Genomic DNA, 57,671 nt, shown 5'->3' with positions numbered 1-57,671 from the left:
AACCGCTCTCCGCGACCCGATTTGAACGAGATTGGGGCGACGGACTTTTTCTAAGACCAGTTGGAGCAACAGGACAAGAGCTTGCAATGCTTACGATTGTCGATAGCCTCTCCCGCTTCTCGCGGGCGCTGTAGCCTCGGTTCAGCTTTCGTGCACCGACACGTGGAGCGAGTTTCAATGAAGTGGGGTTCCCCAGCGACGACCCGCGTCGAGGCCGCTGAGTTCGTCTCGCCCGATCTGGAGCTGTGTTCCATCGACGCGGCCAGACGCCGGACTTCTCACGCCTGGAAGCCAACTGACAACGAGTTGATCGGAGCCTTCCTAGCGCTTCCAGACTCAAACACGCATTGGTTCTTTTCCGTTGCGGTTTCTCAGCCGGCGACTGAAAGCCGGGTGGCATTGGAAGATAGACGTACTTTCAAATTATTTTTCCGCGACTTCATAGCCTAGTCCGACGGCTCGATCTCTTTGGACGGGAGTTACTGGCAATAGACGGCACGCACATCAAGGCCGTCACCAACAAGGACGAAGAACTTACGAAAGGCATCAGTGGGGAAATTCATGGCCACGGCCGACAAAATTCTTAATAATTATCTAGCGCGGCTGCCGACCGAAGCCACCGTCGCCCAGGTCCTGGTGTCCAAATATGCCGATCATCTGCCGCTGTACCGGCAGGCGCAGATCTACGGCCGTCAGGGCATCGTGCTGGATCGTTCGACGCTGGCGGACTGGGTCGGCCATGCCGCCTGGCACCTGCGTCCACTGCACGAGCGTCTGTTGGCCAAGCTCAAGCAGCGGCCAAAGCTGTTTGCCGATGAAACGACGATGCCGGTGCTCGATCCAGGCCGGGGCCGCACCAAGACCGGCCGGCTCGGGGTCTATGCCCGCGACGACCGGCCCTGGAACGGACCCGATCCACCGGCTGTCGTCTATCTCTACAGTCCCGACCGGAAGGCCGAGCGGCCTGCCTCCCATCTGGCCAAGTTCAAAGGTGTTGTGCAGGTCGACGGCTATCCCGGATTCGATCGCCTGAGTGAAGGCGGCGATATCCAACTCGCGGCTTGCCGAGTAGGCGGGGGTGTTGCCATCCCCGCCCCTCACAGACCCGGACGAGCGGATTACCCGCATCCGGTTCTTCACGCGCAAGCTTCGCTCACGAGACGGCATATTGGTGGACGATCTTGGCTGTTGGCAGTGGGTATCGCGCGAGCATGGCCCGGAAGCGCGTCCACGGCAGATTGCTGTGGCGGCCACGCCGTGCGAGCCATTTCCTCCATGACCGCGTGACTTGGTGGTGGTACCATCTGATGCGTCGGCCGTTTCCGGAGATGCCGTAGTAGGCGCAGTGCCCCCGGATTACCCGTGACAGATGGGCGTGCTGCTCCCTGAACGAACAGTGCAGGTTTTGCCGACACCATTCCATCACAGAAGCCAGCGCGCGTGCGTAACGGTCTTTTGCCGTTATCTGACGGACGACATTCTTGCCTTGCCTCGACAGACCCCACACGTGGGTGAAGCCAAGGAAGTTGAACGTGGTTCCCGCCGTCGCAGGATGACGTCCGCCTGGGCGTTTGAACCGGAAGTCTACGAAGCGAGTCTTGGCCGGATGGAGTTGAAGCCCATACCGATCAAGCCGCTTTGCCAACACGTTCAGCAATCGCTTGCCGGACAGGTGGTCCTCAAAGGCAATCACCGCATCATCAGCGTATCGAACCAGTTGGCACCGCCCCTTGAGCCGCGGTCGCGCCACCTGCTCGAACCATTCGTCCAGCACATAACGCAGGTAGATGTTTGCAAGCAGTGGCGAGATCACGCCGCCTTGGGCCGTTCCACCAGTCGTGCGGCGCAGGATGCCCTTTTCGAGTACCCCCGCCTTCAGCCATTTATCAATCATCTTCCGGACGACACCGCCCGTGACTCGCTGGTCGAGGAATCGGCGCAAGTGTGCGTGGTCGATGGTGTCGAAGTATTTCGAGATATCGACGTCCACCAACCAGCGCAGCCCTTGTTCCATGAACCCGGTACGCAGAGCGTGCAGGGCGTCATGGGCCGATCGTCCCGATCGGAACCCGTACGAGCACGACAAGAAGTCCGTCTCGTAGATCGGCTCCAGCAGCAGGAGAATCGCCCGCTGCGCCACCTTGTCTTCCAGTGTCGGAATGCCCAGCGGCCGTTCTGTGCCATCCGCCTTGGGGATGTAGTGCCGTCGCACCGGCGGCGCGATGTAACGGCCGGATTTGATGCGCGCCAGGAGATCATCAAGATTGACCTCCAAGTTCGCCTCATAGTCCGTCGCCATCATGCCGTCGACGCCGGGCGCGCCATCCTTGCGCGTCAGACGATAAGCCTCGAGCATCCATTCACGGTCGATCAGGTGATGCAGCGCGGTCAGCACCCGCTCGGGATGTTGCCTCGCCAGATCGGCTATCCATTGTCGTTTCGTGGACAGGTTTGCGGGACTCAGGATTCCCTCCCGTGTTTCTCGTCAATGGGTCTTAACGCGTGACGGCTCCCTTCCCTCCAGCGGGTCCCGGTGAGCCCAGTTCCCCGCCTTCCTCGGTACTACGAAGCCGCTACGACTTCCCGCCGCGCATGTCCGTCAGCTTATGTCTTCACCTCGGGATTCCACATGTCTTGGTGTTTCGTGTCCGCGTCTGCGCTCCCGATGTTCGGCAAGTCGGTCATCGGGCCCGGAGCATTGTTCAGGCCGGTGCTCCTGTCCGGCCGATTCATGTGGACACAAACGGGACATCTCAGGTTTCCTGGTGGCCCATCCCGTACCTTTGCCCTGCTCTGAGACCCCGGCCGAACCGGTAAGCCTGACCATAGCGGCTTTCCCAGTGCTGCCCCCGGATCCAACACGGCGAAGGCTTCAGCACGACCATGATTTCGAGGCTGCCACAGGGCTTCAGTACCCGCTGTCTACGCTTCACGAATGACGTTGCCGTCACCCATGCAAGACTCGCTTCCGGCTGGCGGGCTCCGCCTTTGCCGCGAGGGCGTCGAACCCTCTGGATCACGTTGAAAGGTTTCAGGTCACATTCTTCCTCCTTTCCAGGACTTATCCTGACGCAAGCTGGTCGCACATGCGACGTAACTTCTACGAACTTGCCACACCCGGTCCCGCGCCCATTGCCAGCGAGGCGCTCAAGCATATCGCCGAGTTCTACGCCATCGAAAGGGACATCCGTGGTCGCGGCGCCGAGGAGCGCCGTCTCGTTCGGCAGCAGAAAATCCGGTCGCTGGCGGAAGCCTTCGAGCGATGGCTCCGTGCAAAGCTCGCGTTGATCAGCCAAAAGGGCAAGTTGGCCGACGCCATTCGCTATGCGCTCTCACGCTGGGAGGGCCTGACGCGCTTCATCAATGACGGCCGCATCGAGCTCGACAACAACGTCGTCGAGCGCTCGATCCGTCCGATCACGCTGAACCGGAATAATGCGCTGTTCGCAGGCTCCGACGGCGGCGCCGAGCACTGGGCCACCATCGCCTCCCTGGTCGAAACCTGTAAGCTGAACGACGTCGATCCGCTCGCTTACCTGACCGACGCCCTCACCAGGATCGTCAACGGCCATCCAAACAGCGACATCGATCAGCTGCTTCCGTGGGCCTATTGTCGTCAAGACCTCAAAGCTGTGGCCTAAGAACGACGCTTACACTCCATTCGGCATAGTCTGGCGTTCAGAGCGCCTCCAGAAAGGCGAGCAGGCGGTCGTTCGGCTGGAAGCGGGTTCACTTGCCGCGCTCGTACGGCTTAAGCTTCGCCAGGGCAGCTTCCTTGAGGGCGAGGTGGGCGTGCAGGTACGTCTGCGTCGTCTCGACCGATTCATGACCGAGCCACAGCGCGATCACGGAGCAGTCGACGCCGGCTTGCAGGAGTTCCATCGCAGCGCTGTGCCTCAGCACATGCGGTGACACGCTCTTGGCCTTCAAACAAGGGCAACTCTTGTGAGCGGCACGAACATGCTTTCCCAGCAGCGATTGGACGCTGTCGGCACTGAGCCGCCCCCCGTGCACGTTAAGGAACAACGCTGTTGCTCCTTTCCGTAATGGTTCCTTGAGCCATGCCTGGAGGCGCACCCCGAGCGGGTGTGGTCAGCGGAGTGGTCCGCTCCCTCCGCCCTTTACCGACGCATCGTACGTGTGCGCCAGACCCGAGGTGAACGGCATCCCGGTCAAAGCCAGTCAGCTCGGAGAGGCGTAAGCCCGTCTGGGCCGCGACCAGCCGCAAGGTGTGATCGCGGCCATGCCACGTCGTTCGATCGGGCGCGGCGAGAGCCGCCTCGATCTCGGGGCGCGTCGGGAAGTGCACCTGTCGCTTATCGTGGCGCTTGCTCGGTATGGCGAGCACGCGCTGGATCAGCGAACCGTGTGCCGGCTCTTCGAAGGACACAAACTTGAAGAAGGATCGGATGGCGGTCCGACGCAGGTTACGCGTCTTCGCGCTGGCGCCGCGCTTTACCTCGAGATCGGTTAGGAACGCGCCGATGAACGTTGCGTCCAAATCGGTGAGCGTCAGGGCCGATGGGGGCTTCCGCAGCTGCACCTGTGCGAACATGAACAGCGGCCGGAACGTGTCCCTGTAGGAGGCGATCGTGTTGCCGCTAACATTGCGCTGGCGCATGAGGCGCTCGGTGAAGAAGCGCTCGATCAACGTGGCGACATTGCAGGCGGGCTTCATGGCGTCACCTCCCATCGCCGATCGAGACGCCGCGCGGCTTCTTCCATCAACTCGGGGCAGGCCGAGAGATACCAGGAAGTGTCGCGCACGCAGGCGTGGCCGAGGTAAGTGGATAGTACTGGGAGTTGTTGCTCGACGTCCTTGCCTTCGCGATACCAGTTGAGCAGCGTCCGGATGGCGAAGCGATGACGGAAGTCATGCACGCGTGGCCCGGTACGATCACCTGGGCGCCGCAGCCCGATCTCTCTGGACAATCGCCAGAAGATGCGATGAACGTACTGGTGCAGCAAGCGGCCTCCCTGTTCGGCAACGGTCGAGCCGCAGCGTGATCCGAGCAGCGCATCGCGCCGGTGGGCGTAGTCGCGCAGCGCGGTTCTCGTCGTCAAATGCAATGGTACGAGCCGCGACTTGCCGAACTTGGTCAGCCGGACCGTCAGCACGCCGGCGTCGAGGTCGACGTCATCACGCTCCAGGCCCATCGCCTCGGATATACGCATGCCCGTCACCGCGATCAGCCCGAACAAGGCATGGTAGGTCCATCGGCGCAGCCCGTCCGCTGGTGACAGAGCCAGCGCTGCCGTCAGCAACGCATCGATCTCCGCGTCGCTGTAAACATAGGGCTTGGCGCGCTTCCATCCGGGCAGCATGCCGACGGGCGGCACCTCCGTTCTCGGGTCGAAGTTGGCGACATGGCGCGCGAACCCGCGCACGTCGCTCAATCGCAGCGCCCAGGATGCATGACGATCAGGCGGCAGCGTTGCCCATTCCATGGCCAGCTTCGTCGTGATGCTCCTGGCCTTGCGCTTCTCCATGAAGGCGACGAAGTCGGCGAGCCGACGGGTCTGGTGCTCGTACTTGTATCCAAACCCCTTGCGCATGCTCAGGTACTTATCGAGTGCGGCGCGCAGATTGGTCATTGCACGCCTCCCGGCCAGGGCAGGCTCAATGTTCTCAGCGCATCGATGTCGACCTTCGCGTAAATCCGGGTAGTGTCGTGGTTCTCGTGCCGCAGCAACTGTCCGATCTCCGACAAGGTCGCGCCAGATCGGAGAAGCTCGGTAGCGAGACTGTGTCGGAAGATATGGGCGCCGCGATGTGCGCAACCTTCGATTCCAACGCAATCGAGAGCGGCCTTGGCGATCATGGTGATCGCACATCCGGAAGCAAAGCCGACGTGTGGCGCGAGCGTACGGACGAACAACCGCCGGCGCGACGACTTTGGGCGGCCACTGCGCAGATATGCAACGATGGCCGCGCCAACGTCTGGCGGTATCGGCATCCGTGCACGCTGTCGGCCCTTGGCGCGAACGAGTATCTCGCAGGCGCGCCAGTCGATATCATCGAGCGTGAGCGTCGCGACCTCGTCGGCCCGCAGGCCGAGCTTGGCCAGCAACAACAGAATGGCGTAGTCACGCCGTCCCATCACCGTCTTTCGGTCGCAACCGTCGAGAGCCTTCCGCACCTGTGCGGCAGGCAGATAGGTCGTAAGCGCTGTTCAGCGGCCACCTTCCGGATGACGGAGTGATCTGCGAGTCTGCGGTTCGGTTGGACCGTTAGGCTTAGAATGGACACAGTGCATAGCGCTATCACGGAGCCGGTGCGGCGGCTTGAGGTCTTCACCGGAGCCGGCCGCCGGCGGAAGTGGAGCGATGAGGACAAGGCGCGGATCGTTGCAGAGATCGTGGCGAGCGGCGACTCGGTCTGTTCGGTAGCCCGACGGCATGGATTGTCGCCGCAGCAGTTGTTTGGCTGGCGACGTCAGTTGCGAGAAGGAGCAGGCGGTCATTCCGAAATAGAAGAAGTACAGTTTGTGCCGGCGGTGATGGATGCCGCGGTGCCGGCGCCCGCTGTTGAGCGCAAAGCGGTGCGCTGCAAGGCCAAGGCGGATACCCGGGCTCGCCGTTGCGATGCCGGGATCATCGAGATCGAAGTCGACGGCATCACGATCCGGGCCGGTCGTGGTGCGGATGCGAGGATGATTGCGTCGATTGTCCAGGCACTGAAGGCGATCCGGTGATCGGCCCGTCGGGTGCGGTCCGGGTGATGGTGGCGACCAAACCGGTGGACTTCCGCAAGGGGATGGAAGGGCTCGCGACCCTGGTGCGCGAGAGCATGCGGGCAGACCCATTCTCGGGAGCTGTCTATGTGTTCCGGGCCAAGCGCGCGGATCGGATCAAGCTGGTGTTCTGGGACGGAACGGGTCTGTGCCTGTTCGCCAAGAGGCTCGAGGATGGGATCTTCCGCTGGCCGAAGATCGAGGACGGCGTGATGCGCCTATCGGCGGCGCAATTGTCGGCACTGCTGGAGGGGCTCGACTGGCGGCTTGTGCATGAGGCGCGAGAGACGCCGGCGCCAACGCAAGCCGGATAGCTGTTGGCAGCGCCGCGGCGAAGTGAATCAGGAGCGTGGGACGCGTGGCCAGATGGCGGCGAATATGCTCTGAATTGGGTGTGAGCGACGCCCTGCCTGACGATCCCGAGACGCTGAAAGCGATGCTGCTTGCCGAGCGGTGCGAGAGCGAGCGGCTGCGTCAAATCATCAAGGAATTGCAGCGGCATCGGTTTGGCCGGCGGGCAGAGACGCTGCCTGAAGATCAGATGCTGCTGGGACTGGAAGACGTCGAGCAGGTTGCCGCATACAACGAGACGGCACAGGACGTGAGCGCGCCTGAAGGCCGTGAGGCGCGGGCTCGCACGCGCCGCGGCAACCGTGGCGCCTTGCCGATGCACCTGCCGCGGATCGAGGTCGTCGTCGACATCGAGGGCAAGACCTGTCCCTGTTGCGAGGGCGAGTTACACCGGATCGGCGAGGATAGAAGCGAGCGGCTGGACCTGGTCCCGGCGCAGTTCCGGATCCTCGTGACCCGGCGTCCCAAATACGCCTGCCGGGCTTGCGAGGACGGGGTCATGCAGGCGCCGGCCCCGATTAGGCTGATCGAGGGCGGATTGCCGACCGAGGCCACCGTCGCCCACGTCCTGGTCTCCAAATATGCCGATCACCTGCCGCTCTACCGGCAGGCGCAGATTTACGCCCGCCAGGGCATTGAGCTCGATCGTTCGACGCTGGCGGACTGGGTAGGACAAGCTGCCTTCCACCTGCGTCCGCTGCATGACCGTCTGCTCGCCAAGCTCAGGCAACGGCCAAAGCTGTTCGCCGACGAGACGACGATGCCGGTGCTCGATCCCGGCCGCGGGCGCACCAAGACCGGTCAGCTCTGGGCCTATGCAGCGGACGATCGGCCGTGGGGCGGTGCCGATCCGCCGGGCGTTGCCTATGTCTATGCCCCCGATCGCAAAGCCGATCGGCCGATCGCCCATCTCGCAGGCTTCGAAGGGATCCTGCAGGTCGATGGCTATGCCGGCTATGGCAAGCTCGCCGAGCGTGGCGATGTCCAACTTGCATTCTGCTGGTCGCACATGCGACGTAACTTCTACGAACTTGCCACACCCGGTCCCGCGCCCATTGCCAGCGAGGCGCTCAAGCATATCGCCGAGTTCTACGCCATCGAAAGAGACATCCGTGGTCGCGGCGCCGAGGAGCGCCGTCTCGTTCGGCAGCAGAAAATCCGGCCGCTGGCGGAAGCCTTCGAGCGATGGCTCCGCGCAAAGCTCGCGTTGATCAGCCAAAAGGGCAAGTTGGCCGACGCCATTCGCTATGCGCTCTCACGCTGGGAGGGCCTGACGCGCTTCATCAATGACGGCCGCATCGAGCTCGACAACAACGTCGTCGAGCGCTCGATCCGTCCGATCACGCTGAACCGAAAAAATGCGCTGTTCGCAGGCTCCGACGGCGGCGCCGAGCACTGGGCCACCATCGCCTCCCTGGTCGAAACCTGTAAGCTGAACGACGTCGATCCGCTCGCTTACCTGACCGACGCCCTCACCAGGATCGTCAACGGCCATCCAAACAGCGACATCGATCAGCTGCTTCCGTGGGCCTATTGTCGTCAAGACCTCAAAGCTGTGGCCTGAGAACGACGCTTACGATAGGTCGGCAGAGTTGCGAGCTTCCATCGCCGCATCGATGGAACGCAATCCGCCAACGGGCGCGCGTTCAGCCCCCGATGGTGGAGGTAACGGAGAAAGGCGCGCAACGACCAGCACATCGCCTTGCCTGTTCCCGGGCTCCAATCCTGGGCGTGGCGCTCAATGTAGCGGATCACGTCCTCTTGGTTGATCTTGCACAGGGCGGCGGCGCCGCCGGAGCACACCTCGTGCAAAAACCTGCGGATGGCCGGAGATGCCGTACGATGGACCTCGGGGCGAAGCCGCGCTCTGATCGCAGGTAGGCATCGAACTCCTTGAAGATCCGTTGGTGCGGGGTGAGAGGCGGTAGCACCAACGGCGCGATCGCGCCTTCCTCGCGCAGCACCGACAACCATCGCTTGAGCGACGCTGCCCGGTCACCGGGTTGGATGGATTGCCTCCCGGCTCGATGTCGGAGGTACCGCTCAACGACCTGCTCATCGAGATCAATCAGCTTATAGCGACGGCCCGCGATCCAACTCAGGAGCCCGCTGCCACGTTGAGGCAACGCCACGCGCCATGCCGAACGAGCCTCTCTTCGACGAGACGAGCGGCGTAGCGCTCGACGAGTTGTCCGTGCGGCCCGCTTCTGAGACGCCGGTACAGCCGGCTGCTGCCCAAGTACTCTTCAACTTCCGTCTTCCTGTTCTCCGCTGTTGAAAGCGGAGGCACAGAACGAACTATGCCGAACGGACCAAACGCCGGTCAGCGAGAAATCTGGGGAAAACGACCCAACTCGGCATAGTTCGGCGGCCGGCATAAACGGCCAAAATGAATGGCGTCGATCCACAGGCCTGGCTCACTTGCCCCCGGTGGCATCGTAATGTCAGAAAAGCGGTGGGGCAGTCCCCGAGAGTTATATGCCGGTCACCTCACTCACACCGACTATGCCAAGCGGTAGAGCGGAAGCGCAGGCTGGCCGGCTGCCACTTTCGGAAAGCCTCTGAGATCATTTGTAGTATGGAATTCCAAACCTCAGGCGAGACCTGATTACGAATATCACGTTTTCCGCACCAATACTTGACGTAGCGCTCCTCGCTCATGGGTATCGCTTCGGTGGTTGCAAGGCGCATGCAATTCCCTAGGCCCGGGTATTGATTGAGGACAGCCTCGTAGCTGCCCATCTGACCGATAACTGGACTAACCGCCCTTCTCACACCCGGCGCCCTGTCGCGCACACGATTCTCGACTTCGAGTTGAAAAGGATCAGTCACGAGATCTGCAAGGATATACACTATTGTGAAAAAACCTCCAGGCCGCAAGATTCGCATGCTTTCGCGAAGCGCTTCGCTGGTGTTCGTCATATGGAACGACATGCTATAGCAAATCCAGTCTAGCGAATCGTCAGCCAACCCGGTGAATTCTCCCGGTGCGTTAATCCAAGAAACAGCTGGATGATTGAGCCCGAGCTTCTGCCCCACTTTCACCATCTGCTCCTCGGGTTCGATTGCGTAACCTGAAAGGCCCATGTCGGCTAGAGCATACGCAATCGCCCCCGTCCCCGCACCAATATCCGCGAAGGTCGGGCTCTCCGCTTCCTTTTTTACGTCATCAAAAAGCATCTGAAGCAGCCGCTCCGAATAGGCTGGGAACGCCGGATAAAACTCTGCTACTTCGGAAAAGCTTCCGAAAGATGGTTTAGCAACTTGCATCTTCTTCTCCATCACGTTGGCGACTCGTTAGAATGCAACGAATGCTCCAACTCGCCCCATATTCGAGTTCAGCTTACGTATGCGGCTCTGCATATCTGTTAGGCCGACATCGTCGATGACCTCATTCAATCGCACCATCGGCACAGTCCCGCTCGGGGCACTCGCAAGAAAACGCTGTCACTTTCCGTTCAACTATCTCGCCAATGCGCAGAGCTCTCGGCACCATCTAATCCTCCACTGAATGGTTCCGACGTCTCTTCAAGGCTTACTAGCTACCGGTAATTGCGTGAACGGATGCGGCGGTCGCTTGAGACCGAGGTTCTCTCTTAATGTTTGGCCGGTGTAACCGGATCGGAATTTGCCGCGTCGACGCAGCTCAGGAAGGACGAAGTCGACAAACTCCTTGAACCCTTCAGGAACGGTCGGCGGTAATATGTTGAATCCGTCTGCCGCATACTGATCAAATGTATCGATCATTACGTTAGCAATGTCGTCCGGCGTTCCGACAACCATCAGATGGCCATGGCTGTCTGATATTAGACAGATGAGCTTTCTCCAGGTCAGCTTCTGACGAGCCGCTAGGTCGAGCAAGACCTTCTGCCGGCTCTGTATGAAATTTGTCGGCGGCAGTGATTCAGGGACGAATGAATCAAGATTGATCGAGCGCAGATCAGTCACAGACCCCAGCCAACGATCTGCCGCTTCAATTGCGACGTCCATATGTGTGCATGATTGCAATCTTCGGAGCTTATCAGACGCTTCTTGCCTTGTCCTCCCGACGATCGGGATAATACCCGGCATTATTACAACCGCGTCGTCCTGCCGCCCAAATGACCGCGCCTTCTCTTTGAGAGCAGCGTAAAATCGCCTCCCATCTTCTAGAGCTGGCTCTGCCGTGAATACAACTTCACCGAATTCAGCGCCAAAACTCATTCCGGCATCGGATGCGCCGGCCTGAACCAACACGGGATATCCCTGCGGCGGCCGCGAAATGTTCAACGGACCTCTAACTGCTAAGTGGTCCCCTTTGTGATTAAGAACATGCATTTTAGCAACGTCAGCAAAAATACCGGTTTCTTTGTCCCGGATGAATGCGCCATCTTCCCATGAATCCCAAAGTCCCTTGACGACTTTCACGAGCTCGCGCGCTCGAACATAACGAGCATCATGATCAGGCAATATGTCTTCACCAAAATTTTGTGCTTCAAACCCCGTTGCCGACGTAACGATGTTCCACGCGGCACGTCCGCGCGACAGATGGTCTAGTGAGGCGAACATGCGAGCAATATGATAAGGCTGGTGGTATGTCGTACTCGCGGTTGCGACTAGGCCAATGTGTTGGGTTCTTGACGTAAGCGCCGACAAAAGCGTGATTGGCTCAAACCTGTCGTTTCGATTTACGCGGGATATGCTGGCGTGATCCGGCTCTGCTACGCTCAAATGGTCTGCGACAAATATGAAATGAAGCGCCGCATCTTCGCCAAGTTTGGCGAGTTGAGCGTAATGATTGATATCGATTCCTCCGTTCACTGGCGTGGTCGGATGACGCCATGCACCTTCGTGATATCCAGCCTGATTGAGGAACACTCCCAGCTTCATTTTGTCGGTTCGGTTCATATCACCTCTCTCCTTGAACTGCACCGTCAGTTCTTAACGTCCATCGGTTCCGAGAATATCGCTGCGCTTAAACTAACGCAGTCATCTGGTGGTGATGGATTTCCCATCCGACGTACCCTCGGACGTGCTTGCCAAACCTGACTCCAACTTGTCGCCGATGACTATTGACGACAATTGCATGCAAGGCTCCCCTTAGTAGCTCGACGCACGATAGGCCAATAGATGCCGTATTCACGGTACCAGAGCAACTACTACCCTTGGCAGTTGCGGCGCGCAGCTACCTCGCTTGGCTGAATGCTCATACGATACGTCAGCTTCTCATATTCTCGCACTAGGCCCCATTCGGCAACGCTTGCCTCCCAAGACTGCTTCCACAAGAATGCCGGTCGACCAGCCAAATAGCGAGCCGCCTCATACTGGACAAGTAGTGGGAAAATGATCAGCCACTTTTCTAAGGTTTTTCGTCGGCTATTGCTCGAATGTTTGTAAGCGCTTGGCCGCCACTCTATTGATGCTGGCTTGATGTTTTGCGGAACTGCCATTGAGGTCGTCGATTTCGCTTTGGGGGATGGTCGGCAATGATCGCCGCGAGCGCGATGTAGGCGACCGGGTTGACGTCGTTGAGCTTATCGGTCGCCACGATGGATGCGTGCAAGGCCATTTTTCGGCTCCGACCTCCTTACCCGCGAAGAGTACGTTTTCGGGTTAAGCAGCTCGGCCGGATTGCGTTTTCAACCGGATCGGTGTCGAGTTCGAGACGGCGTCATCGAGGAAGCGCGTCAGTCCTACCAATGATTGAGCGTAGCGGTTGTCATCAGCGAACGTCGAGCCGCTAGAGATCATCGATGGATGTTTCTCGAACCACGGCTTCCACGCCTCGACGAGGGGCAGCGAGTGTTGCTTACGCGCGGCCAGGCTGATGTCCGGCGATGAACCGCGTATCATGGTTTCGATGGCGTAGAGCTGTGCGATCTGCCGGACGGCGGGCGGGTGGACCAAGCGCCAATCCAGGCTCTCAAACAGCGCGCCAAACATCGCCGGCGATATCCGTATCAGGCGGTCCGCAATCTTGGCCACACGAACTTGCAACCATCGAGGCGTTTGTGCACCAGCACAAGGCCTGCTCGATCCCGCACCAGAATCTTGATCCTGTCCGACCGTTTCGACCGATTGCGCCGCTGAACGGATCGAGACCAAGCATCTTCGGATAACGTTCACTATGCCTTGCGTTGCGGCGGATGAAATTCGCCGTGCTGGCGTCTAATAGCGGTCGAGCGCCGCCCTAAGATAAACACCATCTGGGAGAGCTGGGCGAAGGGGGCGCGCACAACCTCGAAGGCGACGAAGCTGGCCCGCAATAGCGGATGCAGCGGATGATAGGACGCTGGACGTTGCGCCGAGATTTTGACGAGGCCCAAGCGACGCATGACGCCGAGTACAGACAAGCTCCAGTACGGCGCGCCTTGCATGTACGAGAATGATACCACTCTAAGACCGTTTTGTTCAGCCAAGCCCGTAAAACTCTGGCGGTTGAACAGGATGAAATGACGCGGCGTGTGATAACCGGCCCACGAACGATGCCGGAACAGCCGGGCATCAAGCGCATCGAAGTTTGGCGTCTTGATCATCACGCGGCCATGAGGCGCCAGGAGGCCTTCGATACGGCGCAACACGAGCGCGGGGTCGCGTACATGCTCGAGCAAACCAAGCGCCAGCACCAGATCAAAACGTCGCTCAGTCTCGAATTGCTCGATACCGCCAAGATGATAGGCATGACCGCGTGCGACCGCCTGAGCTTGTGCTCTCTCGTCCCGATCGACACATTGCGTGAAGTTTACCTTCGGCGAACAGGACTTGACTTGATCGAGCATCCAACCACTGCCGCCGCCGATATCAAGTACACTGAGCCGATCGCCTGGGATTGAGGCCAGCAAATTCAACAACTGTCGGTCGGGCGATCGCTTGAGACGCGGTACGACGCGTTTCTTCTGAGGTGCGTAGGAATAGTAATTCTTGGGATAGATATCTCCGAGACGATCCCAAAGCATCGGGACGATGAACAGGATACCGCACCTCTGGCATTTGTAGAAAGAGTATGAGCGATCGGACGTATGATACTCGATGTCGTGTGCATCTGCGTACCAGCTTGTGTCTGTGCAGCCTCTAATCGGGCACGACGGTGACGAGCTATCCTTCGCGGACGCGCCTTGCCAGTCAGCGCTGATCTTAGCCTTACCGTCCAATGGTCTGCTCCACTTCGAAGTCTTAATACGCGATCCGAAAGAATGTGCAGTGGTCGTTTATGCGCACACCTTCGTGGTTGGCTGAAGGAGTATACTCACTCGTGGAAATGTTATCTGACTTGAGCCCCGGCATCTCCTCCAAAAACTGGTAGCGCTCTTTGGCGCACTGCATCTCCGCCAAAAAGGCCGCTGGCCGCGCCTTAACGCAAGGTACTTCACGGGGTTCTCCCTAAAGCTGCCCTTACGAAGCTGGAAGTATTCTAACTGATGGACGTTGAGTAAATCTGGCTCGAACTCATCTCGTCTGACCTGGTATACCTTGTGTCCTGGGATTGGATTAACCTAAATGCGAGGGGCTGGTCGGATTTTATCCGTCCAGGCGAGATGCCCGCGCGATCCGATATCTAACCCATCGTGAAAATTCGTCCCGGATTCAATATACCGTTCGGATCGAGCGTCCGCTTGAGTATACGCATCATCTCAATTTCCTCTGGCGTCCGACTTATCCTGAGATACGGCCGCTTTACCGCGCCTATGCCATGTTCCGCTGAGATTGACCCACCGTATTCACCGGTAATCTCATAAGCAAGTTTCTCTATATCCTGCCGCCTGTCCGGCGTGTGTTCGTGATGCAGGCTGACATGCAGGTTACCATCGCCGGCGTGGCCGAACACGATCGCGAACGCATCCGGATCGATGATCTTAGTGCGCGCGACGATTGCTTTCACATATTCATCCATACGGGTGATGGCGATACTGACATCAAGACCAACACAGGCGGGATAAGGAAAGGTGTGAGCAAGTTCGAAGCTGGAGTCGCGGATACGCCATATCGCCGCTGCGGACGCATCCGATGACGAAAGCGTCGCGTCAAGGATCATGTTGTCGCGCATCGTCATGTCAAGTAAATTTTCGAGGTTTGTATGTATGCGATCGGCGTCGTTACCAGAGGACTCGATTAGGACGTAAAACGGATGACGGGTCTGCAGCGGTCCGACCACGCCTTTGACGCGCTCGACTATAAGGCGGTAGTACTCGTTCCACATTACTTCAAATGCAGTTAGTTCGCCGGCTAGATGGCTTCGCGCTATCCCTAGAATTGAAATGACTTGTGCAAAGGAGGACAGGGCGCAAAGCGCAACCTGCCGCTCCTTAAGAGCGGGAATGATGCGCAAGGCGGCTCGCGTCACCACGCCGAGAATCCCCTCACTGCCAATGAATAGCTGCTTCAGGTCAATGCCGGTGTTATTCTTGACGTGTTTGCACAAGCCACGCAACACCGTGCCGTCAGCGGTAACTACTTCGAGGCCGAGAACCAAGTCGCGCGTCATGCCGTACCGAATCACTCGGTTGCCGCCCGCATTAGTCGAGATGTTGCCGCCGATAGTGCAACTACCGCGCGCACCGAGGTCGAGCGGGAACATGTAGCCTTCCTGTCCAACCCGCTCTTGGACTTTTTGTAGCTGCGCGCCGGCTTGGACAACCGCTGCGCCTGACGAGGTATCCACCTCCTCGACGGCGTTCATGAGTTCTGTCGACAGCACAATTTCATTCGCATTCGGTAGAGCGCCACGCACCATACCTGTCATGCCGCCTTGGGTCGCGACCGGCACGTTTTCGCGGCTACAAAGCCGAAGTAACGCCGAGACCTCGTCCGTCGTCTTTGGACGGACGACCGCTCGCGGTTGTGTGACCGGTTTACCTCCTAAATCGTAGTAAAAGCGAGGACAAATATTTGCGCCAGTCAGCACCGACCCATAACGGAGAGTTTCGCGTAGTTGGTCGACAAAACCATCATTAATATCCTTCTTGTGAAATCTTGTATCCATGATGGTGCACCTTCTTGCGGAATCTGCAGCTAGTTTTGGGCCGCCGTGCGCAGTAACCTTACGCTATTGGTTGCGGTGGCGCTGCAAAACACAAAGCTTCTCAGCGTATTCATCACACCGAACTGGCGTTTTTAGCCCCAACTACCGGGAGAACCCCTCTCTTGGAGAGGCGACTTCACCAAGCAATCACCGTGCCACTCGCGGAATCTGATTCGCCTTAGGCTGACGATAAGAAGGATGTGCAATTTCGTTTATTGCTATGCTCCGGCCGAGCCACCCCTGTAGGCTTTCTGACGTCTGGTTTTCAAATAGACAGTCGCGTGGCCTGGCCCAAGATCGGGCGCTTTCGCCAGAGGACGGCACATTCAGTTGACGTTAGGAGACGAGCTTAACCTAGGTAGATAGCAGACGGTTTATCGTTCGCCGCAAGCTTCTAGAGCATTTTTCGATCTGAATGAATCGACTGGGATTCCCAAGATGGCTCGAATCAGATTCAAGCCTCATGCTGGCGAAGGAAGCCGGCATGCATCGCCAGGGCGCTTCCCGTTGATCTTCGCCAAAGGGTAATCGCCGCTATTGATGGCCGCCTATCATATCGACAGGCCGCCGAGCGCTTTGGTCAGCGCAGCCAGCGCAATCCGCTGGCAGGCCGCTAGAAAGAGGTTGGCGACATCGCTCCCAAACAGCAGCGAGGGCTCGCAAGTCGCGGCGCATCGAGGCGAAGTCCCAATTAATTCTGGAAGCTGTGGCGGTGATGCCAGACATCACGCTTGCAGAGCTGCGGGACCAGTTAAAGAAACATGGCGTATCTGTGGGCGTCGCCTCGCTCTGGCGCTTTTTCCAGCGCAGGAAAATCACACTCAAAAAAGACAGCACATGCCGCCGAACAACGGCGCGGCGATGTGAATTTGGCGCGGGAAGATTGGTTGGAATGGCAACTCGATCTTGATCCTGAGCGTCTCGTCTTCATCGATGAAACCGCAGCCAACACCAAAAATTGCGCGCCTTTACGGTCGCTCGCCCCGGGGCGAGCGATGCCGTGCTGCCGTCCCGCATGGACATTGGAGAACGACAACCTTCACTGCTGGATGCGCTCCGGAGGGTCTTGTTGCGCCGTTGTGCTGGACGGCCCCGTGGACGGAGATGCTTTCCTTGCCTACGTCGAACAACTGCTTGCACCATCGCTACGCCCTGGCGACACCCGTCATCATGGACAACTTGCCCCCTCATAAAGTTCATGGCGTGCGAGAGGCCATGCTCGCTTCCTTTCTCTTTTGCGACAAGGCCCTCTGCGCCAAGCCTGAATGCGATGAGCCATAACAGCCGCGAGTCCACCTCGTGGCCGAGCCGCCGCAAGCGGCCGAGACACGGTTTCAGCGCCGTCCGGATCGGTCATCACCGCCATCTCCAGCATCACCTTGCCCTTCGTCCACCACGCAGATTGCTGTCTCGCCCATGCCGACGTCCCGGCCGCAGAAGTAGTCCATCGCACACCTCCCGATTACGGGCGGCAGTCCCACAGACCTGCGCTTGAGACAGTTGATACGGCTATGTCATAGCTTGACCTGGATCTCGCAAGGGTCGATCGCTCTGCCGGCAGCCGCTGAGCGGAACCACGCCGGCAACGATTTGTCTCATGCCAATACGTTCGGTTGCCCTCACCCACAGGCTTTTAGGGAGGATCATTTCTTCTCCGCTAAAGCAGTAGTTTCCCGCGGTCAACTACCAGCGTTGGTTATTGATCGGAGCAATACACACATGACAGATGATGTTGTTGATGAGTGCTATTGAATGGCGGGAGCAAGCAAATCGAAACGGGGAGGTGAAGTAGTATCAGTTTGCAATTCTGTCGACGCAGCTACCCGTCCCCTGAGTGCTTTGATCGTGATTCTTCCTTTCTGCCCCAACTACAGAATGACGTCCAGTAGGATTACTGAGCGAAACGCTTCAGCGATCTATCGATGTCGGGGACGTGGCTCGCCAGCGTCGCCAGTTTTGACTGTGTTGATCCTGAGCGCCACCTTTTCTCCGAATTCTCCGCCTGCTGGAGACGAGCTGGATAGACGACGACTTGCAATACGTTCGCGCTGAACGGGGTGAGAGAACAGATTGCTCGAACCAACGCTTCGGGGCAACATCCCTAAAAGCACGTCACAGTCGGTCGGCTATGCGGCGCCAGCGAGCGGAACGTATCCTTAAGAAAGGCTCAAGGAGGAGCGCATGTTGGCACAACGGATGTCTTTGCTCTCGAGCTCCGGTACTGCGCTGGTCCGAGACATAGCCGAAGTAGCTGCAGCGGCCGGCCGCGAAATCATCGATCTGGCGGTCGGTGAGGTTACTACCAAGCCGCCGTCATCGGTGCGTGAAGGAGCGATTGCCGCAATCAAGGCCGGAGTAAATCGCTACACCGATACAATCGGTCTGCCCGAGCTTCGCGAAGCCGTCGCGGCGAAGCTGTCATCGGAGACGGGCATCGGCTGGAATGCAGATCACATTGTTATCACGGCGGGGGCAACGCAGGGTCTTCTCAACGCTGCCCTGGCCATACTCAATCCAGGCGATGAGGTCCTCATCATCCGGCCCTTCTGGCCGTCGTTTTCATCCCAGCTATTAATTGCTGGCGCGAAATCGGTGTTCGTTGATGCTCGCGCGCCAAGATATATTCCTGACATTGACGCAATACGCGTCGCGGTTACCCCGCAGACGAAAGCCATCATCATCAACTCCCCGAACAACCCAACCGGCGCTGTCTACGACCGAGCGACCCTTCGCGCTATCGGCGATCTCGCCATCACCCATCGGCTCTGGATCATTTCAGACGAATGCTATTCCAGCTTTGTGTTCAAGGGAGCGCCACACGAGTCAATCGTAGTGGCGCATCCGGGTGTGCGCTCACGGACGATACTAGTTAGCACATTCTCCAAGGAGTTAGCTGTTACAGGGTGGCGTCTGGGCTATCTCGCAGCCTCTCCAGAGATCGTCTCTGCGGCCAAGAAGCTACAGAGCCACATGACCGCAAATGCCAATGTGATTGCCCAGCATGCGATCTTGCGCCACCTGCAAATCGGCGACGGCAGTTTTGAGCGGACGATGCATCGCCGCATCTCCGACGCTCGGAAGGTGGGTCTTCGTATTTTGGCTGGTTTGTCCGACGTCACTCCCCCGGACGTGGCCGGAGGATTATTCTTCTATCTCGATCTGAGCAAACTCATTTCCAGCCTACCGGCTGGAGGTACGGTTCGTTGCGCGGACGATATTTCGCAGTTAATCCTGAGGGAGACCGGAGTGGGGACCGTTGCCGGAAGTGTGTTTGGGGACGAGTACGGTTTACGTCTCTGCTTCGGCGCTCCCTCAAATCTTCTCGAGCCAGGACTGAATCGCGTCGTAAAGTTTCTGAATAACCTCAATGGCAAGCAAGCCGCGGGTTTTGGGGTATGACAGTATCCCAGGCTTCACGCGCAGCGGCCGTCTATGTAACGGAGAACGCCCAAGCCTTGGAAGCAGTAACAAAGCTTAGCAGCGACGTCAAAGCCGTGCGTCCATGTCAACAGCGCATCTATTCCGCACAGCGACTTCGTATCCTGGAAACCGGTATGCCAAGAAAAATGTAACACGGATAGCGCAAAGGCGCCGATCTATATTCCATCGGGCGCCGCTTTGGCCGACGGGAAATCGACGATGTCGAGGCCCGTCTTGATCGCAATATCGGAGGTTCTAAAATCCCGATCGCGTCACCCGAACTCACCGGATCGAGAGGCGATGCCGGAAAGTACTATTCAAGCTTACGGCCTAAAAGAGTACGAGGCCGTCAAGCCTCAATAGCAACTGCAGTTTGTCAAAGAGCTCGCCGACAGGTTTGAGACTGTAAGCTTTATCCTTCTTGCCCATGTTCGCTCGCTCGAACTGCAGGGCAAAACGGCGGGTGGACAGATGCACGTCTTCCGCTGAACGCAAAGCTGCGTCGCTGCGCGGCAGGACGTTTGATCCGTTCGGACTAACAGCAGAACGGGCAGACCGAGCGGAAATTCAACCTCTCGGAGACCTAACTCACACAGCTGGCTCGGAAACGCTCTAGGCGCGTTTAGATGCGGCATCCTCAAGCCCTAACTGACGAACTGAGCATAAACGGGCCCTCGCCGTGTACCATAGAGCAGCTGCGGCGCAAGAGCGCGACACAGACAAGTATCGAAAAGCCCGAAACCCGCATTCAACAGACGTATCAGCAGACCATTGGAATCCGACGCGAAGCTCGGCTAATCCAGTGCCGGATTGACGCCGGCTCTGTTCGGTCTATGCCTGCCCTTCCTGCATCACAAGGGGCTACCTGCGGCGTATCGGTCGTTTCTCACCGGGAAAAGCCCGATTTGTAGAGCTCACTTTGTCAACCCGCAAAGGAGAGCTCTCGGTTGTGACCGGTATGCCGACCGGCACGCTCGCAAGGACTATCTGCGCGTTTCGGTTCGCAAGCGGGCTCAGCACGTCTTTCATACGACGCGGACGGCCACTGCTGTCCACGCCAGAACGGCGATATTATCTATTCTCCTCCCATCGTCACTTTTCCATGCAATTGTCCCCTGGGTCTCAGGCGCCACAAGCGCCGCCGCGTTGCCCCAGGAATTGCGAACATAACTGACGACGGCTGCGATCTGATCATCGTTCAGGCGAAACCTCAGCGAGGGCATCGCCGGCGACGTCGCGGTCGCTGCAGCGCGACCGCCTGCTGTGATGATGCGGATCAGCGAGGGATCGTCTTGAGCTGCGATGACGCTGCCGGCGAGCCTGAGGAACGTATGCGCGATGCCGGCACCATCCGCGGTGCGGCACGCCGAACAAGTATCGGTATAGATCGCCTGCCCCACTGCCATCCGCCGATCAGAGCCCGGTATCGGCCGCGGCGCGGCCAGGCTGGCGGCAACACAGTCCTTCCGATAAGTCGCGATTGTCTTGAGATCCGTATCCGGCATCTTCGAGGTGGAGTACTCGACCATCGGACCACTGGCGAACGTTGTGGCGGTCTGGCATGTCTTCAAGTACAGCACGATGTCGTCAACCGACCATTTTCCGAGGCCTACACGACCGTCATTGGTAATGTTCGGTGCGGTCCAATTGTCGAACTTATTGCCTTCTAGATGTTGGCACGCCTTGGCTGCAGCGAAGCGTTGAACGGCGTGTGGCAGGCGCCGCAATGGCCAACACCCTCGACGAGATAGGCACCGCGGTTGAACTCATCAAAACACTTCGGGTCCGGAAGAAATCTGCCTGGCGTGAAGAACAGCGGATTCCAGCCGATCATAAAGCCCCGGATGCTAAAGGGAAATGGCAGCATGTTGCGATTTTCCTGGTTCGTGACCGGCTCCAGCGTGCGCAAAATACGCATACATCGCGTCGAGATCGGCGCGTGTGACCTTGGTGTAATAGGGATAGGGAAAGGCCGGAGAGAAATAGCCGCCGTCCGGCCGTCGCCCCTCATGCATGGCACGGGCAAAATAGTCCGCCGACCAGCCACCGATGCCGGTTGCGCTAGCGGGCGTGATGTTCGGCGCCATGATCGCGCCGAAGGGCGTCTCCAGCTTAAGCCCGCCCGCGAACGGCGCACCTCCGCTCGCGCTATGACAGCCCGCAGTTGCCGGCCGTCACCAACGCCTTGCCACGCGAGACAGCAACATAGTTGTCGAGATCGGCAGCAGCGCCGCCGCTTGCGAGCAACGGCAGTATCACAAGCAGCCGGGAAGCTACGCGCTTCATCCTCATGACACTCTCATCATTGTGCCAACGTGCGGCGACCTTAGGTAACGAAGGATCGCGTCCAGCGCCCAATAGGTTAGTGCGCCGACCGTGCCAGCCGGGTTGTATCCCGCATTCTGCGAAAATGTCGACGCGCCTATCACAAACAACTTCTGCACGTCCCACGACTGGAGATAACGGTTGAGAACCGAGGTGGAAGGATCGTTTCCCATCACAGCGCCGCCAGTGCTGTGCGCAGTCTGATACCACACGATCGACCAGGGACAGTTCAGGCGATTCACTTGCGTCTTGTTAGCACCCATAGCCTTGACGATCTCGTTGCAGCGATCGGGCCATCCAGTTTGCCATCTTGCGTTCGTTGTCGTGGTAAAGTCCTGATAGCGGCCGGCCCAGCGGATCCCTGTAGGTCGGATCGAGTCCCAGATAGTTATTGCGATAGCTCATCACGCTGCCCTGCGCGCCGACCCTGGCGGCCTTCTGATAGGTCTCATGTACGGCCCTCTTCCGGGCTTTGCGCCAAGTTGGCGCGCCAGGCGGTGTCGGATGATAGAGGATCGGTCTGGCTTTGGTATAGGCGCAGGTGATGCCAGCGCCGCCGACAAAGCCGTGCGACCCTCCATCGAAATTGTCAGCGTTGTCGTTGTCGAGGCAGGCCAAGCGCGCCGGCCGCAGCGAAGGGATTGAATCTAGAGCGTTTTCCCGACCGGAATGAATCGGTAGGGATTCCCAAAACGGCACGAGTCAGATTCAAGAGACATGCTGACGAAGGAGGTCAGCATGTATGACAAGGGCGCTTTCAGTTGATCTCCGCCAGAGGGTGGTGGCCGCGATTGACGGTGGCTTGTCCTGTCGATAGGCCGCGGAGCGTTTTGGTGTCAGTGCGGCCAGCGCGATCCGCTGGCGCAGTCGCCTCAAAGAAGTTGGCGACATAGTTCCTAAACGGCAGGGCGGTGACCGCAAATCCCAGCGCATCGAAGGACATGCACAATTGATTTTGGATGCGGTGACAGCGAAGCCGGATATCACGCTCGCCGAGTTGCGAGAATTGTTGAGGCGTCGCGGAATATCGGCCGGCATCGCGTCGCTCTGGCGTTTTTTCCAGCGCAGAAAGATCACGCTTAAAAAAAGACAGCGCACGCCGCCGAGCAAAGGCGTCGCGATATAAATGCCGCGCGTGAGGAGTGGTTCGGAGGGCAAATCGACCTCGACGCTGAGCGCCTCGTCTTTATCGATGAAACCAGCGCCAACACCAAAATGGCGCGGCTTTACGGGCGCTCACCACGCGGTGAGCGATGTCGTGCGGCTGTCCCACATGGACATTGGAAGACGACGACATTCACCGCTGGATTGCGTTCCAACGGTGTGATCGCGCCGCTTGTTCTGGACGGTCCGATGGACGGCGACGCTTTCCTGGCCTACGTCGAACAATTGCTCGCTCCATCGCTGCGGCCCGGCGATACCGTTATCATGGACAATTTGCCCGCTCATAAGGTCCATGGCGTTCGAGAGGCCATCCAGGCAGTCGGGGCAAGCCTGCTCTATCTCCCGCCCTACAGTCCGGACTTCAACCCGATCGAGATGGCCTTCTCTAAATTGAAGGCTCTGTTGCGTGCCGCCGCGGCACGCAACATGCCCGACCTCTGGCAAGCAATCGCCAGCGCTATCAAACGCTTCTCACCCGAGGAATGCCAAAATTATCTCGCCGCAGCTGGTCACGACGCAACGTGATCGGAAAATGCTCTAGCCTCATTGAAGAATCCGGTCGCACCAGAATTTGTCTGGTAAGCATAGTTGCGGCCGACCACGCCTTCATCCTTAGCGAAGTCGCACGGCTTGCTGATGCCCGACAGCAGCAACAGCCGAACATTGAAAAGGCTGAAGGCGCAAACGATCACGAGGTCGGCCGGTTGCTCCCAGTCCTCACCTTGCGCTTTGATATAGACGAGGCCGGTGGCGATCTTGCCGTCGCCGGAGAGATTAATCTTGATCACCTCGCATTCGGTGCGCGCCTCGAAGGTCGGCTGGCGGATCAGTGCCGGTAGCACGCAGGTCAGTGGCGAGGCTTTCGAATAATTGGGCGCAGCCGAAGCGCTCGCAGAAGCCGCAATAGGTGCAGCGCGCCATGGTGCAGCCGTGGGGATTGGTGTAGGCTACCGACATTGGGCTGCGGAAAGGGATGCAAGCCCCTGCCGGTTGCGGCCTTGGTGAACGCGCTTTGCGGGTAACCCTGCGTCATAGGCGGATTCGGGTATTGGTTCTCGCGTCGAGCTTCGATCGGGTTGCCGCTTGCTTGGATCTCGCCTTTCAGATTGCCGGCCTTGCCAGAGATGCCTAGTAGCTTCTCGAACTTGTCCTAATGGGATTCGAGATCGTCGTAGCTTACCGGCCAGTCCTGCATCTGATTTCTCTCCTGCAGGAACAGGTCCCGTGCGCCGGGCGCAGGGAAGGCGTCGCACAGCACGCCGTAGCGCGGCTCGTCGGGCGCGGTGCGGATATCGAAATCGGTGGCGGTATCGCGCCAGGGTCCGCGCTCGACCGCGACTCCCTCGAGCCCGGTGCATGCGAGTTCATAGGCTAGAACGGATCCGAACCAGCCAAGACCAACGATGGCCACATCCCTTGCGCGGAAGACGGCGAGCCATCAATGACGTCCCAGACAGCGGCGCCGAACTCGTCGGTGGGAATCAGGCGATCGACAAAGGCCTCAACGATTTCGACCTCCGTCGGTGTAAAAAACAGGTAGCCGCCGGGAACGACAGGAGTGACCGGATAGGCCTCGTTAGGCTGCCTGCCACGGCAACACCTTTGTGACGCGGCGCGCGCACATGCCCGACGTCGTGATTAGGAGCGCCGCAGTCGCAGAGCAGGCTCTTGCGCGCCGAGGCCCCGTGCGCAGGCTTTTCAACGAAGGCGGCATCGCCTCGCCCTGGCAGCGAACAATCATCTTTGTCTATCATTGTCTCTTCAGACGAGCCTTGTATATCAGGTGATCGAGCAGTGACGATTCGTTTCACCCCGGCGTGCGTCCTAGCGGAAGGCTCGCGGTTAAAATCCAAAAGACCGATGCGCGCGATAGTCGCGATAGTCGAATTGCAGCACGACACCGACGAGCGTCTCCGCCCCCTCTCCCAGCTGCACAAACTCTAGCGCACCAGCTCGCGCTTCGCGAACGAGCGTGCACGACGCCAGGCACTTCGTGCTCGTTAGTCAGGCTATGCCGATTCCGGCGATGCATGCCCGGCCGTCCTAATATGTGCTGACACTACGCAGTCGACTGTTTCAACTGGGATCTGCGGCCCGTAGGCAGTGCGCTTAGCGAAGATTGCAATAAGACGATGCGTTGGTCGTGGCAAGTTGAAACTAAGTTGTCGAGCATCATGCCATTCTCCTTTTACCTGCGGTTAGAGCAAGATTTGAGCCAGTGCGACGCGACGCAACCACGCCGGTTATACGGAGCGTACGGTCGCTTCGCCGCACTGATGGGCTATACACAACAGGCGGCCTTGTTTTTGCAGAAGCGGGCCTTCGGAGCTCTCGCGACATTCTCCCGCGGGGCGGGCGGATCAGAGCATTCGGCACGCGCGGTGTCCGTCGTAGATCGATCCGCCATCTGACACACCCGATCGCAACCAAATAGCTAGCGAGTTTGCACGCCGCGCGCACGCGTTCGCGGCCTCAGCCTGTTGCGCCCGACCACCGTTGTCGCGCAAATGATGGAAGCACAAAAATGCCACGGTATGATCTACTGGAGTTCAGCTCTCGAACCGTACCGACTTCATCGAATCGTCCATACGTCAATAGGGAATAGAGGACACGTTTGTGATCCGCGTCCGGTTTCAGACAGCGGCAACACTTTGTCAGATTCAAGTCCCAACCATTCTCTAGCTGATCGCGATTCAAAGCGAAATTGGCTCGTACGGAAGAGACACCCCTGGCATGGCGATTGCTATTTTGGCGAAGCGGCATTCAGCTATGTTGTAGTCAGCGCCTGAGTGTCACACCTACAGAGCACATCTCGCAAGTTGCGCCGCACTTTTAGTTTGGAGCAATTTACGAGACAAGATTGGTTACGTGATAGGGATGGCTGGTGGGCACGTTGAAGTTTGGCATCGACCAGCCAGTTCACTTTGCCTATCTGACCGGGAGATCGTGATGAGATTACTCATACTCACAAACAATCTCGATTGCTTAGGTGAAAACGATGCACCTTTAAGTAACGCGTTTCGTCGTTTCGGTTGCGAGGTCGTTCTGGGCGAGCTCAATTCGATTGCGGCAGACGACTATCGTTTTTTCACCAGAGGAGTGTTGGTACCGAAAGACGCCGGGCCGTATCAACCTGGCTCTGCGGCAGAGGGGATCCGAAACATCTACTTTCTTGACGAATGCCAATTGGTCTGGGTCATGAATCATCCCCAGGTTCGCGTGTCCCTCGATGTTTGGCAAATGCTGTGGCTTGCTTCCCAAAGCACCTCTTTTGTCAACAGCGTCGAAGGCCTCATGTTTCTCACGCCAAAACATGCATTGGGCCATGTCGTACCAAAGGCGAACCGGGCCCTTTCGTATATATCAAATGACTTCTCGCTCCTATGGGAGCATTATCGGCGGACCCCAGGCCAGTGGTGGGTGACCAAACCGCCAAATTCCACTTGCGGGCAAAACGTCTTTTTACTTCCTCCAGACGGACCAAACGTTCGAGCAATCCTCCAATGCCTGACAGGTAATACTGACGCACAAGAAGACAGTTATGGCGAGTTAGGTGGCTTCAAAGCTCAGTATGCTGTTCTTCAGCAGTTCATACCGGAAGTGGCTCAAGGCGAGAAGCGCGTCCTCGTTACCTGCGGGAAGGCCGTTGCTTGGCACGGTCGGCAAGGGCATCCAGACGACCACAGGTCGAATATAGTGTTAGGGGGAAAGCCCATTCCGGTCGACTTAAATGCTGATGAAATCGAACTCGCTGAGTCGATCGGTCAGAAGCTAATGGCGCATGGGATAAACTTTGCTGGGATAGACATGGCTTATCCGTATATTATTGAAATTAATCTTGTGAACCCGGGTGGGTTATATGATGCACAATTGGCTTCTGAGCCAGATCGTTCCGATGAAGTCGCGAAACTAGTCATAGCTCATTTCAAGAAGAACGGATCGTCGTGAGGTGGGGCCGCAGGGATCTGAAGCTCCGCCTCTTCTGGATCATTAAGGAAGTGATCAGGCAGCGCGGCTTTGCGCGGCCACAAACCACTTGCATAACCTTTTTTGATGAAGCCAGAACGTATTGTCTGCTCAATGCAATTAAACGGCGTTGGCCCTTAGTCCATCCAATGCTTCGGTCAAGGATTCCTCAAATATATCAAGGCCGTCATTTAATGTCTCATGATCGATGGTGAGAGCCGGCAAGAACTTTATGACCTGATCATTGCGTCCGCATCGCTCGACGATCAAGCCCTTCTCAAATGCCGTCCGCGCCGTAGTCTGCGCGATGTCAGCCATTTGGCAATCAAATCCCAGCGCCATGCCGCGCCCTCGGACATCGAAACTGTTTCCGTGCTTCGATGCAATGCCTTCAAGTCGGCGCCGCACCAGCTCTCCCATGCACTGAACTCCCTCCGAGAACCTTCGGCAGCGCCAATAGATATTTATTGCCGCGGTCGCTGATACAAGCGCGAGGTTGTTTCCCCGGAAGGTGCCGCTATGTTCTCCTGGCTCCCACCCATCGAGCCCCTCCTTGATTAACAGCATCGATAATGGCAGACCGTATCCACTCAGCGACTTCGACATCACAATGATATCTGGCGACAACTCTGCGAACTCGAAGCTAAAGAATTCGCCAGTGCGACCACAGCCCATTTGGATGTCGTCAATTATGAAAAGGGCGCCAGCATCTTTCGCAATGGTCTGAATCGATTGCAACCATTCCTTGCCGGCTACATTTATCCCCCCCTCGCCCTGCACAGTTTCAACGAGAATGGCAGCTGGACGATCGACGCCACTGCCCTCGTCCAGCAATAGCTTTCGCACGTAATCAACGGAATTATCAGCTGACCCCAGATAGCCATCATAGGGCATGAAAGTTGTGTTGGGCAAAGGCACACGGCTAGCGTTACGCCAGAATCGATTAGCGCTCGCGGCAGCCGCTCCCAAACTCAAGCCATGATACCCATTTGTGAAGGAAATGATGTTTTGACGACCTGTAACTTTTCGCGCGAGCTTTAAGGCTGCCTCGATCGCATTTGCACCCGTCGGTCCTGTAAATTGGAAACGGCAGGCCATTCTTCGCTCTCGAAGTATGACCGAGTCGAAAGTCTGCATAAATTCCAACTTTGCCGGAGTGGCCATGTCAATTCCATGAACCACGGCATCCGATGCTAGATAATCAACTATAGCTGCCTTGATCTGATGATTGTTGTGGCCATAATTTAGCGTTCCGGCACCAGAGAAAAAGTCGATGATCTTTCGACCATCCTCGGTCAACATAATAGAGCCGCGAGCTCGGTTGAAAAAGGCCGGGAACGAACGTGAGTATACGCGGACATTTGATTCTAGCGCTTCGAAGGCCTGCATACTGCGTGAATGGCCAATCATTCCAGCCATAGTCATCTCCGTCGTAAGTATCCGGCTCGGGAGCACCAGATTGCTGCGCAAAACTGCGAACCATCCGGGCGAGTTGGTGGGCCGTCATGTCGCCCAATGCTGCCCCCGGAGCGCAGCGCTTCCCACAATGGCGCCACCCATTTAGCCGAGAAGCGGATGCAACGAACCTACCAGTATCTGTAGTTCTCGAGATTTCGTAAATAGGCATCAAGAACTCTTCGCAGCGGATTCGGCTATGGAATCACAGTGACCTAACCGGCGAGCGCTCAGGCCTAGGATTTTGATTTCAAGAGCCTCGTTCCCGGGCTGGGACGGCGTTGGGGCACCGGAAACGGGAACAGGGAGTGTTTCATCCAATCAGAAGCGCGCCATCTCGTTGGTTTGACACCCAACAAGCGACTGGTGCGCATCAACCGACCACTATGTACTGACTTGCTTGACGGGTTCGTTCCCGGAAATCATCAACTTACCTCAAAGGGTATGGCTTTCCGGTTGTATCGGCTACTGTCTTCAAAATGCTATCGCACAGCCCTCTTATGTCGCGGACCTCATGATCCGCTGTAATGCACAGCCGAAGTCCCACTTTTTCTTGCTGCGCAGGAAGGAATGTCGCCGAAGTATAGAACCCGAGATCCAGAAGCCTTCTTGCGATTGTGATTGCATCGGCTTGCGATCTGATTGCAATCGTTCTGATTGGAAGTAAATTGCCTTGCTCAGCGGTTACAACGAGCCGGTCAAAAAGCTCGACGCGTTGCGCCAATCGCGCCTGGCGCTGCCCGAGTTCCAGCGAAAGGTGAATTTTGCACGACGCAAGCGCTGCCCCGATCGCCGCCAGGTTCGGAGCTACCGAAGATGCACAGGAAATCGAGTGCGGTCTAAACATCGGGTCATGCTCAGCCGCTCCAAGCATTAGAATTCCGCCCGATGCACCGAAGCCCTTGCCCAGTGATGCTGCTATGATGGTTCGTTCACCGAGTACGTGAGAAAACCTGGATCGCGCAAATCCCTCGCCTTGGTATCCACAGATTGATAGGCCGTCGCTATCATCGATGTACAGAAAGAGCCCATAGCGATCCTGGAGCCGACGTAGTTCCTTGACCGGCGCATTCTCGCCGATCGGATAAACACCATCACAAATATACGCGATCAGCGGATTTTCGCGACACAAGCGTTCAAGAGTATCGATATCGTTGTGCGCGATTGTTTCGACCCGGGTTTGATCGACCACCACGGTTCGATGATAGGCCGGCGACACGCGTGCGGAGTGATCTAACACGACGACCGGCTTCCTTCCGCCCGTCAATTGGCCCGAAGCGAGAATAGGGATCGCGATCAGATCAGCGAGCATCCCACTGGAGAACGCGAGCACGCGGGCGCAGAACATTTCGGACAGAGTTTCCTCAAGCTCGCCCAGAAGATCGAAACCGAATTGTGTTCGGGCGCCAGACCGATGTAATGATCGCAGCGCCTCGTTTGCCTCAATCGCCCCAGCGATGATCAGCGGATGGTTATCGAGCCCCAGGTAGGAATGCCGCACGAAATCAACAATGGCCCTTCGGCCGCCGCCGAGCAGACCGCTGCTCCAACCAACGTTGGTTAGATCGGTAGTATGTGCATGACTGACCATGTGGCGGGCCGCGTAGGCTGCATCGAAGTGCGGCTTGCGCTCAGTGATGCGGGCGGCATTCCGAAAGTAGTCGCCAGCCGTACAAGCATCAGGTGAACTAGGCCTGCGCCGTTCCATTTCATTCTCCGTCGCGTTTTGCATAAAAGTACGTCGACCGCTCGGCGAACGTGAGCCGAACCGGAAGTGCAAATTAGACCGGCAAGTCGACGCCTCCGTAGCCGAGCGTACTAAACCACTGGCTGCCTCACTTGGCAGCTACCGACTCAACTAGGGCATCCCGGATGGACCTCAATTCGTGCCGCTTGCGGCGAATGTCCGCCGTGGGAAGCTCAGGCTCGGATACACGATATGGCTTTGCCAAGCAGGATTGTTGCATAGCGTCCCTATCTCCACTCATTCGTTTTAAACCATCTCGTCCTGATTCTACCAAGCGGCTGGCCACAACCAAAAATATGACAAGTGAATGTAAGAGCCGCGCATCCGGCTTCATAAGCGACCCATACGGCATGAGCCCGTAACATGCCGCCGAGCTGCGTGAAGCACCTGCGCGTCTCTGACAGCAGAAGCCAGGGGAGATCCATGTCGAGCCAAGTCCCTTTGCTCATCGCCCCTACGGTTAAGGCCTCTTCGACGCTCGAAGCTTCGATCAGGAGCGATCACACAAAAATCAAAAAAGTGTCCAACCGCTTGCGTTGGGACCAAAAGCACAACTGGCAGAATGAGGTTTTCGATTTTGACACGCGAACACGTCATCTGTAGCCGCTTCAGCTAGGCAAATACTCCCGACTCCAGCTTTCACTTACCGCGCCCGCGGCAAGCAGGGCTTCTATTTCGGAGTCGGTGTATTGCAAATGTCGCAAGACCTGCCGCGTCGATGCACCGTATTTTTCCGCAGGTGATGGCGCATTAATCTTTCCGACGACGGAGCGGACCGCGTAAGGATCAACCTGGGTTATGGCGTGCCCGCTAGGATGGTCACGAGATGTCGAAAATGAGTAGCTGCCCTGTTCAGTCCCCGGAGCACCGTCAGCTTGCCTGGAATTCGCCGAACGAATGGCCTCGAAATCGTCACAGATTGCCACACCGATGTCTGCTGCATTAAATCTTTCAATCCATTGCTGAGCAGAGCCCTTCGCCATGACCTCTGCAAGGAAGGAGGTTCGATCCTCCTTCGGCACATCAGCAAGTCTTTCGAGTCCCTTAACCCGTGCAAAGCGAGGCAGGTCGCCCTCAGAGGCGCCGAGCAGAAGGCTGCCGCCGGAAGCCGTGACATAGAGACGCGTCAGGGCATCGTGGCCCTTGGCATCGGGACCAGCTGGCTCATCGAACTGCCCACGTCCTTCATAGTCATAGCAGAACGGCAATTGCGCGAGACCGGAGAGTGCAGACAGCGATGTCCGCGCTCGTCCCGCGCGGCCGGTTCTGGCCTTCTGATACAGCGCGACGGCGACGCCGAGAGCCGCGCCGAACCCGCACATCACGTCAATTGTACCGTCGTGTGCGTGGTCCTCAGGGGTATTCGCCGAGCCACCGAACCTCAGCATTATCCCAGTCGTCGCCTGCACCAGGTTGTCATAGCCAAGATAGTCGCTGCGCGGTCCGCGGCGGACACCACCAAAGCAGTCGAGTTGGGAGAAGATTGCATCCGGATTAAGCGATTGCAGACCTTTCAGATCGAGCCCCATGCGCTTGACTTGCTGGTCAGTCGCGTTCCAGATCACGACATCAGCGGATTTCACCAACCTGTCGAAGACCTCCCGGCCCCTGGCGGACCCGATGTCCACCAGAACAGAGCGCTTGCCGCACATGTGGATCACGCCGATCTTCACGGTGTTCGAGCAGTCGTATAGCGGGCTGGCCGGGTCGATCTTGATTACCTCCGCCCCGAAACGGGCCAGATAATATGCCGAATGCGGGCCAGCGATGACATTGCTCAAGTCGAGGACCCGTACGCCGTCGAGCCATCCCGCCGACGTCTCAACCAGTTGATCCGCCGGCCGCCAAGCAGGCATCGCCGACAGCGTCGCCACAGCTTGGTCGAAGGTGGCCCATTTCCGTGGCACCGGATTCAGCATCGCTTCCCCGCTTTCCTCCAGCCAGGCCACAGGGCCAGGCTGGATCATCCGCCCGCAGATTGGATCGTCGACCTCGATCATCAAGCCCGTACATTCTGCGTGATCGTCGCTGATCCATTCCTGCAGCCAGCGCTGCGGCGCGCCAGGGAACCGGCCTCTCCCGAAGATGCGCTCCCATTCCTTTGCGGTGCGGGTTAGGAAGACGGACTTCATCCGTTCCGCAATCTTGTCGGCCCAGTGTTTCGGCAAAGGATGGACACCAAGCGAGACGTCGGATCTCCATTCGCGAATCGGAAGATAGGTATCCATCTCCTCGGCAAGTCCCTCCGCCACGAGTTCGTCGTACAGTCCGAGAACCCGCAAACAGCGTTTGACATGATTCTTGTGGCTCATGCAGACGACATAGAACATGCGTCCGTCTTTGCATTTGTAATTGCGGCAAAATGGATCGAGCAATTCCTGGGAGGACTCGTAAGAAAGATTCATCGGCAAGTCCGCTTGCCGCCGGCGATCGATCTCGCGCTGGCGTCGGGACTTGTAGCGGAGCGGACAGTCGTCGATGCGGACCGAATTGTAGGCGAGGCCCTCCATGACCGCGCATGCAAGGGGCACCTCTATCTGGTCGCCAATCCCATGGCGCTCCCGGGCCTGGAGCGCCAGCACCGTGGCCGAAGCGGCCAGCATCGTGCCGTAAGCGGATGCCAGGGGCAGGGGCGAAAAGGACGGATTGACGCCCATCAACACGCGGTTCACGCCCATATTGGTGAATACTCCAGAGGCTGCCGCGATCACGGCTTCGAAGGCCCGCCAATCGCGACGGAGTTGATCATTGGAGGCAAAGCCCGGAAGGGACACGGTAATCAAATCGGGCCGCGCTTTGCGCAGGACCTCGAAGTCAATCCCGAGGCGGCTCAGCACCCCAGGGCGGAAATTCTCGATTACAATGTCCGCCTTTCCAATAAGTGCCTGTGCCTGAGATATCCCCTTCTCGGTTTTCAAGTCGATCGGAACGATTAGCTTGTTTCGATTGAGGGTCCCGTTGGCTGGGCTGTTCCAGAGGGGACCCGACGGAGGATCGATATGCACGACGGTGGCACCAAGATCGCCGAGGATCATCGCCACCGCCGGGCCGGCTATGTACTGGCCAAAGTCGACGACTTTAACGCCAAATAGAGGAAGTTTTGAACGACGCATAGCTATCATTTTGTCGGTTGGAAGGCGGGTCCTTTTGGGCGCGTCAAGCATGCCGAGGCCAGCGGCCTCGGGAACAAAGTATAAGCCCCCAGGCATTTTCGCTGAAGGTCGAACATGGACGACGAGCACCTTAGTCAAGTCGATACAGAGCGAGTAGTGCAGAACACGGTGCATACGCCGAGCTCGTGGCGAGTGATCGACACATCCTGATGAAAGACTGTTAGTCCTTTTTTGTGCGACGTTCATCACGTACTAGAAGGACGGCGTCCCAGCGCGTATGCTATTGCTGCATCTTGTTCTATCGAGATGCGCTGTGCTGCCAGTTAGTAATTATCGGTACATCAAACAAAAAGTTGAGACGACTGCCTACTCTGGTGAGGTAATCTGGCTTTGGATAAAAAACTTTGAGGGCGAAATCGGTTGCGATGCCGCCGTGAGGCCGACGATGTCGCCGGTCCAGTTTGATGAGTCTCGAGCGAGCGCTCATCGCGGCTGTAAGAAATCGTCTCACTTAGCCAAATGGTCGCAGCCCCTACAACTGAGACCGGCTGCACAGACAGCGGTGTACGGCGAGCTCTATGCAATATGTTGATCGATGCGGACATTCGTTACCGGAGGTCGCCAGCGGCACAAACGATCGGAAAGCGGATTGCGATCCACCCGCGAGCAACATCGAGCACATAGCAACCGAACGCGCCGGCGCGAGTTTGTGCATGCAGCTCACGGCTAGTCTCGCAGCTAGATCAGGTGCTCGCGGTTCTCCCCGGAGAGCACGCGCCTGACCGTCCCCGCAAATTGCTCGAAGACGCTGCGGAGTCCGGCACGCTTCAGTCCATCCTTTGTGCGGTAGCCCCGTGCCTTGATCGTCCTTTGGCCCATAAGCCGCATGGCGAACAATGCAGCGGAAGCGGCCGCCTTCCTGTGATGGTTGGTATGCATTTGTTCTATCTCCTCGACCGAAACCGGTGCAACCTCGAGGTATCCTGCGTCAATGGCCGCATGGAGCAACTCTGCGCCGGCAGGCGTGCGAACGACGGCCAGGTTCGTTCCAGGCGCTTCAGCGTGACAGGGCTTTCCGTTCCGGAGGATCCAGCCATCGGGCACAGAAATGTCAGCGACTTCGCCCACTCCATCGGGACAGATCTTGCAACGAAACTGGACTTCATAGCCGAATTTACCCATGTACCATGCGTCAGGGTAGGGCAGGTCGTAAACAGTCCCGTCGCGGGTCTGCAAACGCAGCGGACCGGGCCATCCCTCGCCGCGGTAGCGGTACAAGACGACGTCGGCCTCATCAACACCGTGGTGGCGCATAACCGCCTTAGCTATGTGTAGGGAGTGAACTCCGCCACAGAAGTTGGTCACCATGTACGAGATCAGCCGCTCGACCCGCGGATCGACACGTCCAAGAGCACGAACGGCAGAGATGTCGCAAGGTTTGCCGACGACAGCAAAGCACTTACCGTCTTCGAGCAGCCGGTGCACATGGACAAGAGGCGACGACGGGCCATAGCGAGACTGAGCGCCGCCGAGCACTTCGTCCGGCGTCCTCGAGATAGTGGATATCGTCAACCATGGCCTTCGATCGTCGGCGCGGACATGCAAGATCGCATGGACGCGGCCACTGGCAAGGAGATATCGGCCGAGCGCGGTCAATGTGCCGCCCGCGGCTCCCTTGTGACGGACAATCGGTTCGCTCGACCAGGACCTATGTATCTCACGCATAGGTCCAAATACGGGGTGAAGGTCGCTTCCTTGAGGCCTGCCGGGCCCCTGGACCGATACGCCCGGGCAGGCAGCCAAGATCTGGTTGCTTTTGCCGGCTGTTACTTCGCTGCGGACGAGCGGCCGCATATTGCCTTCGATATTGATGCCCATCGATATCGCAGGCCCGGCGATACTCGCGCAGAGGCCACAGCCTGTACAGAGGCCGGCGCTCACCACATCCTCGACGTCTCGCGCAGCAGAGGCGAAGAGCTTTCGCTTATGGCACAACTGCTTGCGGCCCATTGGCTTCCTCTGAAGTCTACCGAGGCTGCGTCAAGCCAGGGTGAGTTTAGCGATCATCGCGTGGAGTCTGAGAGGTCGCTCAGCTCAGGCCAGCCCGATACGTGCGACCGCGCGGTCCGGACGGGGCAGTTTCGCATGCAGCAGCGTCAACTCCAGCAGGCGCTCGCGCACGTTCCCCTGCACTGGTGTGCCTCGCCCAGTCCGCGCGCCCACGTGAGTCAGCATCTGTTCGCCCGTTGCCGCCGACCTGTCGTCACCATCACGCGTGATCGCATGAAAAGCATGAATGCGTTTGTCGTCGGCGCCCAGAACCTGCGTAGTCACCTGTACGCGGTCACCGGCGTGCAGCTGCCCGAGTTGAGACAGGTGCGTCTCGATTGTGTGATACCTGCCACTGTTTGAGATGTACGCGCCATCAACGCCGATGTAACGCAGCAGGATCTCGGTAGCGTAGCCACACAGCTGGATGACGCGGCCCTCTGTTATGTAACCGTTGGAATCGATCCAGTCAGATTGCACGTCGTGTGCTGATATCTGCAGAGGACCGGAACCGTTGGCTGATAGGGGAATGTATTCCAGCAGGTTCTGTTCCCAGCGCGCGAGTGTCTCGCCCGCCCCATAGCCTTCTGAGCGGAGGCCTCGGAGGACGGCGACCAGACCTTCGTCGCGCTTCTGCTCGAGCTCCGCGATGGTCAAGTTTTCGGTCCCGGCCTGAGCATCTGCTTGCTCGGCGAGCTTGTCGAGAAATGTGTCCGTGAGCTCAGGCACGTCGGTGAACTTCGACCACGGCTTCTTCAGTGAGCCTCCGAACCGCTTCATGGTCTCACGCATGTTGGTGACGCCGCTGCCGATACGATAGGCCAACAGGGGACCCATGATCGCTCGGCGCAACCCGAAGGAGTAGCGGACCGCGTCATCCACTTCCTCCACAGTAGCCAGATCATCGTGCACTAGCCACAAAGCCTCGCGCCACGCCGCCTCCTGGATTCGGTTGGCAATGAATCCGTCCACCTCTTTGCGCACCAAGAGCGGCTGCATGCCGACCGACCCGTAGAAGTCCACCGCCCTTGCCAATGCTTCGGGCGCCGTCCGCTGTCCGGCACACAGTTCAACGAGCGGCAGCAGGTAGACGGGCGTGAACGGATGCGCGACGAGCATGCACTCCGGGCGACTCATCTCGGCCTGTAGTAACGATGGGCGTAGTCCGGAAGTCGAGGAGCAGATCAGGGTCCCGGGCGCCGCCGCCCGGTTGGCAGTCGCAAGTAGCTGCTGCTTCAGCTCCAACTGCTCCGGCACGGACTCCTGCACGAGGTCCACGCCGCGCACTGCGTCCGCGACTGAGTCCACTATTGTCAGCGAACCCTCGGCAGGTAGCGGGACTAGCATCAGTCGATTATATGCCCGCCTCGCGTCGGCTAGGGTCCTCTGCACCCTCTCGACCGCCCTAGTTGATCGGACATACAGCCGTACGTCCACTCCATTAAGGACAAACCTTGCGGCCCACCCGCCGCCTATAACACCGCCGCCAAGCAGCCCGACTGCGCGCGGGCGATTCTCAGACAAACTTGATCTTTCAGGCACGCACTTTGATCCCTCAGGCATGAACATTCAGCGCAAGTTTCTCGCGCACCTCATCCGAGCTCATCACCCGCACGCCTATGCGGTCGAGGATTTCCACCGCTCGCTGCACGAGTTCCGGATTAGTCGCTAGCCGCCCACGTGAGAGATACAGGTTATCCTCCAGCCCGACCCGTACGTTCGCGCCGACCGTCGGCGCCAAGGCGGCATACGGAAGCTGCATCCGCCCGATCGAAAAGGCCGAGTAAACAGCGCGCGGCGGAAGCCGATGGACCAGCGCCATCAGGGTGGTCAGGTCGTCGGGCGCGCCGTAGCGAATCCCCATGCACAGCTGGATCAGCGGAGGATCGTCGATCAGCCCCTCTTTGATCAAATCGTGCACTAATACCAAATGACCGGTATCGAACACCTCCAGTTCTGGATGAACTCCGAGCTCTTGCACACGCGCGGCCATTGCGCGCAAGGTCGCGGACGTGTTTACCAAGATGAACTCGCTACGAGCACCCCAATTCATCGTACCACAATCCAATGTGCAGATCTCTGGCCGCAGCTCTTCCACATGCGCCAGTCGCTCAAGCGGGCCAGCCAAATCTGTCCTCTCGGGGTTTGGCGGCAGAGGAGAGGCTGCTCCCGCTAGCACGAGGTCACCACCCATTCCCGCCGTCAGGTTGATTACCGGATTCACATCCGACCTCTTAATGCGCTGCACTACATCGCGAAACAGAGCAGGATCCCTGGAGCCTCGGCGGGTTTTCGGATCACGCACATGGATGTGGACGACCGCCGCCCCTTCGCGGGCGGCCTCGATCGCCGACTGCGCGATTTCGTCCGGGGTAACCGGCACGTGGGGACTATGCGGACCGCCTCCGCCTGTGACAGCACAGGTGATGAACACCTCAGAGATCATGACGCCCCTCTCCCTTCGTTGAACCCACGTGCCCCCCTTAGCCGCTCGAGATCGGCTCACAATTTTTATCTCATTATGTTTGCAGCTTTTGATCACCGAACGTAACCAGCGCCGTTTCCAGCATCAATCGAGAGATCATGGTGCACTATTCGCGATGAGCCGCTGCGAATGCCTTGACTACGGCAGCTCTTGTTTAGCAATCGGCGTGCCACGAGCGGAGCGCTCTAAGCGGCCTTCTTGCCCCAAGAAAACGGGCCTCGCTGGGAGCGCGATTTGAAATGACACCGCTTTGTCGAAGCTCCGACACTGTCGTAGGTAAACGATACAGTCCTTCCCACCCTTGACGAGGAGAAGATCGAGTAAGCACTCGTCTTGCTGGATCGGCTCGCATAGAACCGCTTGGATTACATCCATCCAATCCGAGCTCCGCGTCATTCGAGGCGAGCTCACTGGCGCCGACGCGATGGCTATTTGTCAATGATCCTTATCAACAATCGTAACGCCGCACCAGTTGCTGAGCCATTTCCATTCGTATTAAGACGACTTTGCAATCGACTTGGATCGCCATCTCACTGTCCCGCGACGCGATGCGCTCTCGATGATCCGGCAGCACCGCTACCTATCGCGCGAGGAGAGCGTCCGGGCTTCACTCCGACCCGGCTACTGGGCCCGGCTTCATGCCTCAGAGCTCCGCGCTCATTCTCCATTCTCGTCTATCGGCATGATAGCCGCGCCGGCTGCGCAAAACCCAACGCGCAGGCAGAAGCTAAACAGGGCACTGAGGCTCCGCAGTGCTGAAGATTACGTCGAACTGGTCGGCTTTAAAACAAACATGCGCATTCAAGGAGGGCGCGTACCTCGATCCCGTTCCCGGTTGATTCCCTATTGTCGCCAAGCGCAGCTCATTATTGCTGATCGCTCGGCTTCGAATTCGATCCCCCGGTACACGTCGTGGTCGTGTGCCGCAGCGGCTTGGCGCGGTGAAGACCGATAGCCTGGCCATAATTCGGACTTTCCCGCGGAAGTCACAGCATCGAAGCTAGATCAGGCGGATCTTGTTCAGCTACTTACATCGAAATCGTCGCGTGGGCTGGACAGCACCTGCAAATACCACAAAATGATCGCGCCGGCCCGCTGGCCCATGTGGATGCGAACCACCCGCTGCAGCGGCAGAAGGCCGTCGACTGAGGATTGTGGATATCTCCCCTATCGAACGCGTTAGATTGCGTAGTGCGCGAACTAACTTGAACGTCAGCATCAGTGCCAACGCTTCTCTTCAATATCGTACGCCCCGGCAAGCGGCTCACTTACGGCCATCAGCTCACGTTTGAGTACTTTATTGCTGGTATCGGCTCTAGGAAGTTGAGGAGTAAAGGAGATATACCGAGGAACCTTGAATGCCGCAAGGTTCGCACGAGCATGTTTGAGAATACGTTCGACGGCCAGATTATCTGGCGCAATACCCTCTCTCAGTTGGACGCAAATCTTGATCTCCTCGCCACGTTTCGTATCTTGAACGGGCACGGCCGCCACATCCGCAATCTCAGGAATCTCGCGAACTACCGCTTCCACTTCGCGAGCAGCGATGTTCTCACTCGATCGGCGGATCATGTCTTTGGTGCGCCCAACTAGCCAGTAAAAGCCATGTTCGTCGCGATGCATCAGGTCACCGGTTTTGAACCATTCTCCTTCAAACAAGGATGCGTTTGCTTCCGGGTTATTCCAGTAGCCCTTGAATATCCCGCGCCCCCTCACCCAAAGTTCGCCAACCTCGCCCACCGGGGTGGCGGTGCCATCCTCGTTCATTAGGCGCAGTTCACGAAAAGGCGCGCGAATGCCAACAGAACCTGAGTCAGCCAGTTCGTCGAGCTGATCCGTCATTCGTGTGCCGAAGCCGATTTCGGTCATCCCGTACGCTTCCTCTGTGCGCACTCGAAATCGCTTTCGGAACTGACGAACGGTATCGGGGTTCCATCCCCAGTTTAGGATCTGCTTCAGACATGTTCTACCGTCTTCGTGGGAAGCCTCGGCCCTGCGCGCTATCAGTTCGGTAACTTGGCACCACTCGATGCGGTGCTGCTTGACCCACGCGAAGAATCGCGTCGAGCTGAGCTGCGGAGCCAGGTAGAGTGCACCCCCCTGTCGATACGCCTTCAAAAGATGCGCTGGCGGATCAACATAGAAGAAGGGCTGTGCAGACAGATACCTGCGGTACGGCTGCTCGTACCAACACGCTGAGTACACGCTCCAGTACTCGTGCGTCAGCATGCATCCCTTCGGAAAACCCGTTGTGCCCGACGTATATTGAATGTTCAACAGGTCGTCGGGGCTGATATCCTCTTCTATCGGAAGATCGTCGATGCCCTTGAGCAATCCCTCGAGCGTTGTTGCTGTCCGGCGCTCAGCCTGTCCAACGAGAATTACTCGTTCCTTCGGGAGGGCTTGCGGCCAAGGCTCCATTGCCGAAAATGTTGACCACGCCGACTCGTCGACCACGGCGAACTTGGCTCGCGTATCGCTGAGAACGTATTCGATCTCTCTGGATGTGTAGCGCACATTGATCGGAACCATTACCGCACCGAGCTTCGCCATCGCGAACCAGAGAATCGGGAATTCGATACGATTGGGCAGCATCGCGCCGATACGGTCGCCCTTGCGTACACCGAGAACACGCAGCGCGTGTGCGTACCGGTTGGACAACCGGTCCATTTCAGAGTAGGTCTTCCGTTCACCGCGTTCGAAGATGTCAATTGCTGTCATTGAGCCGTGCGTTCTCGCGCGCCTTGAAATCAGCTCTCCCACCGTGATGGTCTCATACGCGGCTTCCAGCGCCTCGATGTTGCGTAGGACAATTGTGACGCGCTCTCGCAGCCGGTTTTGCGTCAATTTTGGAGGGACTATCATTGCAAGCCTCGATATTCAGCAGAGAACTCTATCAACAGGCGCACCTTTATCTATTTGACGGCTCGTTAAGTCGCCCGATCACCAGCCCATTTTACCTAGAGCGCTGATCGATAATCGAATTCGCATCTTAGGAGGAGCCTAACATGACAATGCGGAGCCCGGTCGCACCTTGGAGTTGGATGGGCGGCGGCAGCGCGAGACGATCCGGTCAACATCTTGCAACTCGCTCAGATCGTTTTTTTGGTAGCAGCCTTTGCCCCTTGCTGGAGAATGATAGCGGATCGATCATGCTCGCCATTGCCGTTCCCTGTCTGAGCGCATTGAAATCTCAGCGTCTAGCGGCGGGTATGTGATTATTGCTACATCCTCAAGGAGGATCGCGACACTATCGACTCTGGTGGGCAACGGTTAGGCTCAATAGGGTTATCGGTACATTGATGATCCGCATGACAACGATTGGACTGATGATCTGGCTTCCGGTGCAGGTGGATGGGATATCGGTGATGTGACGGCCCGAGCATGAGGCGCGCCTCGCCCACGGCGGCGCACCTTTGATGCCCTTCCGACAAAACTTGAAGCATCTTGATTGTGTTCATCAACAAATCTGGTTCTTCGTCTCCAACGTTGCTCGCTCTTTCCGCAAGCTTCTTGAAGCATTGGGAAGCCTCACCGGTCCTATTGAACTCAAGTCCTTCAGTCGTGGCTGACCCAGTCGTATACCAATGGCTTGGATATCCACCACCTTTTGCAAAACGATGTGAGGCTCATTATGAGGCAGCATCTCTCGAACCACAAAGACCGACTCGGTATCGCCTACCAGATTTCGCGTGTTGCCCGAGACATCGAGTATGCTAACAATGCAGAGTGCAAGACTGACGAGCAACAACGCGCCGCAATGCGCGCGACTACGCATCGTATCAAAGCGCCCACGAGCCTGAGGGACGCGGCGTGGGCATTTAGTCATTGCAGTCAGCCGCAGCGTAGGATTTTGAAAGGCGCTCTTATCTAGCACTCAATGTGACGCACCAACTGTGTTGGTCGCTCCCTTTACGACGATCAGTCCCATGGTTGGCAAGATGGCTAAGCGTCCTCACACCAAGCTCAATCTAAACAGCTCTCTCGCATCTCGGGCAGAGGGCGCGCCACCCAAGCAGAATTACGCGAGGCCACGGGATGGAAGCTTGTCCCGATGCCGTTGATCGCCAAACGGTGCAAGATGCAGCTGATCACCAAGCGCGAAAAAGGCAACATTACTCGCAAACACGGCAAGATCGTCGCCAAAATCGGGCACTTCACTACCTACTACATGGTCTCGCATGATCCGAAGCCGTAACCCGGTGCCGGGCTACTCCAGGAGAGTGTCAGGTAAATCCGCACAAGCTTGACGTATCGGCCAAAATCCAAAAGATGCACCAATGAAGCGAGGTGCCATAAGGCTCGGCAAGAAAAACAAGCCGTGAGGCGCAGCGCTCGCGTATCCTACTTAGACTATCATGTCTGACGGTAGCCGACGGTAACATAAGCTGAAGCAGTTTAGCTGGCGTCGGTTGATGCCCATCCGAGCTAAGCCGCCGACAGTAGGAACACCGATTCCCCGTTGGGCAGTTCGGGATCCTCATTGTTGGATCTTGATAGCTTCATCGGGTTTCGTTGCCGAAGTCGATGCACATCGTGTCGCCGTCATCAGCTATGCTGTAAACTCAGTTATCGCGGTCCTCCGGCACTATTCCGTTGGCCGCGTCCCAAAGCCGGCGGTCGTCTTCGCGAGGCCCTTTGCGACGGCACAGAGGGAGACGGCATAAAACTAGTCGGCGTGCATGGCTATGTCGCGTGAGCGGAGGACGTCGACGTGGGACGCGTCCACTTCCATGGCAGCCACTCGTGCGGAGCAATTCCGCGGCATATCGGCGATGCACGCGAAAGTCGGCAAGTCTTGCTTTCGCGTCGGTGCTGTTGAGACGCGCCGTCGTAATGAGGGTCCGCCAATCAAGGCTACCCGCCTGATATCAGGCGCGTTGATATCAGGGCAGCAGCAATCCAGACTGTCTACGACGACGAAAAATGCATTTCCTTGCTTCAACAGTTCAGCACCGCCGCGATCGCCAGTGAGGACGCGAATGTCGCCTGACCAGCCAAGCCGCACTCGCACCTTCAGACAGGTCGCGAGTGATAAAGTCTCAAAGGTCGAAAACGAAGAGCCCGACATGACCCCTCGGCCAATCGAGACCATTCATCTTAGCAATTCTTGCGACGCGAACTTGGCTCGCCTGCATCCATCTTGCTCGACCGGAGCCGGACTACGCAGCCTTTGGCACCTGGGGCTTCGAACCTTTGATCTGCGCCGCACTGCGGCGACCAACGGCGACAGGCGACGCATCGCTGTCGATGGCGATCCGGCCCATTAGGCGATATTGATCGCCTGATTTACTGATGTCGTGAAGCTCGACCGTACGATTGTCCCAGATTGCAACGTCGCCCGATCTCCAGCTCCAGCACACAGTATTCTCCGGGGCGGTGAGGTAGGATTGAAGCAGATTGAACAGCCTCTCGCTTGTATGTTTCTGCAGGCCAACGAAGTGCTGCACGAAATGCCCGAGCACCAGCATGCGCTCACCTGTATCGGGATGGATGCGGACCACCGGGTTTGCAGTTTCGCGGATGGTCCCCGTGAAGACGTCCCCAAATTCCGCTTTGTTGATTTCGCCGGTGCGCCCGGTGACATTGTGATCACGCGCACTGCGGTATACGGCCCAAAGGTCGTCGGCGAGCATCCGCAGCGGTTCCGGAAGGTCAAGATATGCAGCAGCAGGATTCGACCAAACCGTCTCACCGCTATAAGGGGGGATCACGCCGCCGCGCAGCACTGAGATTTTTGGATACGGTTCGCCGCGGCTGACGTCCATGAGCGTTTCGGCGCCATAACCGGTGCGGTGGTCCGACGCAGTTTCACGAGGCAATGACGCTCCATGATTTTCATCCGTGGCGACATGTCCTGCTAGCGAGCCGAGCCGAATTGCAAAACGCTGCTGCTCGGCATCGTCCAGATGCCCCTGATCACGGAGGAAGATCACCTTATGCTCGAGCAGTAACCGGTTGATGACTGCAACGACCTGGTCGGACAAATCATCTGATAGTTTGATGTTCTTGATTTCGGCCCCAAGCCGAACCGCCTGCCTAACGATGTCTGCTCGCGGAATGACGTTATCATCGGTCATCGTGATACTCATAACAGCGCCTTTCTCCGTCTGGATGTCTAAACAAAACTTCGCAATTTATGGCGGCATCGGACGCAATGTAGCCATTTTGACAATCGGCCCCCGTCTTGCCTGCGAGGTGATGCACGTCTCACAATGAGCCAATCCGGAAGTTCGGATGCAGAGCACGACCACCTTGTGTGACTCCCTCTCAGAAGCTCTCAGGGAGCATAACTAGCCCGGCGCCGATCCGACCAACGCCGCTCGCGGCTTGTCGGCCAAATCGATTTGCAGCAACTCCGACATCGCAGATCATAGAGACAATCCATGTCCAGTCCATGAAACGAAACCAGTTTTGTTTTCGATCCAGCGTAACGTTCGCTTCGTCCCCGAACTCAGCCTTGGAAGATCCTCGAAGACCGATCGCTTCGTCACCTCACGCAACACCCGTGGCCATCCGCATGACGAAGACGAACTGGTTCGCCGCCTTCTCACGAAGCGAATCGAACAGAATGACGCACTTCGGCGATGACCCGATCTTCTATCTACGATAGCATGATCTATATAGCACTACTTTTGCGAGATGGCGATCACTTCTTCGCGATTTAAAGTTGCTCAATGAGCGCGTCTGGCTTCCGGTTATTGGGTTGCTCATTCTGATTTCGCCAAGCAGGAGAGCCGTGCAAAGTTCGAACGCTGCAACTCCCATTGCAGCTTAACAACGGACTCAATCCCTCGATTTGCAAAAAGCTCTCGCCGAACGCAGAGGTAGGTCGGTAGGTAGTCGGGGCCGCGACCTGCGTTTGGCTCTGTCCATGGCGCGTTGATTTGCCTCAGGGAGCGCAATTTTGGTTCCTGGCGCGGACTCAAGCAGAATAGAGGCAGAGCGCGAGCCGGCATAAATCCGCGCCGCTCCGCCCACGCGCAAGCCATCTGGACTTGGACGAACCAATATGGCTCAACACTGAGCGTCAACAGCTTTGACCAGAATACGGGAGCGATCTCCGGAACATATACGAACAATGCGAGCAATAGCTGCGACGACGGCGTGCCTCAAGCTGCAACTGGCTGGCTGGCTCAAACCAGTCAAGGCGCAGCGATCAGTTTTACGGTGAACTTCGTCGGATGTGGCTCCACGACCGTGTGGACAGGGCAGCTCAATTCTGCCTCGGGTTTTCAGGGACTTTGGCTGCTCTCACTCGCAGAGCCGGTAGTATGGAATGGCATCAGCGCCGGCGCCGACACTTTCACATTCAAGACCGGCGACAGGACGAAGTTGTTATTCGTTGCTGGCGCGGCGACCGAGAGCAACGCAGGCGAGAAGCTGTCGAACTCGAAAAAGAGTCCTAAGTAACATCAAACTCTACTTGGCGAGCTTCGATCCACTGCACTGACATAGACACACCCGCAGGCTGGTTCCTACGCATGGGCTGAAAGCTCATCTCTGGCCAGTTGCGCGCGCCGTAGCCACTCATCGCCGATTTGATGCGCGGCCTGCGTCGAATGGTCGCTTGTTCGGCCCGTCCGCGATTGCTCACACTTTGCGACGCAAGTCGCTGGCAGCGTCGGTTGTCTTCTCATGGCTGATCCTGCTCCCGGTTGCTTACCAATAAGTCAGCAGCAACGTTTTGCGGCGCTTCATCCATTCGGAGCGTTCAAGGACCCGGCCCGACCATTTTCTTTGCACGATGTCCAGAATTCCGCGTGATCTGGTTCAAGTCAACATAGGGCCTGCTCGTGGCGGTCCGAGACCAGCCATCCGAATAGCCAGACTGCCCACGATAGCGGTCAATGGTTATGGTCCTCTCACGCAACGTTGTCGGCCCGATCTTCGCCCTCCAACCTTCTGGTGCGGATCCGTGCAATGTCAATCGGCCAGGAAGTCATGCTCGCGGTCATCGCCTCTGCTCGCGAAGCTGTGCGCATTGCTCGCAGCTGCTTGATCAATCGCCGATGAACTCAATCCCGCTTCATGAGAGCCGCATGTTCCGGTAAATGGCTGCCTTACCGGGACCCAAGCCATCTTGCGGAAGCCTAGCCGTTTCGGATCTGCCTCCATGACGGCGCGCTCCGCAAATACTATCACGTCGCCGGCGCTCTGCTGAGAGATCCGAATCAGCGTGCTTAATCCTGTTTGGTAGGTTCGCCGGAACCTCTCCCTCCAGTTGAGTGGCGACGAGAGCCTTGCTCGGGCCACATCGACGGGGCGCCGGCCAAGGCCTTCCACCCAATTTGCTTGAGAACTTCAACAGAAGTCTCGCCTCGCGATGCCGCTTCCAGAATTTTGGAAGCGACGTGCGCTCGGGTGCCAGTCTCGTGACGGGGCACACCCTTGCAAACTTCATCTAGCACTCGACGGAGGCAGGCAATGATTTCGGAGTCGAGCATAGTCAGGTCCCCTCCATTCGAGGCGGCGCAATGAAGTACACCGCAAACGCAAACTTCCCGACGAAAATATTCTCAATTCGATGACATGAATGGCATGAGGCGATTTTTATACCATGTTACTTATGGTTGCATTATCACACAGTAAGCAGCTCGCGTGTCACAAGCTTGTCTCCTTTGGCGAGCCGACACACTTAGGCAGATCATTCGATAGCTGATTATCTTGTAACGCTAAACTAGGACTTCTCCAGTGAACATATCCGCTCGCGACACATCATCAACGATCGTCGAACTATTCTTCTGACCAAGCTCGGTTCATGCGCCCGATGATCGGCGTGCGCACCCCAGTTCACAGTTCCGAGTAGATATCTGCGCATCTGTATGAAGCTCAATCGCGGGAGCACCTCCCGAGTTAGTGGCACGAAAGAACATCGGACTTCTACTCTCGGCAGCCAGAGCCCAGCCCTACTGCTTCAATTAATCAGCGAAGCATGGCGGCGCCCTGACATGAACGCTCATCAAACCAAGGACCGCGGCCGTCATTCAATGCCCGGACGACATTGGACAACTCTTTGTAGGGCACCGAATGAGATGTCTCGACAAGTGCACAGTCCTTACGTCGACAATATTTTTCCCGCAGATCGGCTTGCTCTGTATCCCTGTGAAGAGCTTTGAGCTTTCAAGCTAACGGCTCTCCCTACAGCGTCTTCAAATATTCAAGAAGTGCTCGCCTTTCTGCGTCAGTCAGTTCCGGACCGATGACCCCAGGCGGCAGCTTCGTAATATCAGTTTCCTTGCCCTCGAATGAATGCCCACGATTGCTGTTCCCAAGCAGCGATACGTTGAAGTCCGTCAGGCCGGCCGCGCAGGCGTCATTCGCGCGCACTTTCGCAACAAGCCCAACGTTAACAGGATCGAATTTGCGGCTACCAACGCAGAAAGAGCTTGGCCGCCGGCCCTGCGGCAATAACATGTCCTCGAGCGTCGGCACCGATCCGTTGTGCAGATACGGAGCTGTTGCCCAAACACCGTCCAGCGGACGCGCGCGGTACTGAGGTTCAAGGGCAAGGACTTCTTCGTCCTTGCCGTTACGGCGCACCCGCGCTCCAATGTATGCTCGCGGGTTTTGGCAATTCTTCCTCGGCCCCCACATCTGCTGCTTGGTATTTTCGGAAGAGTCGTTCGCAATGTTCCACTGATCGATAGTCTTGCCCACCACGTCCATCAGCGCGAGCACAAACAACGGATCTGCCGCCCGATCGGCTGGAAGGCCGCAACCCCACGCTTTGTTCAGATCCTCGATTGGATTGAGACCGAGCGAGGCGGGTAAGTGAACGCGCCGCGTCATCAAGACATTGGATTGCTGGCGATCGGTGCCGATCACGTTCACCGGCAGCTGAACGACATTGAAGTAGTGGCGTCCGCCGATCTCCACCCAATTCTTCTCGTTCTTGGCCGACCGATCTGGGTTCTCCGGCTTCCAGAAGGAATCTTCCGGCCACTTTGCGTCGAACGCGGGATCATTGACGGGTCCTCGGTGGCATTCAAAGCAATGCGAGCGATAAAGATCGCGACCTTTCTCAACGAGTTTTTCGTCGATGGCCCAGGCTGGGTCACTTCGGAATCTGTCCTGCGCATCCTTCCATCGTGGCGCGACAAGCCCGCTAAATTTCCTGCCGCTTGCCTCCACCGATGAGAAGGGATCATTGCCGCGCAAAAGCTCCTCGAAGCGCGCAATGTCCGACAGATGGATGGATGATTCAAAAAGCGGCCGGCCCGGCGCGGGCGCCCGCATATTGATTTTCGCGCTGACGCCCAGCGCTTCGCCGGAATTGCGAACAAGTTCGTTGAGGACGGAGGCGTCATACTGCGCCCAAAGGAAGTACGGCGTGTCCCAGATCGGCGGAAAGCTCACAGGAGCATCGTTGCGCGCAAAGTTGCTCTTGAGAAGGGGATCGGAGAGTTCTCCGGTCACAGGATCCAGGAAATTGGTATAGAAGACCTGGTTGCCGATCCGGTTCAAGGCATCGAGTCGGCCGAACCCCTCATCGAGATTCGCAACACCCTGCCCCGCCAAAAGGCCATCGCTTGCAGCCTTTTGAGCCTTGATCTTCTGGAGCGCTTGCTCCAGATCACTTCGCAGCTTCTTGCGGTCGATGCTTCGACCTTCAATGCTTTCCAGCCGGCTCGCAAAGCGTTCGAACCGCCACGGCAAGATCAGAGTATAGCCGATCGACAACCCGATGACCCGTTCAACCTCGCCGAGATTGAGCATTGCCGGCCCGCCGTCGTAGCGAATGCTGACATTCTTGTACTCTAGATGGCCGGTATGACAGGCGGCGCAGGTTAGTCCAATCTGGTCTTCGTAGAAGGCCCCCGTCGTTGGGTCGATGCCCCCCTTCAGAATTCCGAAGCCTACGGGCAAACCATTTGGATTGTCGGGCGTGCTTGGCGTCCAGGTGGAGCTCGCATCCTTCGACGCGTCCTCGTGATAGCCGTATGCGGGTGCGTTGCCGGCAAAGTCCCTTGAGCTCGGACTTGGGATGAAACCGAGGCGTCGCAGATAGTCGTCGTCCGTCAAGCTCGTGTAATGGATCGATAACTCGGGACGTTCCAGGGCCAGGAACCATCGATAAGGGACCGGTATGGTCGCCGTCCCCTGCGACGTATGGTGAAACCAGTAGCGCTGCCGCGCACTCCAATTCTGTGGCAGCCAGTACGCGCTTTCGATCTTTGAGGGCGCGGGGAGTGTCGCGGGCAGCAATTGGGCAACCAGATTTGCGTCATTCTTGACCTTGAGCGCCACATCGCGAAGCTTCTGCGGCACGAAATACGCCATGCCTGCCGAGGCCGCCACGACGACCATGACCGCAAGCAAGAGGCTGACGATATGAGGCCACCGTCTTACCCGACCGCAAACCCAAGAGCAGAACGAACGCACCCCCATAGCAGAACTCCTCAATCTATTCCCCAAAGCGCTTTCGGCCACACGAGCGCGCCGGCCACTGATGGCGCTGATTACTTGTTCAGCAATTGGCTATTGATGAAGGCGACGACGTCGGCGGTCTCGGCTGCTGCGCGTCGGGTGATGGTCGCGGCCGCAGGACCACCATGCAAGAACGAGGGAAACCAGCCAAAATTACGAACATTCCAGTCTTCTTTCGGGAGAACCGCTCGGTTTACACCGGGTACCGTGAAGCCTTGCACTTTCCTTTTGAGCGGCTGCGCCGTCTCTGTATGACAGCTCACGCAATCCGTGTTGAAGAAGTGGCTCTTCTTCGTATCCCCAATGACGTTGACGATCTCGAGCACACGGCTATTGGGAACGTTGCCATCGATGAAATCGGCCGTGGAGACGCCCTTACGGTTCGAGATCGGCAAGGGAGGATTCTGCAGCGCCGCGTGGCGGCAGGTCACTGGATTTTGGTTATTCGTGACCGGCCGCGGGACCACATGCGTGTCGCCGACGATGCTGAACATCTGCGCAGCATGCAGGCCATCGAGCGTCGGGCCCGGCACTGGTATCAGCCCGGCTTGCGGCACTCTTAGCATCGAAACGAACACCCAGGGTTCGGGCGGTGAAATGCCCATGACAGCCATGGTGTTGAGGCGCTGCGGCGAGAGATGCTTCTCCAGCATTGCTTTAACCGCATCACGAAACGGCTTTGCAGATGAACCGACCAGGCCGGGGTGGACGTTCATGTCGCCGGCAGTCGAGATCTTGACATTGCCGAACTTTCCGGCCGCAAGTTGATCGCGCAGAGCCGCAACGTCCCGAATGATCGCCTTGAAAGTTGCATCGTCAGGCTTGAATCGCGGGAATGGCGCACACCCCTCGAGCGGCGGATCGGGATCGAGGTTGAAGCTGAAGATCAGGTGGCCGGCAGTGTCATGGACCTTGAATCCGTCCGGGCCATTGGTCACGGGTTGGATGATCAGCCGAATTTGCGGCTGCCGTCCAAACTGGGCGACGACGTCTGGAGATAGGCCGGGTGCTCCCGGATCGATCCGAATGCCCGCAACGAACCAGGCATCGATCTTTTTGACGGCATCCGGCAGATGGATGTGGCGCACGCCGAAGTCCGGCACCCCTTCGCGCTCGGGATTTTCGGCGTTTGCGATAAAACGCGCGAAATCTTCATCGGACAACAGCCGGTGCGCAGCCCCAGCGGGCCCGACAAGGTCGGAGACCGCAATCAAATTGACGAGGTCTGCAGGCGACTTGGGGGGCGGAAACAGGATCGACACGTCGTTGGCCGAAAGCGGCTTCGATGACGTCTGGGCCTCTGCTGTTCCTGGTCCCAAAGCACTGGCGAGGATCAGTCCCGCTGCAAACAGATTTGTAAGTACCCACCCGAGCATCGAGCGGCGGATTTCACCTTTCGCCATCGTCGGCAATTCCCTTGTAAGATTGAAAACTCGAACGTCTGATCGAGATATAACCGTCTTCAGCACCATATCCTGCATATTTTGGCGCGCAGCCGCGATAAAGGACGTTCACTCGCTACCGTAAAACTTGCTTTGCAATGTCTTGAGTTGAGTAGGATGCAAAGCCTCGTCTATGCAGTTGAAAAACATTTGGCTTCTCGCATTGACACGCTCCCGATCAAGCGGGCCATGCTCCATGTCTGTTTGCAGTCCGCGCACGGCGATCCAGTTCTTCGACGGATCCTTGAGCAGCTCAAACAATGTTCCATTCTGATAGGGATGAAGCCGAAAATGAGCGAAAGCCACCTTGGCTGAGATCTTGGCATCACGCAGTGCGTCGGGGAGCGCGAGGAGATCAAGCCCTTCCAGATCGCCGATATCTTGTATTTGGCTCTGTGCTTCCTGATATTGCTCCCGCCCCACCAGTTGATACATTCCTCGTGGACGAAACAGCCAACCATCGTCCGTGCCCGCCTGGTTCCCGAAGGGGTTGCCCTCGTAGCCAAGAACAAAATTCGCCAGTTCCTTGGGATGATTGAGCAATGTCTCGATTGCGATCGGCGGTTTATTCGCCGCCACCAGATCAGCGTTGTTTTTGGCGATGCGGTCGCGCCATTTGCGCGGCAATTGCGAGACCGCGCTGTAAGAGAAATTCTCGCTGCTGCGGGTAAAATCAGCGCTGTCGTAGGAGATTGCTCCCAGTATATAGGCAAGGACCCGCGGCTCGGTTTCTGCGACGCGATCCCATTCCTGCAACAATGCCTTGACCTGCTCGGCCTGAAAATACGCAATATAACTCTTCCGATATGGCGGCAGTGGCGCCGGAGCCGGCGAATGGTCTTTGATCGATACCGCGAGCTGGTGCTCGTAGGCGGCAACTTGGTCGCGGTACTTCTGATAGCCGCGCTCCTGCAACCACTTCCTCTCGTAACAGGCAAGTAGCGGCTGCGGCTTGATCTTTGGAGCGGGCCGGTACTCTTTGCTTAATTCATCGGCGTAAGCAGCTTGGGCGAGCTTAGCATCTCTCAGCGTTTCAAAGGCGGTTGCGACGGATCCGTTCAAGAGGTGAAACAATTTCACCTGCAGGCAATCAGCGTTGCTCTGCTTGGTCCGGGATTGGTCGAAATCGTCCTTTGGCACGCAATCCCAAAAGCGACCGCTGCTCAGCGAGATGATATCGTCGGTTTGCTGAGATAGGGTCCAGCCAAGCGGGAGGCTGTAAAACAAGCCGGTTATTTCGGTGCGACCAAATGTCGGAAAGCGCTGTACACTGGCAGCTAGGTCGCTTTCCGGCGCGAGATCGATCGTGGTTGCGTGATTGAGCGCGACATAGGTCCGCGAGGTCCGCGTGCTCAGAAGCGCGCGCACCGGCTCCATGAGCTCACCGAACATGAAGGACCCATGATCTTCGAACTGGCCGCTCACCAGCGACAAAAGATAGATCCGGAACTTTGGCGCATCGGACGTGCCCTTGATGCTGTTGAGCCGCTCGATCAGATCGAGAGCAGTCTCGATTCCGGAGTTCTCGACATATCCGCCGTCTACCAGGCGTGCCTGTCGATTGGCGGTCATGCAGTCGTTCTTTAAAGGAACTGTCGCCGCCGGTGTCACCCATGGAAAGCGCGCGCTGGTAAACGCCGCCGCGCTCAGCGGAATATGGAGGGAATGGCTTGTGACGGTTTGATCGGGTCCAATACCGGCGCGATCAAGCGTTGCGAGAATGCACAGGTCCTTGTCTTTCGCGTGCAGGGGATCGATATCGAAGGGAGAGATCACAACGCGCTTGCCACTCCCGGCGTCTGTGGTATTCAACAACAGTGCGGGCATATTGTTGTCAGGCGTCCAATGTGACTGAAAATCGGCTTTCAGCAGGTTGGACTGTGCGCCGGCCCCCTTCTGGTTCCTGAGCATTCGGTCTGTCGCATTTTCCAGCGTGTATTCCAGAAAGCGCGCGCGATCGAAACTTGGAATCGCGAAGGGGGAGAACAGCTGGGTGAAGTCGGTAAAAAGAAAGCCGGCAACCAAAGGCGAGAGAAAATCCGTCTCCAACACGCTTGCTACGCGCTGTTCTACCGGCCCGGAAGCATCGATGTCCTCGGCGCGACCGACGCCGGCGAGAAAGTCTGCGATCTTTGGGCATGTCTTGGCGTCGGGAGCGATCGCATCAAGTGGCGCATTGTCGGCGTGAAGCGCAGCCGCAAAAATTGCCGAGCCGACGCTTCCGCCGGAGACGCCGCTGATCGCAAACAGATGCTGCCGAAACGCCGGACAGAGATCCTGCATTCTGGCAAGAAAGCGGGCCGCGTTGTTGGCCGCATAGATGCCACCGCCCTGGGCCGCCACAATGAACACGGGATATTCGCCAAGCCTCTTGGCCTCGGCGACCCGCGGTTTTTGCAAAATCCATTCGCGAAATGCCTCGACCGCAGAAATGCGGCCTTTGTCTTCCGGCTGGCCCGCTGCAATATCGACTGTGCGCAGGCCGTGATCGTCACTTCCAAATAAGGACGCAACCAGGAACAGGCCACCGAACACAACCGGTATAAACGGGAAATTGAGCCTGATTGTCAGCAGCGCAAAGTGGGTGGAAAGAGCAACCACGCACATCGTAAAAAGAGCGATCACGCCAAACGAGCCGACGAATTGCGCAAGCCTATCGGGAAGCAGAAGGAAGCCAGCCGTCAATAGCGCGATGCCGGCGATCGTGAGCGCAAGAAATCTATAGCGGATGAAATAGGCATTGTTCGCCCTGCTCGCGAGCTCGGTGGCGCGATCTCTCGCTCCCATCCGCCAGGCAAATACGACAAACGCGGCGAGCAGGATGAGCATGGCGAAGGCCAGGATGAGCAGCAGGTTGCGCTCGAAGGCAAGCGCCTGAGCCTGGATGCGGAAGATGCTTCCGACTTCCTCGACCTCACCGATCTTTTGAACCGGCCGCGAGTCGAGTTGACCGGCGGTCGCAGCCAGTATGGGCAATGCGCCGAGGATAACGGGCGCAAGTCTGATATACAGGGCCAACCGGCCTGTCGCGCGCGGCATGCGAGCTCTTGTTGCAGCGGTGAGCTGAAACGCAGCCGCCCAAATCGTGATCGCGATCACGCCAATGGCAATGAACTCTTTGACAGTTGTCCAGCCAATGTCGTCGGCGCCGATTCGGTAGAGCTCCTGAATCTGATCTGGCAGGTAGAGCAGAACGGAAATGGCGACCGAGAGAATGATGATCCATCGCAGGTTGCGCAAAAATGCGAACAATTGCTCGCGCACCGTCATCGCCTCGTCCCCTAATACTGTCTACAGAAGATAGTCCTGAGCAAATTGGCTTTAGTTCCAGACACACGGTCGAACTCTCACCGAACGGGAAACGCTTAAAGAGAGCTCGCCGCGCGCAATTGCAAAATAGATCCGCTATCGGACAGCGGGTTTAAAGCAATAAACTTAACCTGCAGTAGTGGAGTGATTTATCGAATATTCCGCTAGACGGTCAAGAGATTTTCGATGTGGATTAGGCGAAATGGATCGCTCGATGTTTTTCATCTCGCTCCAGCGCACTTGCGCACTTTTTCCTCGCTCATTCGACTGAGACACAAAGAAGGCGCACGGCGCCGCCGCACTTCTTTCCGCCATCGTGGGTCGCATTCATCGATCGGTTCATTGATCGATGAGGCTTGACGTTGACGAGGGCTCGGACGCTTTAAGACCTAGCCTTCTTGAAGCCGACTTTGAGCAAGAGGAGAAAAGCTTGCCCGCGGCGAGACCGCGGACGCGCTCAAACCGGCCCGCGCATCAATGATCGTGCGCTAACGCCAAGCGTTCGCACGGATCTAGGCCGATCAGTTCGCCATACCCAGCGATTGAGCTCACTCCATGGATGCCTACGTGATGACCTCGCCCTGGTCCAAACCACCTCGCCCTTGAACAAAAAGGTGCCCCATCAACACCGGCGCGCTCGATCGGTACAAGTCGAGGATTCCGCGAACCGACAACGCAAGCCCCGCCCCGGCAAATGCCATTGCCGCCAGAAACAGGCGCACGTTAACAAAGCAGCAGCGCTTCAGATCGCCCTTTGTAGGGCACGGTCGCACAAAGAGCCGCGCTAGCTAGGTGTCTTAACCAGGATGAGTTCGGTTTGCTGTGATCAGATATGCATCCTTCATTCCGGCCGGAACCGTGGACCTAAGTGCCTGGCCGCAGCTGCATAACCACGCAGGCAATAGACCAGCGAGACAGCGATCAAGGCTTTCTTTTCGCGCCCAAAGATCCCGCACTTCATACCCTCGCTGGCTGGACCTATCTGCATGCCTCGCGTATCGCCGCACACAAACATCGCTGACGATCGGCGACGGCATTGTTTTGTCCGATTCGGACAATCATCTGGACATCAGGCCACCGAACAATAAGTAAGAGCCGCATCAGTCATTTGCGTCTTTGAGCAAACCTTGCATCGATCATCGTGGATGCCTTGTGAGAGTATATTCAAAAGTCTAGCGGGACGCTTGCGCGTCGGCTATCAACCCGGCGAATTTTAGAACGCGGAACCATATTCGGGCAGTCACGGCTTTGGACATCACCGACGAGCAGTGGCGGGAGAACGCTTTCAGCATTCCCGCCAATCTGAGAGCTGTGCCTCGCAGCGAGGACGACGACGGTTTGCGACAGGCCATGCTCATCGTCTGGGCCGCGCTCGCCAAGGCGTCGGCCACGATCAAACATTTATACTCGCTTGTCCCGGAGTCGATGATCCTCGAGTTCGCTGCGACGCTCGACATGCAAGCGCCGGACTATGGTCTCTCATTCGGCGGCACGGAGACCTACGAGGAAATAGTAATGCGGCTCGGCGGTTGTCTTCGCGCCATGGAGCGTGAATACACCGAACAGGATCTGGGCTCGAGGCCGACTGATCCAGCCGGATGGCTCGTCGAACACGCAGGCCATTGCGCCTATCTCATCCCCATGGGGCGCTTAGCCTGGAAGGACGCAAAGGACCCCGCCCAGGACATGCGCAACTTCGATCAGCGCGGACTCCTGCGCCTTCGGTTCGTGCCAGCTGTCGTGGACGGCGCGAGGGTTCAGATCGCGAAAGCCGACCGAATGGCCAGGAAGTCGTCGGCATTCGGTGCCGTGTTGTTTCCTGATTCCATCTTTGACTGCGAGGAAACACCGACGAGGTTCTTCGTCAGAGCGGTTCACATCCCCAACGGCGAAACCATTATTTCCGATGCATGCAAGGCGGCTCACACCGAGCTCTGCCTGACCACTGTGTTTCCCGAGCTCATGATTGACCCGCAATCGCGTCGTCTCATCGAAACGCAACTTGCCGAGAAGCCCTGGCTTGCCGAGGGTGAAATGCCAGACGCACCGGGGATCGTGGTGGCAGGCTCGTGGCATGAAATGGAGGATGGCCAGCGATACAATATCGCTACGATCTACGACGGTCACGGCGTGCAAATTGCTCGGCACAAGAAGCGCATGGCTTACAAGGACGCCGAAGGCCGCGTGGAAGACATTCGGCACGGGACCGAGCTTGCGATCGTGGTACTGGAAGAAGCCCTTTTCGGCTTCGGCATCTGCCTCGATTTCTGCAATCGGTGCTATCATACCCCCTATGGGTGGCTCGACGTTGATTTCGCAATAGTCGCATCATGCGGCAACGAGGTCACCATGGACGGGCACATCCGAACTGCGAAGGATTTGCACAATGAGCGAAATACGCGCAGTTTTGTAGTCCAGCAGGCCTATCCGCCGGTGGATCAGGCTGCCGGGTATGTCCTGAATCCGGACGGGAACTCATCGGGCTGGGCGGCAAATGAGCTTCTCAGGGATGTTCCATGGAGCGTTTTCCGCGGCAAAACGGTACATGACCGTTGACTTGGCGTTAAAGCAGGCCAATGTAAAGCGTAGTAAAACAAGTTCCGTAGTCCCCAGATCAGCGGGTCCAATGTCCGCCACCGACCGCAAGGCCTTCGAAATCTCGCTCGATCGGATCGGGCGCGGCGATGCGACGCCGGCCGAAGCGGCCGCCGCGATCCGAAAAGCGCTGACCAGCGAGCCGTCGTTGACAGAGCGGGTCTATGACGTGCTCCGCGACGTTACGTGGCGCACGCTGACGTCGCGCTCCTTCGGCGGCGAGCTTTCGCAATGGTTTGAGGTGGTGCGCCACGCGTCGGCACTTGCCGCCAGCAGAAATGCCGGCGGGATGTCGGAGAGAATGCGCGCCTTTGCCGACCTGATCTCGCAGTCAGCCAGGTTTGCTGAGCTCCAACCATTGGAAGAGGTGCTCAGTCGAAAGCACACCAAGTCGCTTCTGAGCGCAATCGCAGGCGCCGGCAAGGCCGTCAGCAATATCGCACTGATGAGCATTCTCGGCCTACGAGAGTCCAACCTTTCGAGGGTGACCGGTGCCCTGCAGGGAACAGGGCTGATTGAGCGATCCTCGTCGGGAAAGGAAGCAAGCTTCGCGCTGACTGACCTCGGTCGTCGCGTCGCGAGAAAACTCGACATCGCCGTCAATGATCCAGCCACAGATCGCGAATGGTGGCATCAAGCGCCCTATCCGTTGGCGATCTGGACGGCGAGCGGCGAGCCTGTCGGTGCGAATGCCGCGTTCTATCGACTGACCCGTTCAAAGGAGCCTCATGTCCTTCCATCGCTTGCCGACTGGAAAATGATAATCGCGAAGATGTCGCGCGATGAGCTGATGACATCCAACGATACTTGGCGGCTTCAAATCGACGACACGACGTGGCTCCAATTCACCGAAGCGGTTATGCCGGATGGCGGCCTGTGCCTCCTTGGATCAGACGTGTCCGTGGCGATGAAAGCGCGGAGCGAAGCCGAACACGCGCTCAAGATCGTGAAGGAAGCCGAGGCGCGGGTCCGACGGGAGCTCGCGGATACGCAAGATCGCCTGGTCGCCTACCAGTCCGCAAACTCGCATGTTAGAGACGAGATCATGAGCGTTGCCGCGCGATCGAACCGACGCGTGCGCGACACGA

General features: G+C 57.8%; 39 protein-coding genes and 5 pseudogenes (1 of these 44 running past the window's edge). 13 read left to right on the top strand and 31 right to left on the bottom strand.

Features of this window, described 5'->3' with window-relative positions; translation table 11 throughout:
- Positions 1-177 precede the first annotated feature (177 nt).
- Positions 178-450, top strand: a complete 273-nt coding sequence (locus ACVIGB_RS41730) for a hypothetical protein (RefSeq protein WP_456718261.1) — start codon at positions 178-180, stop codon at positions 448-450.
- Positions 451-603: 153 nt separating this feature from the next.
- A pseudogene (locus tag ACVIGB_RS41725) lies at positions 604-1,065 on the top strand (IS66 family transposase); the annotation flags it as partial.
- Between the two features lie 88 nt (positions 1,066-1,153).
- On the opposite strand, the gene ltrA reads toward ACVIGB_RS41725, so the two are convergent.
- Positions 1,154-2,395 carry a group II intron reverse transcriptase/maturase gene (gene ltrA / locus ACVIGB_RS41720; RefSeq protein WP_456718262.1) on the bottom strand — a complete coding sequence of 414 codons (1,242 nt, stop codon included), beginning with the start codon at positions 2,393-2,395 and terminating at the stop codon, positions 1,154-1,156.
- Between the two features lie 682 nt (positions 2,396-3,077).
- Between ltrA and tnpC (ACVIGB_RS41715) the strand changes: the two are divergent.
- Positions 3,078-3,641 (top strand): annotated as a pseudogene (gene tnpC, locus ACVIGB_RS41715) (IS66 family transposase); the annotation flags it as partial.
- A gap of 88 nt (positions 3,642-3,729) precedes the next feature.
- Here tnpC (ACVIGB_RS41715) and ACVIGB_RS41710 read toward each other — a convergent pair.
- The 3 genes and pseudogenes from ACVIGB_RS41710 to ACVIGB_RS41700 form a co-directional block, all read right to left on the bottom strand.
- A pseudogene (locus ACVIGB_RS41710) lies at positions 3,730-4,678 on the bottom strand (tyrosine-type recombinase/integrase).
- Positions 4,675-5,595, bottom strand: coding sequence for a tyrosine-type recombinase/integrase (locus ACVIGB_RS41705; protein WP_456718263.1), 921 nt, complete (start codon positions 5,593-5,595; stop codon positions 4,675-4,677). The pseudogene ACVIGB_RS41710 and the gene ACVIGB_RS41705 overlap by 4 nt, the downstream one beginning before the upstream one ends.
- The gene (locus ACVIGB_RS41700) at positions 5,592-6,101 is read right to left on the bottom strand and encodes a tyrosine-type recombinase/integrase (protein WP_456718264.1); all 510 of its coding nucleotides are present in this window, start codon (positions 6,099-6,101) and stop codon (positions 5,592-5,594) included. Before ACVIGB_RS41700 ends, ACVIGB_RS41705 begins: the two co-directional genes overlap by 4 nt.
- 174 nt (positions 6,102-6,275) lie before the next feature.
- On the opposite strand from ACVIGB_RS41700, the gene tnpA reads away from it, so the two are divergent.
- The 3 genes from tnpA (at position 6,276) to tnpC (ACVIGB_RS41685) (ending at position 8,649) form a co-directional block, all read left to right on the top strand.
- Entirely contained in the window at positions 6,276-6,695 is a 420-nt protein-coding gene (tnpA, locus tag ACVIGB_RS41695; RefSeq protein ID WP_456718265.1) for an IS66-like element accessory protein TnpA, read from the top strand.
- On the top strand, positions 6,692-7,048 hold the full coding sequence (tnpB, locus tag ACVIGB_RS41690) for an IS66 family insertion sequence element accessory protein TnpB (RefSeq protein ID WP_456718266.1): 357 nt from the start codon (positions 6,692-6,694) through the stop codon (positions 7,046-7,048). The genes tnpA and tnpB overlap by 4 nt, the downstream gene beginning before the upstream one ends.
- Before the next feature lie 122 nt (positions 7,049-7,170).
- Entirely contained in the window at positions 7,171-8,649 is a 1,479-nt protein-coding gene (gene tnpC, locus ACVIGB_RS41685) for an IS66 family transposase (protein ID WP_456724947.1), read from the top strand.
- Between the two features lie 926 nt (positions 8,650-9,575).
- Here the strand turns inward: tnpC (ACVIGB_RS41685) and ACVIGB_RS41680 are convergent.
- The 8 genes and pseudogenes from ACVIGB_RS41680 to ACVIGB_RS41645 all read right to left on the bottom strand — a co-directional run.
- Positions 9,576-10,367: a class I SAM-dependent methyltransferase gene (locus tag ACVIGB_RS41680; protein ID WP_456724948.1), complete on the bottom strand. Its 792-nt coding sequence runs from the start codon at positions 10,365-10,367 to the stop codon at positions 9,576-9,578.
- Positions 10,368-10,613: 246 nt separating this feature from the next.
- Positions 10,614-11,972, bottom strand: a complete 1,359-nt coding sequence (locus ACVIGB_RS41675; RefSeq protein WP_456718267.1) for an LLM class flavin-dependent oxidoreductase — start codon at positions 11,970-11,972, stop codon at positions 10,614-10,616.
- Positions 11,973-12,477: 505 nt separating this feature from the next.
- Entirely contained in the window at positions 12,478-12,633 is a 156-nt protein-coding gene (locus ACVIGB_RS41670) for a hypothetical protein (protein ID WP_456718268.1), read from the bottom strand.
- 44 nt (positions 12,634-12,677) lie between these two features.
- Positions 12,678-13,049, bottom strand: coding sequence for an IS66 family transposase (locus tag ACVIGB_RS41665; RefSeq protein WP_456718269.1), 372 nt, complete (start codon positions 13,047-13,049; stop codon positions 12,678-12,680).
- Entirely contained in the window at positions 13,025-13,108 is an 84-nt protein-coding gene (locus tag ACVIGB_RS41660) for a hypothetical protein (protein WP_456724949.1), read from the bottom strand. Before ACVIGB_RS41660 ends, ACVIGB_RS41665 begins: the two co-directional genes overlap by 25 nt.
- An 81-nt stretch (positions 13,109-13,189) precedes the next feature.
- Positions 13,190-13,915, bottom strand: coding sequence for a class I SAM-dependent methyltransferase (locus ACVIGB_RS41655; protein WP_456718270.1), 726 nt, complete (start codon positions 13,913-13,915; stop codon positions 13,190-13,192).
- 704 nt (positions 13,916-14,619) lie between these two features.
- Positions 14,620-16,044, bottom strand: a complete 1,425-nt coding sequence (locus ACVIGB_RS41650) for an FAD-binding oxidoreductase (RefSeq protein ID WP_456718271.1) — start codon at positions 16,042-16,044, stop codon at positions 14,620-14,622.
- A gap of 1,311 nt (positions 16,045-17,355) precedes the next feature.
- Positions 17,356-17,531 (bottom strand): annotated as a pseudogene (locus tag ACVIGB_RS41645) (IS110 family transposase); the annotation flags it as partial.
- 733 nt (positions 17,532-18,264) lie between these two features.
- Between ACVIGB_RS41645 and ACVIGB_RS41640 the strand changes: the two are divergent.
- Entirely contained in the window at positions 18,265-19,482 is a 1,218-nt protein-coding gene (locus ACVIGB_RS41640) for a pyridoxal phosphate-dependent aminotransferase (protein WP_456718273.1), read from the top strand.
- Positions 19,483-20,528: 1,046 nt separating this feature from the next.
- Here ACVIGB_RS41640 and ACVIGB_RS41635 read toward each other — a convergent pair.
- The 6 genes from ACVIGB_RS41635 to ACVIGB_RS41610 all read right to left on the bottom strand — a co-directional run bounded on the left by ACVIGB_RS41635 (position 20,529) and on the right by ACVIGB_RS41610 (position 22,446).
- The gene (locus ACVIGB_RS41635; protein WP_456718274.1) at positions 20,529-21,230 is read right to left on the bottom strand and encodes a c-type cytochrome; all 702 of its coding nucleotides are present in this window, start codon (positions 21,228-21,230) and stop codon (positions 20,529-20,531) included.
- Positions 21,170-21,370, bottom strand: coding sequence for a hypothetical protein (locus tag ACVIGB_RS41630; RefSeq protein WP_456749302.1), 201 nt, complete (start codon positions 21,368-21,370; stop codon positions 21,170-21,172). The genes ACVIGB_RS41635 and ACVIGB_RS41630 overlap by 61 nt, the downstream gene beginning before the upstream one ends.
- A complete protein-coding gene (locus tag ACVIGB_RS41625; RefSeq protein WP_456718275.1) occupies positions 21,351-21,590 on the bottom strand; it encodes a hypothetical protein in 240 nt (79 codons plus the stop codon). The genes ACVIGB_RS41630 and ACVIGB_RS41625 overlap by 20 nt, the downstream gene beginning before the upstream one ends.
- Positions 21,591-21,651: 61 nt before the next feature.
- Positions 21,652-21,795, bottom strand: a complete 144-nt coding sequence (locus ACVIGB_RS41620; protein WP_456718276.1) for a hypothetical protein — start codon at positions 21,793-21,795, stop codon at positions 21,652-21,654.
- The gene (locus tag ACVIGB_RS41615) at positions 21,792-22,001 is read right to left on the bottom strand and encodes a GMC oxidoreductase (protein WP_456749398.1); all 210 of its coding nucleotides are present in this window, start codon (positions 21,999-22,001) and stop codon (positions 21,792-21,794) included. Before ACVIGB_RS41615 ends, ACVIGB_RS41620 begins: the two co-directional genes overlap by 4 nt.
- 79 nt (positions 22,002-22,080) lie before the next feature.
- On the bottom strand, positions 22,081-22,446 hold the full coding sequence (locus ACVIGB_RS41610; RefSeq protein WP_456718278.1) for a hypothetical protein: 366 nt from the start codon (positions 22,444-22,446) through the stop codon (positions 22,081-22,083).
- A gap of 124 nt (positions 22,447-22,570) precedes the next feature.
- On the opposite strand from ACVIGB_RS41610, the pseudogene ACVIGB_RS41605 reads away from it, so the two are divergent.
- A pseudogene (locus ACVIGB_RS41605) lies at positions 22,571-23,517 on the top strand (IS630 family transposase).
- Here the strand turns inward: ACVIGB_RS41605 and ACVIGB_RS41600 are convergent.
- Both ACVIGB_RS41600 and ACVIGB_RS41595 read right to left on the bottom strand, forming a co-directional pair.
- Positions 23,502-23,834, bottom strand: a complete 333-nt coding sequence (locus ACVIGB_RS41600) for a hypothetical protein (protein ID WP_456718279.1) — start codon at positions 23,832-23,834, stop codon at positions 23,502-23,504. The pseudogene ACVIGB_RS41605 and the gene ACVIGB_RS41600 overlap by 16 nt on opposite strands.
- 308 nt (positions 23,835-24,142) lie before the next feature.
- Positions 24,143-24,403 (bottom strand): hypothetical protein, encoded by a 261-nt coding sequence (locus ACVIGB_RS41595; protein ID WP_456718280.1) that lies wholly within the window; start codon positions 24,401-24,403, stop codon positions 24,143-24,145.
- 1,538 nt (positions 24,404-25,941) lie between these two features.
- On the opposite strand from ACVIGB_RS41595, the gene ACVIGB_RS41590 reads away from it, so the two are divergent.
- Positions 25,942-26,940 carry an ATP-grasp domain-containing protein gene (locus ACVIGB_RS41590; RefSeq protein WP_456718281.1) on the top strand — a complete coding sequence of 333 codons (999 nt, stop codon included), beginning with the start codon at positions 25,942-25,944 and terminating at the stop codon, positions 26,938-26,940.
- Between the two features lie 138 nt (positions 26,941-27,078).
- On the opposite strand, the gene ectB is transcribed toward ACVIGB_RS41590, so the two are convergent.
- From ectB to ACVIGB_RS41555, 7 genes are all read right to left on the bottom strand, one after another.
- On the bottom strand, positions 27,079-28,347 hold the full coding sequence (gene ectB / locus ACVIGB_RS41585) for a diaminobutyrate--2-oxoglutarate transaminase (protein WP_456724950.1): 1,269 nt from the start codon (positions 28,345-28,347) through the stop codon (positions 27,079-27,081).
- A gap of 496 nt (positions 28,348-28,843) precedes the next feature.
- Positions 28,844-30,121, bottom strand: coding sequence for an aminotransferase class I/II-fold pyridoxal phosphate-dependent enzyme (locus tag ACVIGB_RS41580; RefSeq protein ID WP_456718282.1), 1,278 nt, complete (start codon positions 30,119-30,121; stop codon positions 28,844-28,846).
- Positions 30,122-30,768: 647 nt separating this feature from the next.
- A complete protein-coding gene (locus tag ACVIGB_RS41575; RefSeq protein WP_456724951.1) occupies positions 30,769-33,282 on the bottom strand; it encodes a CoA transferase in 2,514 nt (837 codons plus the stop codon).
- Between the two features lie 729 nt (positions 33,283-34,011).
- A complete protein-coding gene (locus ACVIGB_RS41570) occupies positions 34,012-35,283 on the bottom strand; it encodes a Coenzyme F420 hydrogenase/dehydrogenase, beta subunit C-terminal domain (RefSeq protein WP_456718283.1) in 1,272 nt (423 codons plus the stop codon).
- An 84-nt stretch (positions 35,284-35,367) separates the two neighbouring features.
- Complete coding sequence (locus tag ACVIGB_RS41565) at positions 35,368-36,885, bottom strand: 3-hydroxyacyl-CoA dehydrogenase NAD-binding domain-containing protein (RefSeq protein ID WP_456749397.1); 1,518 nt, start codon at positions 36,883-36,885, stop codon at positions 35,368-35,370.
- On the bottom strand, positions 36,878-37,768 hold the full coding sequence (locus ACVIGB_RS41560; RefSeq protein WP_456718285.1) for a 3-keto-5-aminohexanoate cleavage protein: 891 nt from the start codon (positions 37,766-37,768) through the stop codon (positions 36,878-36,880). The genes ACVIGB_RS41565 and ACVIGB_RS41560 overlap by 8 nt, the downstream gene beginning before the upstream one ends.
- Before the next feature lie 1,257 nt (positions 37,769-39,025).
- Positions 39,026-40,672 (bottom strand): class I adenylate-forming enzyme family protein, encoded by a 1,647-nt coding sequence (locus tag ACVIGB_RS41555; protein WP_456718286.1) that lies wholly within the window; start codon positions 40,670-40,672, stop codon positions 39,026-39,028.
- A 1,189-nt stretch (positions 40,673-41,861) separates the two neighbouring features.
- Here ACVIGB_RS41555 and ACVIGB_RS41550 point away from each other — a divergent pair.
- Positions 41,862-42,005, top strand: a complete 144-nt coding sequence (locus ACVIGB_RS41550; RefSeq protein WP_456718287.1) for a hypothetical protein — start codon at positions 41,862-41,864, stop codon at positions 42,003-42,005.
- Positions 42,006-42,969: 964 nt separating this feature from the next.
- Here ACVIGB_RS41550 and ACVIGB_RS41545 read toward each other — a convergent pair.
- Positions 42,970-43,887, bottom strand: coding sequence for a TauD/TfdA dioxygenase family protein (locus tag ACVIGB_RS41545; RefSeq protein WP_456718288.1), 918 nt, complete (start codon positions 43,885-43,887; stop codon positions 42,970-42,972).
- An 802-nt stretch (positions 43,888-44,689) separates the two neighbouring features.
- On the opposite strand from ACVIGB_RS41545, the gene ACVIGB_RS41540 reads away from it, so the two are divergent.
- Positions 44,690-45,220 (top strand): avidin/streptavidin family protein, encoded by a 531-nt coding sequence (locus ACVIGB_RS41540; RefSeq protein WP_456718289.1) that lies wholly within the window; start codon positions 44,690-44,692, stop codon positions 45,218-45,220.
- A gap of 1,728 nt (positions 45,221-46,948) precedes the next feature.
- Here ACVIGB_RS41540 and ACVIGB_RS41535 read toward each other — a convergent pair.
- The 3 genes from ACVIGB_RS41535 to ACVIGB_RS41525 all read right to left on the bottom strand — a co-directional run bounded on the left by ACVIGB_RS41535 (position 46,949) and on the right by ACVIGB_RS41525 (position 53,949).
- On the bottom strand, positions 46,949-49,117 hold the full coding sequence (locus tag ACVIGB_RS41535) for a di-heme-cytochrome C peroxidase (protein ID WP_456718290.1): 2,169 nt from the start codon (positions 49,115-49,117) through the stop codon (positions 46,949-46,951).
- A 152-nt stretch (positions 49,118-49,269) separates the two neighbouring features.
- The gene (locus tag ACVIGB_RS41530; protein ID WP_456718291.1) at positions 49,270-50,640 is read right to left on the bottom strand and encodes a hypothetical protein; all 1,371 of its coding nucleotides are present in this window, start codon (positions 50,638-50,640) and stop codon (positions 49,270-49,272) included.
- 108 nt (positions 50,641-50,748) lie between these two features.
- On the bottom strand, positions 50,749-53,949 hold the full coding sequence (locus ACVIGB_RS41525) for a hypothetical protein (RefSeq protein WP_456718292.1): 3,201 nt from the start codon (positions 53,947-53,949) through the stop codon (positions 50,749-50,751).
- Positions 53,950-55,236: 1,287 nt separating this feature from the next.
- Here ACVIGB_RS41525 and ACVIGB_RS41520 point away from each other — a divergent pair.
- Together ACVIGB_RS41520 and ACVIGB_RS41515 are read left to right on the top strand one after the other, a co-directional pair.
- Complete coding sequence (locus tag ACVIGB_RS41520) at positions 55,237-56,544, top strand: hypothetical protein (protein WP_456718293.1); 1,308 nt, start codon at positions 55,237-55,239, stop codon at positions 56,542-56,544.
- A 70-nt stretch (positions 56,545-56,614) separates the two neighbouring features.
- Positions 56,615-57,671, top strand: the 5' portion of a protein-coding gene (locus ACVIGB_RS41515; RefSeq protein ID WP_456718294.1) for a hypothetical protein. The gene runs 626 nt beyond the window's last position; only the first 1,057 of its 1,683 coding nucleotides appear in the window; it begins with the start codon at positions 56,615-56,617; its stop codon lies off the right edge, out of view.

Source organism: Bradyrhizobium sp. USDA 4341 (assembly GCF_054063755.1).
The sequence above is the reverse complement of the archived record's forward strand: the minus strand, read 5'-3'. Positions and strand labels throughout refer to the sequence as shown.

Bases quoted from the DNA above. Each gene is read 5' to 3' on its own strand.
- ACVIGB_RS41730 (WP_456718261.1), top strand. From the start codon at position 178: ATGAAGTGGGGTTCCCCAGCGACGACCCGCGTCGAGGCCGCTGAGTTC.
- ACVIGB_RS41640 (WP_456718273.1), top strand. From the start codon at position 18,265: ATGTTGGCACAACGGATGTCTTTGCTCTCGAGCTCCGGTACTGCGCTG.
- ACVIGB_RS41545 (WP_456718288.1), bottom strand. From the start codon at position 43,887: ATGACCGATGATAACGTCATTCCGCGAGCAGACATCGTTAGGCAGGCG.
- ACVIGB_RS41575 (WP_456724951.1), bottom strand. From the start codon at position 33,282: ATGATAGCTATGCGTCGTTCAAAACTTCCTCTATTTGGCGTTAAAGTC.
- ACVIGB_RS41675 (WP_456718267.1), bottom strand. From the start codon at position 11,972: ATGAACCGAACCGACAAAATGAAGCTGGGAGTGTTCCTCAATCAGGCT.
- ACVIGB_RS41680 (WP_456724948.1), bottom strand. From the start codon at position 10,367: ATGGAGAAGAAGATGCAAGTTGCTAAACCATCTTTCGGAAGCTTTTCC.
- ACVIGB_RS41580 (WP_456718282.1), bottom strand. From the start codon at position 30,121: ATGGAACGGCGCAGGCCTAGTTCACCTGATGCTTGTACGGCTGGCGAC.
- ACVIGB_RS41705 (WP_456718263.1), bottom strand. From the start codon at position 5,595: ATGACCAATCTGCGCGCCGCACTCGATAAGTACCTGAGCATGCGCAAG.
- ACVIGB_RS41620 (WP_456718276.1), bottom strand. From the start codon at position 21,795: ATGAGGATGAAGCGCGTAGCTTCCCGGCTGCTTGTGATACTGCCGTTG.
- ACVIGB_RS41560 (WP_456718285.1), bottom strand. From the start codon at position 37,768: ATGATCTCTGAGGTGTTCATCACCTGTGCTGTCACAGGCGGAGGCGGT.
- ACVIGB_RS41565 (WP_456749397.1), bottom strand. From the start codon at position 36,885: ATGCCTGAGGGATCAAAGTGCGTGCCTGAAAGATCAAGTTTGTCTGAG.
- ACVIGB_RS41590 (WP_456718281.1), top strand. From the start codon at position 25,942: ATGAGATTACTCATACTCACAAACAATCTCGATTGCTTAGGTGAAAAC.
- ACVIGB_RS41630 (WP_456749302.1), bottom strand. From the start codon at position 21,370: ATGCTGCCATTTCCCTTTAGCATCCGGGGCTTTATGATCGGCTGGAAT.
- ACVIGB_RS41700 (WP_456718264.1), bottom strand. From the start codon at position 6,101: ATGGGACGGCGTGACTACGCCATTCTGTTGTTGCTGGCCAAGCTCGGC.
- ACVIGB_RS41625 (WP_456718275.1), bottom strand. From the start codon at position 21,590: ATGGCGCCGAACATCACGCCCGCTAGCGCAACCGGCATCGGTGGCTGG.
- ACVIGB_RS41525 (WP_456718292.1), bottom strand. From the start codon at position 53,949: ATGACGGTGCGCGAGCAATTGTTCGCATTTTTGCGCAACCTGCGATGG.
- ACVIGB_RS41530 (WP_456718291.1), bottom strand. From the start codon at position 50,640: ATGGCGAAAGGTGAAATCCGCCGCTCGATGCTCGGGTGGGTACTTACA.
- ectB (WP_456724950.1), bottom strand. From the start codon at position 28,347: ATGCAGGCCTTCGAAGCGCTAGAATCAAATGTCCGCGTATACTCACGT.
- ACVIGB_RS41650 (WP_456718271.1), bottom strand. From the start codon at position 16,044: ATGGATACAAGATTTCACAAGAAGGATATTAATGATGGTTTTGTCGAC.
- ACVIGB_RS41555 (WP_456718286.1), bottom strand. From the start codon at position 40,672: ATGATAGTCCCTCCAAAATTGACGCAAAACCGGCTGCGAGAGCGCGTC.
- ACVIGB_RS41570 (WP_456718283.1), bottom strand. From the start codon at position 35,283: ATGGGCCGCAAGCAGTTGTGCCATAAGCGAAAGCTCTTCGCCTCTGCT.
- ACVIGB_RS41550 (WP_456718287.1), top strand. From the start codon at position 41,862: ATGCCGTTGATCGCCAAACGGTGCAAGATGCAGCTGATCACCAAGCGC.
- ACVIGB_RS41670 (WP_456718268.1), bottom strand. From the start codon at position 12,633: ATGGCCTTGCACGCATCCATCGTGGCGACCGATAAGCTCAACGACGTC.
- tnpC (WP_456724947.1), top strand. From the start codon at position 7,171: ATGCTGCTTGCCGAGCGGTGCGAGAGCGAGCGGCTGCGTCAAATCATC.
- ACVIGB_RS41615 (WP_456749398.1), bottom strand. From the start codon at position 22,001: ATGGGAAACGATCCTTCCACCTCGGTTCTCAACCGTTATCTCCAGTCG.
- ACVIGB_RS41535 (WP_456718290.1), bottom strand. From the start codon at position 49,117: ATGGTCGTCGTGGCGGCCTCGGCAGGCATGGCGTATTTCGTGCCGCAG.